General features: G+C 49.1%; 51 protein-coding genes. 2 read left to right on the top strand and 49 right to left on the bottom strand.

Going from position 1 to position 57,671, the window contains the following annotated elements; translation table 11 throughout:
- Window positions 1-14: 14 nt before the first annotated feature.
- The 3 genes from JNE38_RS28555 to JNE38_RS28565 all read right to left on the bottom strand — a co-directional run bounded on the left by JNE38_RS28555 (window position 15) and on the right by JNE38_RS28565 (window position 9,963).
- Window positions 15-3,731 carry an FIVAR domain-containing protein gene (locus tag JNE38_RS28555; RefSeq protein ID WP_203354401.1) on the bottom strand — a complete coding sequence of 1,239 codons (3,717 nt, stop codon included), beginning with the start codon at window positions 3,729-3,731 and terminating at the stop codon, window positions 15-17.
- Window positions 3,732-4,886: 1,155 nt separating this feature from the next.
- Window positions 4,887-8,150, bottom strand: a complete 3,264-nt coding sequence (locus tag JNE38_RS28560; RefSeq protein WP_203357785.1) for an S-layer homology domain-containing protein — start codon at window positions 8,148-8,150, stop codon at window positions 4,887-4,889.
- A gap of 436 nt (window positions 8,151-8,586) precedes the next feature.
- Window positions 8,587-9,963, bottom strand: coding sequence for a TolC family protein (locus tag JNE38_RS28565; RefSeq protein ID WP_238933498.1), 1,377 nt, complete (start codon window positions 9,961-9,963; stop codon window positions 8,587-8,589).
- Window positions 9,964-10,253: 290 nt separating this feature from the next.
- Between JNE38_RS28565 and JNE38_RS28570 the strand changes: the two genes are divergently transcribed.
- Window positions 10,254-10,907 (top strand): YigZ family protein, encoded by a 654-nt coding sequence (locus tag JNE38_RS28570; RefSeq protein ID WP_203354402.1) that lies wholly within the window; start codon window positions 10,254-10,256, stop codon window positions 10,905-10,907.
- A gap of 212 nt (window positions 10,908-11,119) precedes the next feature.
- On the opposite strand, the gene JNE38_RS28575 is transcribed toward JNE38_RS28570, so the two are convergent.
- The 46 genes from JNE38_RS28575 to bioA form a co-directional block, all read right to left on the bottom strand.
- Window positions 11,120-11,269 carry a hypothetical protein gene (locus JNE38_RS28575; protein ID WP_203354403.1) on the bottom strand — a complete coding sequence of 50 codons (150 nt, stop codon included), beginning with the start codon at window positions 11,267-11,269 and terminating at the stop codon, window positions 11,120-11,122.
- Window positions 11,270-11,456: 187 nt separating this feature from the next.
- Window positions 11,457-16,013, bottom strand: coding sequence for an S-layer homology domain-containing protein (locus tag JNE38_RS28580; protein ID WP_238933499.1), 4,557 nt, complete (start codon window positions 16,011-16,013; stop codon window positions 11,457-11,459).
- Between the two features lie 138 nt (window positions 16,014-16,151).
- Complete coding sequence (locus JNE38_RS28585; protein ID WP_203354404.1) at window positions 16,152-17,252, bottom strand: glycosyltransferase family 4 protein; 1,101 nt, start codon at window positions 17,250-17,252, stop codon at window positions 16,152-16,154.
- Between the two features lie 27 nt (window positions 17,253-17,279).
- The gene (locus tag JNE38_RS28590; RefSeq protein ID WP_203354405.1) at window positions 17,280-18,014 is read right to left on the bottom strand and encodes a WecB/TagA/CpsF family glycosyltransferase; all 735 of its coding nucleotides are present in this window, start codon (window positions 18,012-18,014) and stop codon (window positions 17,280-17,282) included.
- Between the two features lie 70 nt (window positions 18,015-18,084).
- Window positions 18,085-18,543: a 3-hydroxyacyl-ACP dehydratase FabZ gene (fabZ, locus tag JNE38_RS28595; RefSeq protein ID WP_203354406.1), complete on the bottom strand. Its 459-nt coding sequence runs from the start codon at window positions 18,541-18,543 to the stop codon at window positions 18,085-18,087.
- A gap of 161 nt (window positions 18,544-18,704) precedes the next feature.
- Window positions 18,705-19,226: a CDP-alcohol phosphatidyltransferase family protein gene (locus JNE38_RS28600; RefSeq protein ID WP_238933765.1), complete on the bottom strand. Its 522-nt coding sequence runs from the start codon at window positions 19,224-19,226 to the stop codon at window positions 18,705-18,707.
- Window positions 19,227-19,415: 189 nt separating this feature from the next.
- Entirely contained in the window at window positions 19,416-20,885 is a 1,470-nt protein-coding gene (locus JNE38_RS28605; RefSeq protein ID WP_203354408.1) for a M20/M25/M40 family metallo-hydrolase, read from the bottom strand.
- Between the two features lie 217 nt (window positions 20,886-21,102).
- Window positions 21,103-21,351 (bottom strand): DNA-directed RNA polymerase subunit beta, encoded by a 249-nt coding sequence (locus JNE38_RS28610; RefSeq protein ID WP_203354409.1) that lies wholly within the window; start codon window positions 21,349-21,351, stop codon window positions 21,103-21,105.
- A gap of 29 nt (window positions 21,352-21,380) precedes the next feature.
- Entirely contained in the window at window positions 21,381-22,214 is an 834-nt protein-coding gene (locus JNE38_RS28615; RefSeq protein ID WP_203354410.1) for a flagellar hook-basal body protein, read from the bottom strand.
- Between the two features lie 15 nt (window positions 22,215-22,229).
- Window positions 22,230-23,195, bottom strand: coding sequence for a flagellar hook-basal body protein (locus tag JNE38_RS28620; RefSeq protein WP_203354411.1), 966 nt, complete (start codon window positions 23,193-23,195; stop codon window positions 22,230-22,232).
- 6 nt (window positions 23,196-23,201) lie between these two features.
- Complete coding sequence (locus JNE38_RS28625; RefSeq protein ID WP_203354412.1) at window positions 23,202-24,218, bottom strand: rod shape-determining protein; 1,017 nt, start codon at window positions 24,216-24,218, stop codon at window positions 23,202-23,204.
- An 80-nt stretch (window positions 24,219-24,298) separates the two neighbouring features.
- The gene (gene spoIIID, locus JNE38_RS28630; protein ID WP_003388385.1) at window positions 24,299-24,583 is read right to left on the bottom strand and encodes a sporulation transcriptional regulator SpoIIID; all 285 of its coding nucleotides are present in this window, start codon (window positions 24,581-24,583) and stop codon (window positions 24,299-24,301) included.
- Between the two features lie 177 nt (window positions 24,584-24,760).
- Complete coding sequence (locus JNE38_RS28635; RefSeq protein WP_203354413.1) at window positions 24,761-25,492, bottom strand: M23 family metallopeptidase; 732 nt, start codon at window positions 25,490-25,492, stop codon at window positions 24,761-24,763.
- Window positions 25,493-25,582: 90 nt separating this feature from the next.
- Entirely contained in the window at window positions 25,583-26,593 is a 1,011-nt protein-coding gene (gene spoIID, locus JNE38_RS28640; protein WP_203354414.1) for a stage II sporulation protein D, read from the bottom strand.
- 156 nt (window positions 26,594-26,749) lie between these two features.
- Window positions 26,750-28,075, bottom strand: a complete 1,326-nt coding sequence (murA, locus tag JNE38_RS28645; protein WP_203354415.1) for a UDP-N-acetylglucosamine 1-carboxyvinyltransferase — start codon at window positions 28,073-28,075, stop codon at window positions 26,750-26,752.
- An 18-nt stretch (window positions 28,076-28,093) separates the two neighbouring features.
- On the bottom strand, window positions 28,094-28,840 hold the full coding sequence (locus JNE38_RS28650; RefSeq protein WP_203354416.1) for a YwmB family TATA-box binding protein: 747 nt from the start codon (window positions 28,838-28,840) through the stop codon (window positions 28,094-28,096).
- A 101-nt stretch (window positions 28,841-28,941) separates the two neighbouring features.
- A complete protein-coding gene (locus tag JNE38_RS28655; RefSeq protein ID WP_203354417.1) occupies window positions 28,942-29,172 on the bottom strand; it encodes a DUF1146 family protein in 231 nt (76 codons plus the stop codon).
- Window positions 29,173-29,270: 98 nt separating this feature from the next.
- The gene (gene nuoN / locus JNE38_RS28660) at window positions 29,271-30,797 is read right to left on the bottom strand and encodes an NADH-quinone oxidoreductase subunit NuoN (protein ID WP_203354418.1); all 1,527 of its coding nucleotides are present in this window, start codon (window positions 30,795-30,797) and stop codon (window positions 29,271-29,273) included.
- A 4-nt stretch (window positions 30,798-30,801) separates the two neighbouring features.
- The gene (locus JNE38_RS28665; protein WP_203354419.1) at window positions 30,802-32,343 is read right to left on the bottom strand and encodes a complex I subunit 4 family protein; all 1,542 of its coding nucleotides are present in this window, start codon (window positions 32,341-32,343) and stop codon (window positions 30,802-30,804) included.
- Entirely contained in the window at window positions 32,327-34,249 is a 1,923-nt protein-coding gene (nuoL, locus tag JNE38_RS28670; RefSeq protein ID WP_203354420.1) for an NADH-quinone oxidoreductase subunit L, read from the bottom strand. Before nuoL ends, JNE38_RS28665 begins: the two co-directional genes overlap by 17 nt.
- Before the next feature lie 27 nt (window positions 34,250-34,276).
- Window positions 34,277-34,588, bottom strand: a complete 312-nt coding sequence (gene nuoK / locus JNE38_RS28675) for an NADH-quinone oxidoreductase subunit NuoK (RefSeq protein ID WP_203354421.1) — start codon at window positions 34,586-34,588, stop codon at window positions 34,277-34,279.
- On the bottom strand, window positions 34,585-35,094 hold the full coding sequence (locus tag JNE38_RS28680; RefSeq protein WP_203354422.1) for an NADH-quinone oxidoreductase subunit J: 510 nt from the start codon (window positions 35,092-35,094) through the stop codon (window positions 34,585-34,587). Before JNE38_RS28680 ends, nuoK begins: the two co-directional genes overlap by 4 nt.
- Window positions 35,095-35,096: 2 nt before the next feature.
- Complete coding sequence (nuoI, locus tag JNE38_RS28685) at window positions 35,097-35,510, bottom strand: NADH-quinone oxidoreductase subunit NuoI (protein ID WP_203354423.1); 414 nt, start codon at window positions 35,508-35,510, stop codon at window positions 35,097-35,099.
- A gap of 124 nt (window positions 35,511-35,634) precedes the next feature.
- Window positions 35,635-36,642 carry an NADH-quinone oxidoreductase subunit NuoH gene (gene nuoH / locus JNE38_RS28690; RefSeq protein ID WP_203354424.1) on the bottom strand — a complete coding sequence of 336 codons (1,008 nt, stop codon included), beginning with the start codon at window positions 36,640-36,642 and terminating at the stop codon, window positions 35,635-35,637.
- Entirely contained in the window at window positions 36,642-37,790 is a 1,149-nt protein-coding gene (locus JNE38_RS28695; protein WP_203354425.1) for an NADH-quinone oxidoreductase subunit D, read from the bottom strand. Before JNE38_RS28695 ends, nuoH begins: the two co-directional genes overlap by 1 nt.
- Window positions 37,791-37,793: 3 nt before the next feature.
- Complete coding sequence (locus JNE38_RS28700; protein WP_203354426.1) at window positions 37,794-39,299, bottom strand: NADH-quinone oxidoreductase subunit C; 1,506 nt, start codon at window positions 39,297-39,299, stop codon at window positions 37,794-37,796.
- Window positions 39,296-39,814, bottom strand: coding sequence for a NuoB/complex I 20 kDa subunit family protein (locus JNE38_RS28705; protein WP_203354427.1), 519 nt, complete (start codon window positions 39,812-39,814; stop codon window positions 39,296-39,298). The genes JNE38_RS28700 and JNE38_RS28705 overlap by 4 nt, the downstream gene beginning before the upstream one ends.
- On the bottom strand, window positions 39,805-40,176 hold the full coding sequence (locus JNE38_RS28710) for an NADH-quinone oxidoreductase subunit A (protein ID WP_203354428.1): 372 nt from the start codon (window positions 40,174-40,176) through the stop codon (window positions 39,805-39,807). Before JNE38_RS28710 ends, JNE38_RS28705 begins: the two co-directional genes overlap by 10 nt.
- Before the next feature lie 297 nt (window positions 40,177-40,473).
- On the bottom strand, window positions 40,474-41,214 hold the full coding sequence (locus JNE38_RS28715) for a DUF6042 family protein (protein WP_203354429.1): 741 nt from the start codon (window positions 41,212-41,214) through the stop codon (window positions 40,474-40,476).
- A gap of 216 nt (window positions 41,215-41,430) precedes the next feature.
- Window positions 41,431-41,829 carry a F0F1 ATP synthase subunit epsilon gene (locus JNE38_RS28720; protein ID WP_203354430.1) on the bottom strand — a complete coding sequence of 133 codons (399 nt, stop codon included), beginning with the start codon at window positions 41,827-41,829 and terminating at the stop codon, window positions 41,431-41,433.
- A 27-nt stretch (window positions 41,830-41,856) separates the two neighbouring features.
- Window positions 41,857-43,266, bottom strand: a complete 1,410-nt coding sequence (gene atpD / locus JNE38_RS28725) for a F0F1 ATP synthase subunit beta (protein WP_203354431.1) — start codon at window positions 43,264-43,266, stop codon at window positions 41,857-41,859.
- A 48-nt stretch (window positions 43,267-43,314) separates the two neighbouring features.
- Entirely contained in the window at window positions 43,315-44,178 is an 864-nt protein-coding gene (gene atpG / locus JNE38_RS28730; protein ID WP_203354432.1) for an ATP synthase F1 subunit gamma, read from the bottom strand.
- 73 nt (window positions 44,179-44,251) lie between these two features.
- Window positions 44,252-45,763 (bottom strand): F0F1 ATP synthase subunit alpha, encoded by a 1,512-nt coding sequence (gene atpA, locus JNE38_RS28735; protein ID WP_203354433.1) that lies wholly within the window; start codon window positions 45,761-45,763, stop codon window positions 44,252-44,254.
- Between the two features lie 48 nt (window positions 45,764-45,811).
- A complete protein-coding gene (locus JNE38_RS28740; RefSeq protein ID WP_203354434.1) occupies window positions 45,812-46,339 on the bottom strand; it encodes a F0F1 ATP synthase subunit delta in 528 nt (175 codons plus the stop codon).
- A complete protein-coding gene (gene atpF, locus JNE38_RS28745; RefSeq protein ID WP_203354435.1) occupies window positions 46,336-46,839 on the bottom strand; it encodes a F0F1 ATP synthase subunit B in 504 nt (167 codons plus the stop codon). Before atpF ends, JNE38_RS28740 begins: the two co-directional genes overlap by 4 nt.
- Window positions 46,840-46,952: 113 nt before the next feature.
- Entirely contained in the window at window positions 46,953-47,174 is a 222-nt protein-coding gene (gene atpE / locus JNE38_RS28750; RefSeq protein ID WP_029100371.1) for a F0F1 ATP synthase subunit C, read from the bottom strand.
- 54 nt (window positions 47,175-47,228) lie between these two features.
- Complete coding sequence (atpB, locus tag JNE38_RS28755; RefSeq protein WP_203354436.1) at window positions 47,229-48,044, bottom strand: F0F1 ATP synthase subunit A; 816 nt, start codon at window positions 48,042-48,044, stop codon at window positions 47,229-47,231.
- Window positions 48,045-48,109: 65 nt separating this feature from the next.
- A complete protein-coding gene (locus tag JNE38_RS28760; RefSeq protein ID WP_203354437.1) occupies window positions 48,110-48,478 on the bottom strand; it encodes an ATP synthase subunit I in 369 nt (122 codons plus the stop codon).
- Window positions 48,479-48,489: 11 nt separating this feature from the next.
- Window positions 48,490-48,699 (bottom strand): AtpZ/AtpI family protein, encoded by a 210-nt coding sequence (locus JNE38_RS28765; RefSeq protein ID WP_238933500.1) that lies wholly within the window; start codon window positions 48,697-48,699, stop codon window positions 48,490-48,492.
- A 145-nt stretch (window positions 48,700-48,844) separates the two neighbouring features.
- The gene (locus tag JNE38_RS28770) at window positions 48,845-50,035 is read right to left on the bottom strand and encodes an acetyl-CoA C-acetyltransferase (RefSeq protein ID WP_203354438.1); all 1,191 of its coding nucleotides are present in this window, start codon (window positions 50,033-50,035) and stop codon (window positions 48,845-48,847) included.
- Window positions 50,007-50,918: a malonyl-ACP O-methyltransferase BioC gene (bioC, locus tag JNE38_RS28775; protein ID WP_203354439.1), complete on the bottom strand. Its 912-nt coding sequence runs from the start codon at window positions 50,916-50,918 to the stop codon at window positions 50,007-50,009. The genes JNE38_RS28770 and bioC overlap by 29 nt, the downstream gene beginning before the upstream one ends.
- Entirely contained in the window at window positions 50,911-51,633 is a 723-nt protein-coding gene (locus tag JNE38_RS28780) for an alpha/beta fold hydrolase (RefSeq protein ID WP_203354440.1), read from the bottom strand. The genes bioC and JNE38_RS28780 overlap by 8 nt, the downstream gene beginning before the upstream one ends.
- On the bottom strand, window positions 51,630-52,826 hold the full coding sequence (gene bioF / locus JNE38_RS28785; protein ID WP_203354441.1) for an 8-amino-7-oxononanoate synthase: 1,197 nt from the start codon (window positions 52,824-52,826) through the stop codon (window positions 51,630-51,632). Before bioF ends, JNE38_RS28780 begins: the two co-directional genes overlap by 4 nt.
- Before the next feature lie 13 nt (window positions 52,827-52,839).
- A complete protein-coding gene (gene bioB / locus JNE38_RS28790; protein ID WP_203354442.1) occupies window positions 52,840-53,838 on the bottom strand; it encodes a biotin synthase BioB in 999 nt (332 codons plus the stop codon).
- Window positions 53,835-54,578, bottom strand: a complete 744-nt coding sequence (gene bioD / locus JNE38_RS28795; protein WP_203354443.1) for a dethiobiotin synthase — start codon at window positions 54,576-54,578, stop codon at window positions 53,835-53,837. Before bioD ends, bioB begins: the two co-directional genes overlap by 4 nt.
- Entirely contained in the window at window positions 54,575-55,963 is a 1,389-nt protein-coding gene (bioA, locus tag JNE38_RS28800; RefSeq protein WP_203354444.1) for an adenosylmethionine--8-amino-7-oxononanoate transaminase, read from the bottom strand. Before bioA ends, bioD begins: the two co-directional genes overlap by 4 nt.
- Window positions 55,964-56,282: 319 nt before the next feature.
- On the opposite strand from bioA, the gene JNE38_RS28805 reads away from it, so the two are divergent.
- Complete coding sequence (locus tag JNE38_RS28805; RefSeq protein ID WP_428993682.1) at window positions 56,283-57,638, top strand: APC family permease; 1,356 nt, start codon at window positions 56,283-56,285, stop codon at window positions 57,636-57,638.
- Window positions 57,639-57,671 lie beyond the last annotated feature (33 nt).

Raw genomic sequence — 57,671 nt, forward strand, 5'->3', positions numbered from 1 at the left:
AACGTTTCGTTTAATTATTCAGCAGGCTTGAGATTGAACCATACTTGTGTTGCTCCTGCTTCAGGTCCAGCTACGATAGTACCATCAGCCGTTACATAAACTGGATCTGCAAGTACTACAGCAGTATCAGTTACATAAGGAGTAGGATTATCTACAGCAGCATCTAACCAAACAACTGGCGCATTTGTCTTGGATCCTGGCGTGTAAGTTAGAGTAGCACCCAATGTAAATTCAACATTAGAAGCTGTATCGTGCTCTACTTCAATTCCGCCCCATGCGTTTCCGGTTAAAGCAATACTTCCCTTAAGAGCAACTGTTGCATCGTCAAGAATAGTTAGTCCTGCTTGTTTGCTGTCTTTAATAATAACATTCTCAAGAACAGCATGTACATTTGTACCAAATACTTCGACTAAGTTATCAGTAAGATTTGCAGTAGTAGTTACAGTTAGGTTTTTAACATTTGCATTTGCATTAATACCTAATCCTGAAGCTATTTGAGACTGTCCATTTCCATTCAACGTCAAAGTATGATTTTGACCATCAATAGTTACCGCTTTGTCAACAAGGATTTTATCAGTAACTTCAATGTTTCCTGCTAATTTAATTGTATCTCCAGCTTGTGCACTTGCTAATGCAGCGATTAATTCAGATTCTGTATCAATTGCTACAACCAACTTCGCAACCGCTGCGTCAACCTTTGCCTCTTGAGCATCAACTTCAGCTTGTGTTGCGTTTGTGTCGTTCAGTACTGCTTCAGCTGCATCAATTACATTTGCCAAGTCAGCTGCTGTCCAAGACTCAGGAGTGTAGTCTGTTTCAACTTTTGCTTTCGCTCCGTTGATTTTTGTTGTCAGATCAGCTTTATCTACTACTACTGGCGTTTTTTCTACAAGCTTCGCAACCGCTGCGTCAACCTTTGCCTCTTGAGCATCAACTTCAGCTTGTGTTGCGTTTGTGTCGTTCAGTACTGCTTCAGCTGCATCAATTACATTTGCCAAGTCAGCTGCTGTCCAAGACTCAGGAGTGTAGTCTGTTTCAACTTTTGCTTTCGCTCCGTTGATTTTTGTTGTCAGATCAGCTTTATCCACTACTACTGGCGTTTTTTCTACAAGCTTCGCAACCGCTGCGTCAACCTTTGCCTCTTGAGCATCAACTTCAGCTTGTGTTGCGTTTGTGTCGTTCAGTACTGCTTCAGCTGCATCAATTACATTTGCCAAGTCAGCTGCTGTCCAAGACTCAGGAGTGTAGTCTGTTTCAACTTTTGCTTTCGCTCCGTTGATTTTTGTTGTCAGATCAGCTTTATCCACTACTACTGGCGTTTTTTCTACAAGCTTCGCAACCGCTGCGTCAACCTTTGCCTCTTGAGCATCAACTTCAGCTTGTGTTGCGTTTGTGTCGTTCAGTACTGCTTCAGCTGCATCAATTACATTTGCCAAGTCAGCTGCTGTCCAAGACTCAGGAGTGTAGTCTGTTTCAACTTTTGCTTTCGCTCCGTTGATTTTTGTTGTCAGATCAGCTTTATCCACTACTACTGGCGTTTTTTCTACAAGCTTCGCAACCGCTGCGTCAACCTTTGCCTCTTGAGCATCAACTTCAGCTTGTGTTGCGTTTGTGTCGTTCAGTACTGCTTCAGCTGCATCAATTACATTTGCCAAGTCAGCTGCTGTCCAAGACTCAGGAGTGTAGTCTGTTTCAACTTTTGCTTTCGCTCCGTTGATTTTTGTTGTCAGATCAGCTTTATCCACTACTACTGGCGTTTTTTCTACAAGCTTCGCAACCGCTGCGTCAACCTTTGCCTCTTGAGCATCAACTTCAGCTTGTGTTGCGTTTGTGTCGTTCAGTACTGCTTCAGCTGCATCAATTACATTTGCCAAGTCAGCTGCTGTCCAAGACTCAGGAGTGTAGTCTGTTTCAACTTTTGCTTTCGCTCCGTTGATTTTTGTTGTCAGATCAGCTTTATCCACTACTACTGGCGTTTTTTCTACAAGCTTCGCAACCGCTGCGTCAACCTTTGCCTCTTGAGCATCAACTTCAGCTTGTGTTGCGTTTGTGTCGTTCAGTACTGCTTCAGCTGCATCAATTACATTTGCCAAGTCAGCTGCTGTCCAAGACTCAGGAGTGTAGTCTGTTTCAACTTTTGCTTTCGCTCCGTTGATTTTTGTTGTCAGATCAGCTTTATCCACTACTACTGGCGTTTTTTCTACAAGCTTCGCAACCGCTGCGTCAACCTTTGCCTCTTGAGCATCAACTTCAGCTTGTGTTGCGTTTGTGTCGTTCAGTACTGCTTCAGCTGCATCAATTACATTTGCCAAGTCAGCTGCTGTCCAAGACTCAGGAGTGTAGTCTGTTTCAACTTTTGCTTTCGCTCCGTTGATTTTTGTTGTCAGATCAGCTTTATCCACTACTACTGGCGTTTTTTCTACAAGCTTCGCAACCGCTGCGTCAACCTTTGCCTCTTGAGCATCAACTTCAGCTTGTGTTGCGTTTGTGTCGTTCAGTACTGCTTCAGCTGCATCAATTACATTTGCCAAGTCAGCTGCTGTCCAAGACTCAGGAGTGTAGTCTGTTTCAACTTTTGCTTTCGCTCCGTTGATTTTTGTTGTCAGATCAGCTTTATCCACTACTACTGGCGTTTTTTCTACAAGCTTCGCAACCGCTGCGTCAACCTTTGCCTCTTGAGCATCAACTTCAGCTTGTGTTGCGTTTGTGTCGTTCAGTACTGCTTCAGCTGCATCAATTACATTTGCCAAGTCAGCTGCTGTCCAAGACTCAGGAGTGTAGTCTGTTTCAACTTTTGCTTTCGCTCCGTTGATTTTTGTTGTCAGATCAGCTTTATCCACTACTACTGGCGTTTTTTCTACAAGCTTCGCAACCGCTGCGTCAACCTTTGCCTCTTGAGCATCAACTTCAGCTTGTGTTGCGTTTGTGTCGTTCAGTACTGCTTCAGCTGCATCAATTACATTTGCCAAGTCAGCTGCTGTCCAAGACTCAGGAGTGTAGTCTGTTTCAACTTTTGCTTTCGCTCCGTTGATTTTTGTTGTCAGATCAGCTTTATCCACTACTACTGGCGTTTTTTCTACAAGCTTCGCAACCGCTGCGTCAACCTTTGCCTCTTGAGCATCAACTTCAGCTTGTGTTGCGTTTGTGTCGTTCAGTACTGCTTCAGCTGCATCAATTACATTTGCCAAGTCAGCTGCTGTCCAAGACTCAGGAGTGTAGTCTGTTTCAACTTTTGCTTTCGCTCCGTTGATTTTTGTTGTCAGATCAGCTTTATCCACTACTACTGGTTGAGGTTTGATTTCAGGCTCAACAGGGTTACCAGATACATCAGTAAACTCCGGTGCATTCGTTACTCCAGGAGTTGACTCCACACCAGAAGTTGGTGCTACAAAACCATTAACTGTAGTTACATGGTCACTGCCAATTACAATTTTATTTGTTTTTACTCCACCAAGATCAAAAGTAGAATCTACTTTTGGTGCTAAAGTCACATTAGATTTCGAAAAATCAACTTTGTTTCCAGTTGGATAAATCGTTGTTTTTGCTTTTAGGTTTACATTCCCTGTTACAGAAGTTGTACCAGAAATATTCAGTTCAGTATCAGTGTTAACTGTAAGATTAGTAACATTCGAATCACTTACGTTAATTGCTGCAAACGCTGTGCCAACCAACGAATTCAACGCGAGTGTAGACATTACTGCAAATACTGACACTTTCTTTTTCAGCGACATGATCCTATTCCATCTCCTCTAAATGTATTATGTAGGATCAGAAAACAAGATGTACCCATCTTGTTTTCTGACCAATTTCTTGAACAAGCACTCTCATAAAATAATGAAAAACTTAGTTACCTGCATTAAGATCAGTAATTGTAACATTCTTAAATGTAACATCATAGTTCGCTGGATTCAGAACAGTTACAGTACCAGTAATTTTGTGGCCTTTTCCATCAATTGTTACTTCACGATCGATGTCAAAGTTACCTACCAAATCCTTACCAAGAAAAATAACTGATACACTATTATCTGCTAAAAATGTTTCAAATGCTGCATTAGTATTCGCAATGTTATAGCGATAGGTAACTTTTTGAAACTATCTCCAAGTTTTCCCCCGCTCCACACCGTGCGTGCGACTTTCACCGCACACGGCGTTCCATCAATAGTAAAAAAGATTCACTTAGGACTATAAAAGGAATTGTTCTACGCTCCACATAATGGTATATTATTCCTATGACGATATTACTAACGAGCATATATTAGTAAATTATGTATATTTTTCCAATTATAGTCCTAAGAGAGTCCCAGTAACCTTTTGCTTTAGGTTACTGGGACATTTTGTTTCCTCTTACTACTGACTAGGCCCCTTCGCTCCAGTACGTTTCCATACCTTCTTCACTACTATGAGCCCGCTGACTTCTTGTAAAGGTCTACAGGTCTAGCTCCCCTCACTTTACAAGATCTCACTTGTTCCATTTTGGCTATCCCTTTTTTTGCTAAACCTTAGGTTCCTACTATACATATCAAGATGAACTAACGTTAACAACCTTAATTCGTTAGAACCCTCCAGGCATCTCAGCCTGTGGGGTAATTAGCAGCTGAAGGGCTAATTACCAAACCTGACACGCCTCAGACGTAGATTCGTTTCCTAACCATAGTTAGCTTTTACGGAGACCCGCACCACTAAGGGTTACGTCTTCACCTGGCTTCACACCCTGTAAGAGTTAGCTTACAACGCATGCAGGAGGATTAGTCACGTGGATTAATGGTTGTTTCCACGGAAGGGGGTTACACCCTTCAATTCGCCAAAACAGTTAAAGAAGGGAGAAGGTTTTAATCCTTCTCCCTTCTTCACTCATTTCACACTATTAGTGTTTATAGAGCAACAAGTCACACTCCAGCAACAAATTCAACGTAAAGAGTTACATCTTTCACTGCTTTACCGTTTTTATCTTTCAAGCCTTTAACTGTGATGATGTAAGTTTTTGTAGTGTCCAGTTTAGCAGTCTTGAAGCTCAATACTTTTGCATCTGTCGCAACCTCAGATACCGTTACGTTACCAAGCGTATCTTCATTAGTAACAGTTACCGTTGCATCTTTGCTGTTAATTTCTTGATCAAATGCAATGTTGAAGTTTCTAACAGATGCATCAGCTGGAAGAGTTACAATACCATCTACAACTGCTTCATCGTTAACTGTATTAACTTTTGGTGCCGTGACTACTTCTTCCCCATCGCCAGGATTTGGTACATAGTCTGGTTGGCTTTGTTTCAGGAAGTCCGTAACTGCTTTAGTGGAGATGTGTTGCGTGCGGATCTCATCATCGCTAGAAACTACCAGTACATAGTCAAAGCGAGTTCCGTCAATATCGGCGCTATCGATCATTACGATGTAGTCGCCTTCATCTACTCCATCAATTCCTTCAAGACCGTCATACACATCAATGAACGCAGTGGATGCTTTTGTGTAATATTTTTGTGTCTTTCCGTCAGCATAGTTGAAGGAAATAGTGTTACCATCAACTTCGTCAACGCGAGCAACAACCAATTTGTCGATTCCTGCTTTTTCACGTTCGTCTTCAGGCATGAGCGTAGCTGATTTAGAAGCAGTGTTATCAATGTGGTTGTTATTTACAACCTCGACTACATCGTCAACAATAACTTCTCCATCAGAATTCAGTGTGAAAGAAATGACATCTCCACGTCTGATGTCTTGATCAACTTTCAAATCATCAGCGTCGCCATCCAATTTGTACTCTTTTTCAGTGACAGAATCACCATCTTTTGTAACTATAGTGATAGTGTCCTGTTTACTAGCAGTACCATATTGTTTGACCATACCAAACTGATGGTCGCCACCCAAACCACTGCCATCTACTACGAAGATCGCTTGAACTTCACCTTTGTCTTCATCCACTGAGTACCAAACCTTCAGATCGCTCTTCTTAGCAACATCCTTAAATTTAGCAGTACCAGCGTTTTTCAGTTCACCACGTTTAGTTCCAGTAGCTGGAGTAAGGTCACCAGTCATTTTGAAGACAGCAGTCTTATCGGTTACTTCATAATCACCAACGACGTCGTCATCTTCATCCGCAAGTTTATCCCAAGTGCTTTTCTCGGAGTATTTCAGCTTGCTATCAAGAACTTTGACTTTATCAACTTCGCCTTTGGAATCAAAATTAACTTCCAAAAGAACGGTTTGATTGGCATCAGTAGCTGAGTCCTCTTTAACTACCTTAGGTTGCAGAAGCTCAACTAAATCCTTTTCGAAAGCTTCACGCTTATCATTGGATTTATCGTAGTTAACCCCATATCTATCGTAGATGTCCTTTTGATCCAAAGATACGATTTGTGTTTTACCTTTTTGGGTCATAACAGTAAAGTCATAAGTATCTTTGCTGGAGTTATAGGTAGCACCCTTAGTGATGATTGCCAATGGTTTACGATCATCGATCGCGTCTTTTGTTTCGATGTGACGAACTCGACCGGATGGATCCAAGAGAAGTTTTACTTCTTCTCCATCAAGGTTGCTAATCAGATCCAAGTCGGAATTAACCTTCTTAACATCTTTATTTGCGTTTTCGGAGTAAGAAGCATCTGGATATACTTTGTAAGTTTTACCACCAACAGTCAGACGAATGTCTGTCTTGTTACGGCTTACCACTTTTTCTACTTTTCCTTCTGCAACGTTACGGTTAGCAAACACCAAGTACTTATCTTTATCACCATCAGCATAGTATACCGAGTAAACATCGGATTCTTTCAGATCACCCAGTTTAGCTGGTTGGCCATCAAGGAATACCAAGAAGTCTTTTCCTTCATCCTGATCTTCCAAGTCGCTAAATTTGGAGTTATCCAAGTTGGTGATTTTCTTCTTATCAGCATCGATTTTGCTAATAACTTTGGAACCGTATTTAACGCCTTTTACGCTTTTATCAATTGTTTGATCGTCAATGATGTGGAGGTATGCAACTTCATTGTTATCATTCAAAACAACTTTAACACCAAACGTGTCGTTGTCTTTGTAAATTTTGCTCAGAGCATCTACTGGATCGTTGAAACGAGTGAAGTTATAAGTGATTTTCGTATCTTCCGTCAAGCGATACGATTTCTCGCTACCATCCATTTCGATTTTTACATCATCCAAATCAGACTTGCTAAGATCTTTTACAATATCATCTGTGAAGGCTTTACCTTTCAGGTACAGAGCACTCACACGGTCCATAACGACATCTTCGTCTTCGGAACCTTCCATCCAAACGATGACATTTTCTCGGTCATCTTTGATCCACACTTGTACTTTTTGACCATCAAATGCGTTAGGATTGATGCCTTCAGCTACTTTATAAGTAGTGTTGCTACCCAGATCAGCATCTTTTCCATTCAAAGTAACTTCATTTGCTTTCAAACTACCCAGACCAATAGCAGGTACGTTTGTTACAAGTGGCAATTCATCAGAATTGTTACCCTTTTCGTGAGCCCAGTCCATATCACGTACGGTAACTTTCAAATATTTAGTCAAGAGAGTTTCGTCAGTTACGTTAAAACGGATGTCAGTACCGTATTCGATTTGCTCCATCAGCTTAACGCGAAGAGCGTTGTCCAGCATTTTGAAGATGTCGCCGCGAACTGCTGCATTGTTAGGGTTGTTGATACCTTTTGCAATGTTCAGTTCGGAACCTTTGGAGATCATGCTGTTCGGCCATACACCTCGAACGGATGGCTCATAACCCAAAGCACGAACGATCATGGTTACTGCTTCAGCATAAGTAACTTGGTTTTGTGGTTTAAAAGATTTGTCCGGGAAACCTTTTACGATTTCTTCACCGGAAGCTACGTTTACAAAACCAGCGAACCAGTCAGTGGATCTAACATCTGTGTAAGTAGTGTTGAATTGTGCCAGTTTCGCACCTTGCTCCAGACCGCGAGCGCGAACGATTAGAGTAGCGAACTCTGCACGAGTGATGGTTTTGTCTGCACCGAAATCGCCGTTGCCATAACCTGCTACCAGGCCAAGAGCTTCCAGACGTTTTACGGTTTTCTCCATTGCAGCATCCATTTTAGGAGCTGTAGTTGTGTCCTCTGCTGCGAAAGCCATTGGAGCAACTGTGAGTGCGAGCGCACTAGCCAATACACTGTTAACGACCTTTTTCATAACCTTGTGTTCTCCTCCTCTAGTATAAACAAATTGTTCTTGGGGAATATTTGTTGATCTATCTTTCTTTTTAAAGCCCGAATCCTGCAAGCGCGTGTCACCTCCTTTCGCAGGACAGCTTCGCTTTTTTGTGTTAAAAATCTCTAGTATATTCAGTATTGTGTAAAATGTAACAATCACTAGTGTAACACAAATGCTAGAATCCGTGAATCTTTTTTACACAATTCCCCGTTTTTCGTGTGACACCCTATTAAACGCCTCAGTCGAGCAAAAGTTGCGGCGCCTCAGAAAAAAAGTTTAAAGAAATTTTCATGGTCGTATTCACTTGTAATATGTAAGCAGTGACATCCGCCACAACTCGTATTATAGGGTACGCCGGACGGACTGTCACCATTGAACCTTTTTCCAGTTCCATTCAAAACCTTACAAATTCTTCTTAGCTTCCGAGGGCAGTTTCAAAGTTTACCACAGCCAGATTGTACTGCAGGATCGCTTTTTGGTACTGATTCTCACGGTTGGATAATTCCTCCTCGGCTTGAATCACTTCGAGGGTCGTTGCCAGACCGTTTTCAAAGCGCAAATTGGTCAAACGATAGCTCTCAGCCGCGGAATCTTTCGCGGTTTTTTGGTAATCGATCGCTTCTCTGGCAGCATTCAGGTTCAAATAAGCCTGAGAAACTTCTTTGGTGATCGATCGTTTTTGCTCTTCGATGGCCATTTTCGATTTTTCTACATTATTACGTGCGACACGACCCTGCATACTGGATAGAGCGGAGTACTCCTCAATCAGCTTCACATTCAGCTCCGCCAATTTCAGCTCTTCCTGCACCTTTGTCAATTCGATACGCTTTGCCAATGCTTGATCTTCCGCCTGTTGCATGGTCATCTTGATCGGAGCCGTCTGCTTGTTGGAGGAGACGACCTTCCAGCTTTTCGTCAGGTCCACGCCAAGGAAGTCGTTGAGATCCATGCGAGCCACTTCCACAGCGTTCTGCGCGCTGGTCAGACTTGCCTGGGCACCTGCCACTCCCATTTCAGCCTGAAGGACATCCGTTTTTGCCTTCGTTCCCACCTGGAACGCCGCTTTTGCTACCTTCAGCTGGGTTTGGGCACGCGTCAGACTCTGTTTTTTCAATTCCAGATCGTCTTGGGCAAAGATCAGGTTGTAGTACGCTTGCTGAGCCCCCAGCTTGATCTTGCCTTCCGTTGCAGTGACTTGCATGGCATTCAGCTTCGTTGTCATTTCCAATTGGGCATTGCCCACGTATTTTGCTTTCGCTGCGCTTAGAGACTCAATCATATCCGCAGGCATTTCTGCAGAGGTTTTATAGGAGAGCATTTGGTTCAGGTCTGCATTTTTCGCATCGAGACGTGCAGTCACCAAAGTCGCGTTGGTCTCCAGTGCTTGCTGAATTGCTTTTTCCAGTGTCAGCTGGTCTGCTGCTGTGCTGGAAGGAGCTGTTGTAGCAGGCGTCGTAGTTACTGGTGCTGTTGTTGCTGGTGTCGTATTTGTAGTTGTGTTCGTGTTCGTTGTCGTCGATGCCGTTGTTGTCTTGTCTGTATTCGAGTTTGCAGCAGGTGTTTGGGAGCCAGCAGTAGTTTGGTCCTTCGCATCCGTTGCAGTTGTTGTTGTTTCTGCTCCGGCAGCAGTAGTTGCTTTTGTCTGCTCCGTTGTCGCAGCAGCTGTCGTTTTGATTTGCTCGGTCGTCGATGTATTTGCAGATGCCGTCAAGGTTCCTGCGCCAATCGCCGTAGTCAAAACTGCCGCCAAACTAATGGTCATCCATTTTTTGTTTGAATATGGAAAATTCACTCGTTGCCACTCCTTTTTAAATTGTTTTGATGATAAAATCTTTCACCACTTGAAATATTGCTGTTTGTCCCAAAATCACTATATCACAGAGTAAAGTTTCGTACACGAAAAATTAGTATAATACCACTATTTTCATAAGGGATTAGGCACACTGTATCATGTATAGATCATCCCTTTCCTGTTTATTCCCTTTCATGCCCCCTAGATTAATACGATTATGTGTCAAAAAAATTTCAGGATTCGCTTAACAATGTGCGACATGCTATCCTTTTTCTTGAGGTGAATCGACTATGCTGCAACAATACAAGACCGTAGCCGGTTACGGAGAGGACTATATTGTGATTGAGCGTTCCCGTTTTATTGGGTATGCGCAACGGGTGACGACAGAAGAAGAGGCAACCGCTTTTATTGCTATGATCAATAAGAAGCATTGGGATGCGACGCACAACTGCTCAGCTTTTGTCATCGGTGAGAATGATCAGATCCAGCGTTCGAGTGATGATGGTGAGCCGAGCGGAACTGCGGGCAAGCCGATCCTCGAGTGCATCAAGAAAAACGGGGTAAAAGATACCGTCGTTGTCGTGACCCGATATTTCGGCGGAATCAAGCTCGGCGCTGGCGGGCTGGTGCGTGCTTATACGGCAGGGACAGTCACTGCTTTGAAAGCCGCCAAGATCGTCATACATACCCTTCATCAGAAGGTGACTGTCGATGTGGATTATCACTGGTGGGGGAAAGTCGAAAATGAGCTGCGGTTGACCGAGCAGCGCGTGGTGGGGACTGATTTTACAGATCGAGTCACTGCACATGTGCTCATTCCCGATGGTCAGCAGGATGACTTTGTCGCAGGTATGGTTGATCTGACGAACGGGCAGGCAAAGGTTGTTCTTGGGGACAAGGAGTATGTCGAGGTGCCGGTAGAGGCCGTTGGGGATGATGAGTAATTTCACTTGATGGGGAGCTTATCTTTGTCTACGATATTCTTATACGGTACAAGCCACTAATTGATCTGAACGGGGGCATTGTCGTGGGGAAAACGTTGGATGATCTGTTTGATAAGCTAATTGAGTTTCAAGAGCATGTGAATCATGGTTTCATACGAATTGAGGGCCGTTTGGACAGGAGCGAGTATCGGTTAGAACGGGTAGAGCAGCGGTTAGATCAAGTGGAGCAACGACTGGATGAGCATGAAATCCGGTTTGGGAACATTGAGCAACAGCAGGTTCTCCTCCATCGCGCAGAAGAAATGACCGCTGATCTGATTCAAATGGTGGGCCAGGTAAACAAGCATTTTGATGAAATCCAAGAAGATCTCCACAGTTGCATTCTCATGACAGGCTTACGACTAAAACCCTCACCTTCCTCGACACGAAGGTATGGGAAAACGAAAAACAAATATTCCTTCTGCGGGAGCGCATGGAGACCTACGAAAAAAGCTGAAGAGGGATGACCTCTTCAGCTTTTCTTCTATTATATATGTTTCCTGTTACGAATTATTGTTTTGGCAGTTTTTTCAGTTGAACCATGACACGAATCGTGATCACTGCCATCTCAGCACGAGTCAGGTTTGCTTTTGGTACAAATCGATATACAGGCTTTTTCGCATTCGGATCTTTTACTTCACCATTCATCAGTTTTGCTTTTGCTACTACCAGGACAGAAGGCGCGGCATAATAACCAACATCTTTTGCGTCTTCGAACATTTTGCCTAGCGCTATCTTAGATGCATCCAAAGTGCCTAGCTTCATGTTCAGTGCCCGCGCAATCATAATTGCGGCTTCTTCGCGTGTCAGTGGATGGTCAGGTCTAAAGTAGCCTGGTTCTTTCCCTCTAACGATACCAGCACGTGCCGCAGTCTCAATATACTTGTACTCATAATCCCAGCGATCTCTGCTTGGTCTTACGTCATTAAAAGTAGGACTTGATGGGGTTCTGCTATCTTCATACGGACCATCATTGATTGGTAATGCAAGTGCTTTAACCAGCATCGTAGCAAATTCTCCACGGGAGATGTCACGGTTAGCGCCAAAGGTATTGGAGCTATAATTTGTCATTATACCTTTCGAGTACAATGTTTCCATTGCATCACGGGCAAAATCATGCGTTACGACATCATCAAAAGATTCCCGGGTCTTCAGGACGATGTAATAGCCAAATCCCTTGAATGGCACAGAAATTACTTTTTTACCTGTATTCACTACCCCGCCAATATTTTGCCACTTGTCACCATTGTGATAAAAGACAGTCAGAATGTTATTAGCAGCGTTTACGATGGCTACATCGTATTTAATGGAGAGTGAGCCCGTTTTACTAGGTACCAGGTTATCTTCATAACGAGATTTGAATTCTTCAATTTCATCCCCGTCGTCCTCGTATGGATCACGTCCACCCGGAACATTTTGGTCTCCTGCATCAATGTAGTACATTGGGCTTGCATAGTTGAAATTTTCCTCAAGTCGAAGCTTGGATTTCATGTTATCGTCTGGAATGGTTACTTGTCCGGTTGTACGATCAGCAATCCCAAAATAAAGAGGTACATCTACAAAGATATCTCCAAGCGGATTTTTCACTTCTTCTCCTTCTAATTTGTTTTCAGGAGTAAGAAGGACTGTTCCGGCAGGAAACTTTAGTTCAAGTGCTTTTTCAAAAACACTAAACGATACTTTTTTACCTAGGATATCACGGTACTCTGCTCCGTTTACCGATGAGTTCGCATTAAAAATTTGAACTTCATCATTGTACGTGTTAGAACCTACCTGAACCTGGTATTTAATTTTGTTCAGACCTTTTTTCAGTTGCACCGTAGCCTTGAATACGTAATAGGTCTGTGGGACTTCTCTCCCCTTATCATCATCGTATTCAAAGTCTGGGTTCGTTGTATTAGTCACAACCGCTTCTGTTTTCCCAAACAAGACTTTCGTGGCATTCTCTGCATAGATCTTGATTGGCACGCTATTGGAGTTCACGATGATATACTGATCCGATTCCTTTGCTTTTACAGGAGAGATGACTTCCCAGCTGCTTGTTGTCTGATCAATTCGAACGTCGTAACGTACGACTGCCCCTTTTGAATCCTCAGCCACGATTGTGTAATTGGTGCTTCCATTCTTCTTCAGTGTCAGAGGGAATAAGGCCAATACATTTTCTTGTTCAGTTGCTTTCGAGATATTGTCTTGAATGGCCTCAATCAAATCGCCATAATCCTTGCTTTTCATCTGCGCTTGGAAAGTCGTTCTGTTTTGAGGCTCGAAATTCAGATCTTCAAAATCACCCTTTAGTGAGCTTCCGGGTATTTCACCAAGTGTATTGTTGTATTCCTGGTTTGTCTCCTTCAGCTTCCAATCACCATTCTCATAACGATAATCTACGATCCGTTTTCCGTTTTTCTCGATATACATGTGCTCGGCTCCATTGCCTACTTTGAAACGAAAGCCGCTCAAAAACTTCGAGCTGGTTTTATAAGACGTCTCAGATGCAGCTTTTGTCAACTCCGTCGTTTTACCGTTTTCGTTGATTTCCAGCTTTATGTCTTCAATTGTAGGTGCCTTTGAAGAAATATACAAAATGGTGTAGCTATAGCTAACAGAAGGACTGGACGTCAATTCGATTTCAAGATGATGCTCACCCTGGCCCTTTTGGGTAATCAAGTCAACGATCTTGGTTTTATTAATAGTAAACGTGCCCTGCTTGTTAGTGGCTGTGGATGAGGTTACATCCAAACCTTTACCATCCTCGATCGTTTCACCGTTCAATTTAACAACGATGTTACCTGCATTCAGATCATAATTGTAGACTTTCCCTCTTAGTGCATACAAATCGTCTGTGCTGATTGCTTGATAACCACTTTCAAATGTCTTCTGCTGTCCGGTACCATCAAAATATGTCAGCTGAATATAAGGTGAAATTTGCACATTCATCGAATATTGCACATGTAAGGTAACAGTGTCTTTTGTATAGGTTACATCCAAGATACCGGTACCTGCTGGCAGGTTAGACAATGGAACTTCAAAACCAGTTGCGCTCAGATTTTTCGGAGTTATTGGCGCCCCATTATACATTACTTTGTAATCACCAGCTACTCCACTCATGTTTGCCGTAGTGAAATTTACTGTGACAGAGGATTGATTCAGCACATTGACAGATGTCCCCGACAGCTGCGTTCCTCCGTAAGCAGCCGAAATGAATCTTGGCTTTTGGCTGTCTGCAAACGCAAACTTGTACGAATATCCGTTTACAGTATTGAAATCTTCGGTTGGGAGTGCAGTAGGATCACTAGGATCTAAGATGGAAAAAACATATTCCAACGAGACATTGACAATATCTCCATCTTTGAAAATCCCTGTTTTTACATCGGCGTCATTAGAGATATCCGCTACAAAGGTATGCTCCGTATATCCGCTGCCTTTGCTAGTCGAACTCAGGGGAGTAATATTATCGACACTATAGGTTACACCCGGCTTCGTGATTTTCAGTCGCAGATGTTCAAATTTCTGCAGGGCTGAGTCCTCGAATTTTAGAAGCGCCTTACCTTGTATAGTAAAAGTTTCCTGGTTTCCATTTGTATCAACAAGACCACTAACCGACACAGTCTGATTCAAAACCAAGTTAACTGGAGTAGTGCTTTTGCTACTGATGCTTACGTTATAAAATTGATTGGCGGTTTGATTATCTCTCGAAGCTACGTGAATCGTGCGATAAATTATGCCGACCTTCTTGTTATTGCTGTACGCGGTAAACTCCAGTTTATTTTCTCCCAATATAGAAGGGATATTTGCAGCAAATGTCCCGGACGTTACCGTTGCTTGTACCTCGTCACCCGTCGTTGCATTTTTTACGAAAACTCTCTCCGCATTTTTTACAACCCCGTCGACATTAAGAGTCAATCGATTCGCCGAAGAAACCGTAATCAGTGTGGTAGAACTGGTCAATACCGTATCATTAACCTTGATACTGTCGATGACAGGAGTGTTATTGTACTCCACATAAAAACTGAGATGCTCTTTCGTTACACTACCACTACGTTCGTAGAATGTAATCACATTCAGCCCAGGGTTCAAGCTCACATCCGTGAATGTAAACGTATTACCAGTAATCACAGGCGTAGTCGAAGTTAGATCTTGAACATTCTGTCCGTTGTTCGTTGTAATTTTCAAGCGCAAATTGGCGCCTGTAACACCAGAGCCAAATACCCCGCGCAGTGTAATTTTGTCAACCGATGAGAGCAGTGCATTATTTATACTTGTCCCGATCCCACTATAGTCAGTCAGGATAATTGGGGCGTCCTTTTGTTGATAGTCGTAATACAGGTATTGCTCATAGCCTGTATTGACTGCAATCACTTTGATTACATTTAAGCCCGGTTTCAAATCAATCGTGCTAATTTTTATTGTTTCGCCATTATACCCTGCTTTCGGATTGGTCGCAGAGGAGAATGTTTGAACAGGCACTCCGTTTAACTGAACCTCCATTTGGGGTGTCTTATCATTGGTGTCTGTATATGCAAATGACAAATCAGTCACTTTGTTGTTAGTTACCAGAATCGGATTATCCGCCGTTCCGGTTCCATTCGCATTCGTCGGGGCAGTGAAGCTAAGCGTAGCTCCTGATTTCTGCTTATCTAGTTTATAAAACATGGTTGCCTTTTCGGAACCAAATGTAACTTCCACCTTTGTTACTTTTCCATCACGATCGATTGTGATAGTAGGTATTGTTAATTCTTTACCTGTAAAAGTCAAAGCTGGTGAATACGATACCGGCATCTCATCTACTTTAATGGAGACCGCGTTATTGTTAGCTATATCATTGGTCAGCTTGATCCCATTCAAAACTCTGTTTGAAACCAAAACAGGAAGCGCTTCAGTACCGAACTTAATCTTATCGGCTTGATCACGCAAAGCATAACCTGGGTTATCGATCGCGCTCCAATTTCCGATTTTATCGACATCGGCCGCTGCTGACACGATGCCAACCGGTAAGAGAGCGGTCAACAACATAATCAGAGTTAAGTACGACGCAATTGTAGTTCGTAATTTCCTCGCTGTATAATGCACGTATTTCACCTCTCCTTTTAAATGTTAGTTTTCTTTAAAACCCTCCCTTTCTGTATCGGAAAAATCAATGGCGATGTTTAGGAAAAACTATAAGAAAAACCCTCTTGCTAACAAGCAAGAGGGTTTGTTTTGATCTTCTTAATTCGTCCTTCTCTCCTGCTCCGCCTGCTTCACTCTCATCCGTCGATAGGCATTGATCAACGGGCGGTGGCGGCGGCTTACCAGGCCGACGATTTCTGTGGCCAGGTGAGTCACGATCAGCAGAAGCACCATCACGATGATGGTTGTCCACTTGGTGGTCTTGGTGAGTACGATCGCCATCGTTCCGAAGAAGATGCTGATCGAGTAAATGGTCAATACCGTTCTGCGATGGGACAGGCCCATGTTGAGCAGACAGTGGTGCAGGTGCCCTTTGTCAGGACTGGAGATTGGCTTTTTGTTCACGATTCGGCGCACGATGGCAAAGAACGTGTCCCAAAGCGGAACCCCGAGCACGACGATCGGAATGATAAAGGAAACGAAAAGTGCCTCTTTAAAGCCCATGATCGACAAGGCAGCCAGGTTGAAGCCTAAAAACAGTGAACCGGTGTCGCCCATGAACAGGCGGGCCGGATGAAAGTTGAAGTACAGAAAACCGAGAATCGCTCCGAGGAGCACAAAGCAGTAGATCGCGACATTGTGATCACCCATGATCAGGGCCATGATCGCCATCGTCGCAGTCGCAATGGCCGAGACACCAGCCGACAATCCGTCCAAGCCGTCAATCAGATTGACTGCATTGGTGACCCCCACGATCCAGAACATGGTGATCGGAATGGCAAGCCAGAAGAGCCATCCACTGCTGAAGTCGATGCTGCCCGTGTAGGGAAGATTGACGACCCCAATTTTCAAACCAAACGGAATGACGACAATCGCCGTTGCGACCAGTTGGCCGAGAAGCTTCCATTTGGGCGAGAGCTGGAGCTTGTCATCCAGCATCCCCACTATCATGACAATCGTACTACCGATGAAAATCCCCAGCATTTCCCCCATGCTCGAGTACGGGACAAACAAAAAGAATGCGACCAAATATCCTAGGTAAATAGCGAGGCCACCCATCCGCGGCATGATACGTGTATGTACCTTGCGCTGGTTGGGCGCATCCACTGCTCCTACCTTGACTGCGAGCTTCATGACATAGGGTGTTGCGATAAATGATACGATCAGCGAAGTCAGCAATCCGAAGATTAATGTAGACATCGACTGTTCTCCTCTCTACGGGTGCATCTAGCGGCTACTCCATTTTTCTTTCAAGACTGTCAGGACAAACCGCGGAATAGCGAGCTGGCGCTTCCAGCGGGAAGGCTGGGAAACCAAGCGATAAAACCATTCCAGATGCAGTTTTTGCCATACAGCAGGGGCACGCTTTACTTTCCCGGAAATGACGTCAAAGCTGCCGCCCACTCCCATCATCAGGGAAGCATTCAACTGATCGCGATACTTGACCATCCATTCATCCTGTCTCGGCGCCCCCAGCGCCACAAACAAAAGATGAGGCTTTTTCTCCGCGATTTCTTGCACGATTTGTTCTTCTTCGTCTTGTCGGAAGTATCCGTCCCGATACCCGACCAAGCACGCGTTCGGATAGCGCTCAGCCAGCTTTTCCACCGCCAAGCTGATCACTTCCGGATGCGCTCCCAGCAAATATACTTTCCAATGGCGCCGATCCGCTTCGGCCATCAAGGCTTCCAGCAGCTCGACCCCCGTAATGCGCTCATAAATTGGCTGATTCGTCCATTTGGCGGCGTACACAATACCGATCCCATCTGGAACGACATAGGCTTGTTCTACAAAGGAACGAAAGCCCCGATGCTCTCTCGCCAGCATGACGATCTCCGGATTGGCAGTTACCACGTGCGTCTGCGTCCCGCTCTCAATCCTCTCGACCATATAGTCGACGCTATCACGAAAGCCTCGTGTAGTAAACGGTACACCTAATATGCTTGCGACCTGTTTGGTCAATGGTTTCACCTTCAATGTATAAGTTGCCCACTAGCCATTTTACCTGAAAAGAAAGGCACATTCAAGATGCTCATGAATGTGCCCCTGCTCCTGCCGTGAGTGCAAACATCAGTCCGCCCTCCGCTACCACTTTGCCATTTACCAATGCTTTCCCTTGTCCTTTGCCCACTGTACCGCGCACGCGAGTCAGCTCAACATCGAGCGTTAGCGTATCGCCGGGCTTTACCTGATCTTTGAAGCGGAACTCATCGATCCCGGCAAACAGGCCGATTTTTCCTTGATGTTCCTCCATGCTCAGCATTGCAACAGCGCCAACCTGTGCCAACGCTTCCACAATCAGGACGCCTGGCATGACTGGATAACCCGGAAAATGACCTTGGAAAAACGGCTCATTGATCGTGACGTTTTTCACGCCTACCGCTCTCTTGCCTTGTTCCAGCTCCACAATCTTGTCCACCAGCAAAAAAGGATACCGGTGAGGGATGATTTCCTGAATCTGTACGATATCTAAAGGCGCTTTAATTTCCATGAAACACCGCTCCATTTCCATTCTTAACTAGACTTGTCCATGCATGAATCCCTTACTGCTTTGTGAGAATAAGACAACACCCATCTCCGCTTGGCGGGGAACGGGGTTAAGTTAAAGGAGCGCTTCCTTCGGGGAAGTGCTCTTTTTCCCAGGCCCCTAGGCTACATACGGTTCAGCAATCGGAACTTTCCGAGGTAGATCGCGCTCGTCAGAAAGGAGAACGCAATCACCGTCCACAAAATTTCTTCACTGTATTCATACCTGTACATCGCCAAAGGAATGACCAAGTAAAACAGGACGGTTGTCAGCTTGCCATACGCATTGGCCGGAACCGTTTTTTTTCCGCGCAGGTGGTAGACTGCACCTGTAACGATCATCGCTACGTCCCTCGCAAAGAAAAACAGGGCTGCCCACAAGCTGATTCGCTCCGTCAGAAATAAGGAAGCGATCACAGCCATCATCATTAATTTATCTGCAAGCGGATCCATCATGATCCCAAAGGTGGTCACCAGCTTATACTTTCTCGCAATGTACCCATCTACGATGTCCGTTAGTCCCGCCAAAATCAGGATGCCCAATGCGATCTCCACATGATACGGTTCTTCGGAAAAAAAGATGTACAGGTACAAAGGGATGAGGACGATGCGAAAGACCGTAAGCAAATTAGGAAGATTCACGGATATCCCTCCGTAGTCAGATCGTCACTTCCTTTTTCAACCACTCGATCTATTATACTCTGTGGACAATCACCCCAACAAGTCCCCGTAAAAAACAGAGGCAAATTCATCCAAAATTAAAGAACCGCATAGAACTCAGTTCTACACGGCTCCTATTCGCTTCCATCCCACACTCTTGCCTGCTGCCCTTTTTTCTCAGTCGCTTCCGGCAACCTTGATGAGGGTGTTGTAGATCATTTTTGTGCCTTCCTCAAGAGACTTTACCGATATTCTCTCGTCATTCCCGTGCATGCGCTCGAGAGTATCGTTGTCGAGCGGATACGGGTAAATGCCATAAACCGGTACTCCCCTGTCCCTCCAAGCTGCTCCATCGGTACCCGCCTCGAACAATGCCGGCACCACCTCTGCTTCTGGCCACACCGACTTGCTGCTTTCTTCAAGTGCCTTGTAGAGCGCCGTATCTGTTGAAGACGCCAACGCTGCGGTTCGTTGCTCGTAGTATTTCCGAGCCTCTTCTTCGGTCATTTCGCTCGCCAGGCTCACCTTGACCCCAGGGTCTGCAATCACGCGCTGGAGCTGTTCCATTACCTCAAAAGGCGTAGAACCAGGCACAAGCCGCACATTGACAATGGCCTCGGCAGAACCCGGAATGACATTTTCCTTGACCCCTGCCTGAACGATGGTCGGGGCAACGGTATTACGCATCAAGGCATGCCAAAGGAGTGGGTAGCTGCCCAGTTCCACTACCTTCTTTCCTGCCTCGCGAGCTTTTGCTGGATCCTTGCTTTCGGCCAAATTTTTCAAATGACTCGCAAGCGGCTCTTTGGCAGTCCGCGAGAGGGCGAGAAAATACTCTCTGGTTTGATCGTTAAGCGTCGGGTCGGTGTCCCAGTTGGTGATCTTCGCCAGTGCAAGCGACAGACTCTTTATGGCACTATCCGGCATCGGACGGGAAGAATGGGTCGGTTTTCCGTACGCAGTAAGTTTGAAGGAAACATAGATTTTATCGCGTGTGGTGATGTTGACCTGCGTTGTCTTTCCATCAGCGTCTTGGAAGATCCATCCGCCTTCGTTAAGCGCAAATTCGGCATTGATCTTTTCCCAATGGTTTTTCGCCAGCCAATCTGTCCCATATTCTCCTGCTTCCTCGTCGTCTTCCGCGAGAAAAATCACATCCCGATTCAGCGGAACATTATTTTCCTTCACCATCATGACAGCTTGGGCAAAAACCGACAGCCCACCTTTGAAGTCCATTGCTCCCCGTCCCATGACATATCCGTCTTTGATCACGCCTCCGAACGGATCGACTGTCCAGTTTTTTCTCTCGACAGGCACGACGTCGGAGTGAGCGGCAAGCAAAACAGGCTTCTTACTTCCATTTCCCTTTAACCTGGCGATGAAGTGTGCTTGGCCGGAAGGAGTTTTGATTACCTCCGTCTCCACACCCAGTTGATCGAATTTACTCTTCAAAAATTCTGCCAGTGCCAACGTTTGTCCCCCAGGATTGGTGGAATCGAAGCGAAGCAGCTCTTGAAGTAATTTGGCCGTCTCACTACTGACGGTCTCTGATTGTACGATGGAATCTGCAGCCGCAGACGAAAGAGGGGTAAGGCTTGTCAAGAGGGACAGTGTAAGCAAGGCTGTACCTATAAACTTGCGCTTCATTATGTAGATCCTCCTCTCTTATTGTGAAACCGTTTTCACGCTTTTTATTATATTATTTATTCGTAATTATTAATTAATTACGGTCCCACATGCAGATTTCCGTGCGTAACAAGTTGATAACCGTGCAGATCCTGCAATTTTTAAAATAAAAAAACTGTGCAGCCATCGCTCCTGCACAGTTTGTTGCATCTTGATTTCAACCTTTTACATGGCTGTCTTACGTCCCCGCAAACAGCAAATCCCACATATGCTTGTATGTACCCAGATCAAACACTTCCGATATTGGCTTATGCCCGACCACACCATAGCCGATCATCAGCCCAATGACCAGCGAGAAGAACAACAGAAGGGGGACCATCAAGATTTTGATCATGATGATGGGCCAATTCTTGCCTCTTCGTGAGTGCTCTTTTGTCTTGACCTCTTGGGTATCACGCGGGAATGGTTGTCCCTTTCCTCGATCCATGCTCCTCTCTCCCGTCATCTAAGATTGTGTTATCTGCTTCTCAGCGAATTCGCGATGCCCATCATCTGATCGCTGATGCCAATGGCTCGCGAGTTTAATTGATAAGCCCGCTGTACGTTCACCAGCTGAGACATCTCCTCCATCATGTTGACGTTGGAGGTTTCGAGAGCACCCTGGCGAAGAGTGGCCATTCCGTCTTCCAAAGCATTGGTGTACTTCGTTGCTGGATTGTCCCCGGATGCCAGCTGTGCATCGTAGAGGTTTTGCCCGATTTGCTGCAGCTGGTCAGGGTTGTCCACTTTCCAGACGCCAATGTTTCCGTAGGAGTTGCCGTCTGCCATCAGTTCCCCGTTTTGGGAAATCTGGATGTTGCGGACCGGCTCCGGCAATACGAACGGAACGCCATTGTTATCCGTCAAAATGTAGCCGGATGCTGTGTGCAGAACATATCCGCCCTCATCATTGTTGTACTGCACCTTGAAATTGCCATCCCGTGTCAAGCGATTTTCTTCTTGAATGATCGCTCCACCCACATCTTTTACTTTTCTAGTAACGAGGAAGTATCCTTCTCCCTCAATCATCACGTCCGTAGGCACATCAGTCTGTTTCATGCTGCCTTGCCCCATATCGAGCTTGGTCAGACCGAGACGGGCACCGCTGCCGATTCGCAAACCAGCTGGAGTATTGCGGTTTACATTGTCTGACGCGGGCTGTTCATTCATCGAATCGGAAAGCAGCTCAGAAAACGATGCCACGCGACGCTTGTAACCGACTGTATCGAGATTCGCCAAGTTATTGGATGTCGTGTCCAATGCTTGCTGAATGCCGCGCATGGCAGCTGTGGAAATATTAAGCGACTGCATCTATGCTACCTCCCCTTACCCGTTTACCCGGCCGATTTCGTTTGCCGCTTTCTCCAGAGTGCCATCGATGGTCGTGATGACACGCTGGTTGGCTTCATAGGCGCGCAATGCGCTCATCATGCTTGTCATGGTCTGCATGGGATCGACGTTTGCCCGCTCGATCCAGCCCTGCTGGGTGCCGTATCGACCCGCGATCGTTGGCGTCGTATACTGTCCTGCAGTCAATGCTGCCTGATCGTTGGCTTCGGCAACATCGAGTGCTTCGACGGCACCGTCCCCCTCGTAGCGGAAGATGTTGGTGCCTTCCCGGACAAGCTTCATTGGATCGGTCACCACAGCCAAGCCCAGCCTCTGGTGGTTAGGTAGATCCTCCAACTCTTTCGTGGCAGGGTCTTCATACTGCAGCTCTCCCAGTTGGCTAATCTTCAGCCCTTGGCCTGCACTTACACCTGCTGGATCATTCACAAGAATGGCTTGATTCTGATTATCCAACACATAATAACCGTCCGCAGTCACCAGATAACCGTCCGAATTGACGCTCCAGTTGCCGTTTCGCGTATAGCGAATATCCTCCGGCTGCGCTGGCTGCGTCAAATCCTCGATTTTCGCCACACTGTAGAACAGGCGGCGTTCGTTGCCGTCCTGGTCAGGCTGCAGGTTGTCCAGCAATGCGACATCGTAAGGATTGCGAGTCTCTGCGATATCGCCTTGCGTAAACATGGGCAAAGCCTCCGACATGTAGACGCCGGAGTTCAGCCGTCCGATCACTGCAGCCTGTCCACTCATGTTGGGATAGCCCTGAATATCAGGCCCCTCCTGATCGCGAATGCGGGAAATCAATTGTTCCGGAAACGCACGCATCACACCCACGTCCTGCTTGAAGCCCGGAGTGTTGATGTTTGCCAGATTGTTCGCCAGCGATTCTTGCCTGTTCTGCAAGGCCAGCATGCCTGACGCAGACGTATACAAGCCTCTGATCACGTAATTTTACCCCCTGAATAATTTCTTATTCCGGTGCGCTGGTACTTTGTCCAGGTAGTCCAGCATCATTCCTGTTCCTTTAGCAACACACATCATAGGCTCGTCCGCAACCAGTACAGGGACCTTCAATTCGTCCGCCAGAATCTGGTCGATGCCATGCAACAATGCGCCGCCGCCGGTCAAGAAAACACCCTTATCAATTATATCGGCAGAAAGCTCCGGAGGTGTTCGTTCTAAAACGGATTTCGAGGCTTGTACAATCGCACTGACCGACTCGGCCAGGGCTTCTTGGACTTCATTCGAGCGAATGGTAATCGTCTGCGGCAGCCCGCTTACCATATCTCGACCGCGAATGTCCATTTCGTCCTGGCGTGAGTCGGAAACGGTCCCAATCTGAACTTTGATATCTTCAGCCGTGCGTTCCCCAATCAGCAACTTATATTTATTTTTTATGTACCGCATAATAGCCACATCAAATGTATCGCCTGCTATTTTGATGGAGGATGAAGTCACAATGTCACCCATCGACAGTACAGCCACATCGGTAGTACCTCCACCGATATCCACTACCATATTGCCCGACGGCTGAAAAATGTCCATTCCTGCCCCTACGGCAGCCACTTTCGGCTCTTCCTCAATGTAAACTTCTCTGGCGCCGCCGCTGCGTTCAGCCGCTTCACGAATTGCTTTCTGCTCAACAGAAGTAATGTTGGTCGGGCAGCAAATCAGGATACGCGGACGAGCAAACATGCTTTTGCCGCCAATTTTGGTCATAAAATGCTTCAGCATCGCTTCTGTAATTTCAAAATCCGCAATAACGCCCTCTCGCAAAGGTCGGATCGCTACTATGTTCCCTGGGGTGCGGCCCACCATTCGGCGAGCTTCGTTGCCCACAGCCAATACTTTTCTGGTTTTACTGTCAATAGCTACGACAGATGGTTCATCCAGGACAATCCCCTTGCCTTTTACAAAAACCAAGACATTGGCTGTCCCCAAGTCGATCCCGATATCTTTGCCAAACATGAAAGGTCCTCCCTGTTACCAGTTACATTTCTACCTAATATCATAGGCTCTTCTACGTAAGAGGACAAGGAAATTCTTTCTTACACACTCTCCTCCTGTTCTACTCGAACCTTTTTACTGCGTCGTTTGTACTTGATTTTCGTGGCTTCGCCTCCGCGCAAATGTCTGATGGCTTTGTGATATTCCAAAATTTCCTTTACTTGGTTTGCCAACTCTGGATTTATCTCAGGTAGCCGCTCAGTCAAGTCCTTGTGCACTGTACTTTTCGAAACACCGAACTCTTTGGCGATCATCCGGACCGTATTTCGCGTCTCCACAATATATCGGCCGATTTTGATGGTTCGCTCTTTGATGTAGTCGTGCACGTCACTCGCCTCCTTGTATCTACATTGTCTGATACAATATATGGGTGCGTAGGGACACATATTCTACGTTTCCAAGCCTGACAAGCCAGCACGGCCGCATCTTTTTTCAACAGTTTGTACCAAAATGAAAAAAACCCCTGCAAAAGTTGTTTTTTTGCAGGGGTTTTTGCGTGTGTTTTATTGATTTTTGACTTCCGTATCGCCTTGGATCAAATACTTTTCGGGATTGACCGATTTATCCTCGACACGAACTTCGAAGTGGAGATGGACGCCGGAATCCTTTTCGTATTCGTTACGTCCTGCCGAACCGATTACCTGGCCTTGCGTCACTGCATCGCCTGGTTTCACGACTACGTTTTCCAAGCTTTGATAAACCGTGACCATTTTGTCAGTGTGTTCGACTTCAATCACTTTGCCTACGAGTGGGTCATTTTCCACTTTGACGACTTTTCCGGCAAGTGCAGCGACGACATCAAAGCCTTTGCCGTCCGTGGATTTCAAATCAATACCGGTATGCGGGAAGAAGGAGTTGTTGTACTTCACCAGCGCTTTTTGCTGATTGTCTTTGGAGGCTTGCTCATCATAGAAGCTCATCCCCAGCTCGTACTGTACGCCTTTTCCAACTGGCCATGCCAACGGTTGCACTGTGCCTGCGACGGGAACTGCTTCTTCGCCTTGCGGTGGAGCCACCGGGGTCTCAGGAGTAGTCACTGCCACGCCATCCTTAGGATTGGTAAGATTGGATACCGTGTTCATGACGCTGCCCTGATACCACATCACAAAAGCGAGAATGATTGCTGCGGTCCCGATGTAGATTGCAGGAAAAGCCCACTTCTTGCCCATCACTTTTTTCCAAGTACTTGCCTTCTTGAATGGAATCGGTTGATTCTGATTTTTTTGATCTTCCATTGTTTTCATCACCTCATCCCTCAGTATCGCCAGAATTTCGGCGTATAAACCTGAGAGAAGAGGGAAAAGTAAAAATTTGCAGAGGCGTAACTAAACAGGGATAATCTTCGTAAAATTTTGCAGGGAGATGCCTTGGTAAAAGTACTTCACGATCTGCTCAGCGTTTTTCCCGCTTTTCGCCATGCCGTTTGCTCCCCATTGGCTCATGCCGACCCCATGTCCGTATCCTTTGGTCGTAATGAACACCTGGTTTCCGCGCAGCTCCATCGTAAAGGAGGAGGAGTTCAGATTCAGCTTTTCACGGAATTCCCGTCCGGTAAACTCCTTGCCTCCGATGCTGATTTTGCCGACTCGATTTCCCGTCGTCTTGGATTCAATCTGAAACCAGGATCCATTTGTGGATGCCTCTTGGGCCAGCCTGACCCCCAGGCTCTTTTCGAGCTGGGCCGTCGTCATCGTTACCGTCTCTTCATACCGAGGCGACTGAATATCCCATGGGCTTGGCACGCTTTTCAAGTAAGGGATGGGTTTTTCCCAGTACTCCCCGGAATTTTCCGTAAAGCCATTGCTCGTGGAAAAGAACGTAGCATCAATCGGCTTCCCGTCGTACGTTAGCACGATACCGGCTGTCGCCCGCACTGCCTGAAGGATACGCTGGTTTTTCCACTCGTACTGATCCTTCCACCGTTCGCGGCGCTGGCTATCATCCATGTATACCTGATGCTGCACGGTATCCAGGACTTGGGCCCCCTGTGGAACATCGTCCAGCTTGCTCTCGCTCAGCCTGCGAACGATATACGTTCTGGCCGCCATCGCCTGAGCCTTGAGTGCTTCCAGCTCAAACTCGGCTGGCATCTCGGCTGCTACGACTCCCACAATGTACGTTTCAAGCGGCATCGTTTCCACCACTTTTTTCTCTGTGCGATACACTTTCACATCGAGCGGCGGACCGGGATCGGGAAGGTTGTCCGGAACTGACACGGCGACATTTGCCGGCCCTGCAGAGGGAGCATTGGGAGCAAACCAGTAGACCAGCGTTGCTGGGATGGCGACGAGCAAGATCGGCAAAGCGATGAACCACATGAGTAGGTAACGTTTCATGCGACAGATCCTCCTCGTTTGGTAGCTAGACACTTTTATGTCTATGTCCTGTCCCGAGGCGATAGAACGCGAGAATGAGAGAGAAGCGAGAGTATGCAAAAAAGACCCTCTGCTTTCACAGAGAGTCTCGCTTTTGCCATCTATTTGACACGTTCATCATGCAAAATTAGGAGAGAAGCTTACCTTCACGGTTTCCGTAACAGCAGCTTCACGCGACTTGGTACTGGGAACATAGCGTTCGACGTCCGCTCCCAAAGCCTGCAGCTTTTCCGTAAAGTTGACGTAGCCGCGATCGATATGGTGAAGCGCAGAGACTTCTGTCTCACCTTCCGACACCAGACCTGCCAAAACGAGTGCAGCACCGGCGCGCAAGTCCGTAGCCGCAACCTTGCTGCCAGTCAGCTTGGAGCCGCCCTCTACGATCGCACTGCGTCCCTCGATTTTGATATTCGCATTCATGCGGCGGAATTCTTCCACATGCATAAAGCGATTTTCAAAAACGGTCTCGGTGACGATGCTGGTGCCTTCGGACACGAGCAGAAGCGCCATCATCTGCGACTGCATGTCTGTCGGGAATCCCGGGTACGGCAAGGTTTTCAGGTCAACAGCTTTCAGTGGGCCTGTCCGGCGAACACGAATTCCATTTTCCTGTTCATCCACGTCTACGCCCATTTCGCGCAGCTTGGCGGTCACAGATTTCAGGTGATCGCAAATCGCGCCTTCTACAAAGACATCTCCGCCAGTAATCGCCGCAGCCACCATAAAGGTCCCCGCTTCAATCCGGTCCGGAATGACGCAATGCGTGCAGCCCGTCATTTTGTCTACACCTTCAATGCGAATCGAGCCTGTCCCGGCACCGCGAATTTTTGCCCCCATCCGGTTGAGGAAGTTTGCCAAATCGACGATCTCCGGTTCTTCTGCTGCATTCTCAATCACGGTGGTTCCCTCTGCCAAAGCAGCGGCCATCATGATATTTTCCGTTGCACCTACACTAGCGATATCGAGGTAGATTTTCGCACCTTTCAATCGACCTTCCACACTTGCTTCAATGAATCCTTGTCCGATCTCGATTTTTGCTCCCATAGCCTCAAACCCTTTGAGGTGCTGATCAATCGGGCGTGTACCAATGGCACATCCACCCGGAAGAGCGACTCGAGCACGTCCTTTTCTAGCCAAGAGCGGTCCCATTACCAAGAAGGATGCGCGCATCTTGCGGACGAGTTCATAGGATGCTTCCACGCTGGTCAGCTGGCTAGCATTTACAGTCAACACTTCATGATCATATGTAAGGGAGATTCCCATCGATTTCAAAAGGTCGCATATTGTCCTGACATCGTCGAGAGCCGGCACATCTGAGATGACGCATGTCCCTTCTTCGGCCAGGATAGATGCTGCAATAATAGGGAGCACGGCATTTTTGGCGCCAGAGACTTTCACATTCCCCGCCAATGCCTTACCACCGCGGACAATAATTTTATCCAATGTGTACCCCTCCGCGTGCTAATATTCCACTGTGATGATCGGTGTTCCTACGGTGATCCACGTTCCCTCAGATTCACTGTCACGATGGGTTGCCACCTGTAGATTCATCTTTTGTCCGTTTAACGCGATGAATGGCTTCCACTTATGGGTATACCCAGAAATGCTAACAACCGAAACATCCTGTAAACGTTCAAGCTCTGATGCTTGGAGAGTCTGAAAAATCGACAAAATTTTACCCTCCTGTTGGTCAACACCCATCTTAACATTGTACATTCCGCGAATACAAGTGCTAATTTGCGGAATAAAGTCGGCTTTTTTCAGGGCATTCGCGAACGTTTCCTGTATCTGTTCAATATATAGTAGAGATTGTCGGCTTCCAGTCAACTGCAGTACTAAATATGTGTCAAAAGAACCATTTTTGGGAACGGCTGACACTTCATAGCGCAACTGAACGCCATCTTGTCTGGTTTCGGTCTGATACGAGATCATCTGATTTTTCCGCGAGAGTTCTACTTGGGAAAAAGGAATCTCTAGCTGTTCTGCCCATCGTTTCGCCAACTCTTTGACTTCCTCCGTGCTCTGCAGCTTTCCCATCTCGGCACGTGCACGCACCTGAACGGTTTTCGCTGTGGCTCCAGAGTCCTCCAAAACACTCACCAGCTGTGAGGCGACCGGCTTTCCTTCTGTGGCTTGGGCCGGCATCCAGTAGATGGCCAAAGCCATCACCGCGAGCGCCAGCATCAACCAACCTGACCATTTCCCCATGTATATCCCTCTCCTTCAACCCACATGCATCTCTTTGTACTTCTCATTTTGCACATGAAACTGGGTGGATATACCAGTAGATCCTGCGGAAGTTTGGGCAATTAGGAGAACATGTTTCCGAATGTGAGCGACCAGCCCAAATAATCAAGGAAGAAGCGGGAAATCTCATACCCTATCACGATGGACAGAAAAATCTGCAGCAGCTTGGCTTGGGCACCATTCGGGTGTTTCAGGATCTTATCAAAGCGAAATGACTGCAGGGCCCACCAGCTGAGGCCGATGAACACGATCGTTAAAATAATACTGACAAAGCCGTAGATTTCTTGCGGCACACTTATTTCCTCCTCTGTTCTCCTGTAAAAAAAAACAGGGACAGCCCGTCAATCAGGCTATCCCTCTATTGTACATGAATGGCTACTGTGTTTCGAGTTTATTGAAAGGTCGGAGGTAGCATATTTCCGAAATCAAACGACGGATTGAAATGCGCCTGGACGTAATCGGTCACCAGTCCCGGGAAAGCCCCAAAGAAGACGGTCGCGACTGCCATGATGAGGACAAAGGTCCAGATTCCTTTCGGTACATACATCGGTGCCTCGCTCGCCCCCGGACGCATGTACATTTGTCGAATGATCCCGAAATAGTAGTAGTACGAAATGACGCTGGTGATGATCATCACCGCAGACAACCAGTAGTTTTCCTGCGCCAGGGAACCCATGAACAGATAGAACTTCCCGAAAAACCCTGCGGTAATCGGAATTCCCGCCAAGGAAAGCAGGAAAATGCTCATGGCGATGGCGAGCAGCGGCGATCGGTGATACAAGCCTGCAAAGCCTTTTAGATCTTCCGTCCCTTGCTCACGCGTGACCACCATAATCACGGCAAAAGCCCCAAAGCTGACGAGCAGATAACCGAACAGATAGAAGATCACTTCACTGAAAAAGAGGGTCGTCGGCGGAACGAACGGGACAAGCAGATACCCCGCTTGGGCAATTCCGGAGAAGGCCATCATTCGCTTGATATTCGTCTGCCTGAGCGCCATCGTGTTACCGATGATCATCGAAGCCGCTGCCATGATACCGAGATACAGACTCCCCTGATCAAAGAAGAACCGGCTGGAGCCGTCCGTGACATTGAAGAACGAAATCAGCAGAAGACGGAACAGCAGTGCAAATCCCGCCGCTTTTGACACGACTGCCAGAAAAGCCGTGACCGGAGTCGGAGCCCCTTGGTAAACATCCGGCGCCCACATATGGTTGGGAGCAGCCGAAATTTTAAAGGCGAGTCCGACAGCCAGAAAGGCAAAGGCGATGTACACGAGGAACTGATAACCCGCCATGCTCACTTCTGCCAATCGCGTCGATATCTCATACACATGCGTCGTGCCTGTCAAGCCGTAGACGTACGACATCCCGAACAACGTAACAGCCGTGGCAATGCTGCCGGAGACGACGTACTTAAACGCCGATTCGTTGGAATGGAGCGACTTTTTCCGCAACCCTACCAGAACATAGGAAGAAAGGGACAACAGCTCCAACCCGACGAACAACGTGATCAGATCGGCGGAGGATGCCATGACCATCGCACCCAGCAGACCCGTCAAGAGCAGATAGTAATATTCACCCGTGTGCTCTACTTCTCTCTGCTTCAGATACGACAGAGACATCAACAGGGTGAAGGCCGTTCCCCCCAGGAAAAGCAGCTTGAAAGCATTGCCGTAATTGTCGATGCGGATCATGTCCGTCATGTAGCTGTAGGGCTTATCGAGCGTGCCTACATTGACGAACACAAAGACCGCAGCCAGTACGACTCCGAGCAGCGACAGCCACCCGATCACTTGCTTGCCGAGTCTTTTTCCCGCAAACAGGTCCAAAAGCGACAAGGCCGTGGCAAAACCTAAAATGATAAATTCGGGCAGAAGGTAACTCCAGTCATACGAGAAGATATCTTTAACGTCCATGGATTTACCCTCCTATTCCCGTGACAATGGGTACGATGGATTTCAGTGCTTGCTGCATCGGATTTCCCAGAACCGCAGGATAAACCCCGATCAGGATAATGAAGCCCAAGAGGACCACCATCGGAATGACTTCCATCGGCTGCGCGTCTGCAAGGCTGTTGAACCGGGCAGGCGTCGGGCCAAAGGTCGTGCGCAGGATCGCCCGAAGCAAATAGACGGCAGTCAGTACAATGCCCAGTGCCCCTACTGCCGCAAGAGCTGGCATGCGCCCGAACAGACCGAGGAAGGCAAAGAATTCACTGATGAACCCTGACATTCCTGGCAGCCCCAAAGAGGCCATCGCCCCTGCCAGCAGGATTCCGCTGACGAAAGGCATCGATTTGGCGAGCCCTCCCAAATCGTCGATCATGGAAGTCTGCGTCCGGTCCCAAATCACGCCGATCAAGAAGAATAGCAGCGCCGAGATAAAGCCGTGAGACACTACCTGGAACATCGCTCCCTGAAAGCCGATACTATTCATCGAAGCAAAGCCGAGCAGGACGATCCCCATATGGCTGATACTCGAGTATGCCAGCACCATTTTCAGATCCTTTTGGACGAAAGCCAGTACGGCTCCATACAGGACATTGATGATCCCCAATACTGCGAGCCAAGTGGAAAACTGGTAGGCTTGCTCCGGGAAAAACCCAATGCCCATCCGCAGCAATCCGTACGCGCCCATTTTCAACAAAATCCCCGAGTGAATCATGACGATCGACGGGGGCGCTTGCACGTGTACCTTCAGCATCCACGTATGGAACGGAAAAACGGGCAGCTTGATCGCGAATGCGATGAAAAGCGCCAGGAACAATCCATAGCGGAATGCGGGGGTCAGCGCCCCAGCAGCCGGATGCTCCGGTGTGGACAAGATCGTTGTAATTTGATCAATATTCATCGTACGCATCATGATAAAGATGACGATAAACGCGAGAAGCATGATGCCCGAACCGATTCCGTTGTACAACAAGAACTTGTTCGCGGCGTGTTCACGTTCCCCATAGCCCCAGATCCCTATGAGGAAGAACATAGGCACCAGAGTCATTTCAAAGAAAATGAAGAAGAGAAACAGGTTGTCAGCGGCAAAGACGCCCAGCATCCCGATCAGCAAGATATGAAACAGGATGAAATACTCTTTCAATCTCTTTTTGACTTGCCAGGAGGCTACTGCTGCCATCATCCCGATGATGGCCGTCAACAGGATCAGCGGCATCGATATCCCATCGACGCCCAGCTCATAATTGATGTCAAACGTAAAGACTGCCCCTGTCTGTGCCAAGCCGATCGGAATCGAAATCCAATCGTGCCTTTCCACAAACTGCAGATTGGTCGTGTCGTAATTGAAACTTCCGAACATCCACAAGGACAGGATCAGCGGGAGCACCGTACCGTATATCCCGATCTGCTTGATGACCCCGCCTTGATGATTAGGCACAAACGCCAAAATCACAATCGCCAGCAACGGTGAGAACACGAGTGACGACAACAGGATATTAGTGACCGAATCCAAAGAGCCCACCTCCTTGCGCCGTCAAGCTGATCGCGACAATCAAGAGCAGCAGCCCAAACAGCACCACCGCAGCGTAGGACTGCATCTGTCCGCTCTGCGCTCTCGCATGCAAGGAACTGATCCCCTGCGTGATCTTTGCCGTCAGGCCGACCAGCCCATCCACGATATACTTGTCAAAGCCGTTTAGGATGAACCCGAGCCACCCCAATGGCCTTACGATCACGTAGTGGTACAGCTCATCGATGTAGTACTTCCGGTAAGACAACCGGTAGAGCCATGGCAATGTCTCTGGAATCGCATCCGACGGAATGGACTTCCTTCCGTACATCAGGTATGCGAGGACAATCCCCAAAATGGAAATCGCGAGCGCCAACACTTGGAGCCATGTCGCTGCATGCTCCGAGCCTTCCCCAAACACACTGGCAATAGCGGCACCCGTGTTGGAATCGAGCAGCCATTCAGACAGCATCGGTGCGTACGGCGTATTGATAAACCCTGCAATGATCGCCAGCACAGCCAAAATGAGCAGAGGGCCTGTCATCACAGACGGCGATTCATGTGCCTCGTGCTTGCCTCTCGCCTCCCCGGTAAATGTCAGGAAGTAGAGTCGGAACATGTAGAATGCGGTAAAGAATGCAGCCACCAGAGCAAGCACCAGCAAATCGTAGCGGTGCGCTCCATATACGGCCCCCAGGATGGCTTCTTTGGACCAAAAACCAGCGAACGGGAAGATCCCCGCGATCGCCAGACAGCCAATCAGGAAAGTCAGCGCTGTGATCGGCATCTTCTTCCACAACCCACCCATTTCAAACACATCCTGCGTATGTACAGCATGGATGACACTCCCTGCTCCCAGGAACAGAAGTGCTTTGAAAAAAGCGTGAGTCATCAAATGGAAGGAACCAGCGACATAGCCTGCAGCACCGGCTACACCCAAGGCCAGCATCATGTACCCGAGCTGACTCACAGTCGAATACGCGAGCACCCGCTTGATATCTCTTTGCGTCAAGCCGATAGAGGCAGCGAAAATCGCGGTAAACCCGCCCACATAAGCCACAACGGTCAGCGCCGTCTCCGAAGCGATAAACACCGGATATGTCGCAGCCACCAGATACACACCTGCCGCAACCATCGTCGCCGCGTGGATCAGAGCAGATACGGGAGTCGGGCCTTCCATGGCGTCAGGCAGCCATGTATGGAGCGGGAATTGGCCCGATTTCCCTACAGCCCCCACAAAGATGAGGATCGCTGCTGTCGTAATCATCCAAGGCTCCAGCCTGCCTAGTGCCACACTTTCAAAAATTTGCTCGTAGTCAAAGCTGCCGGTCCACCAGAACAACAGGCAGATCCCGATAAACAGCCCAAGGTCGCCAACGCGTGTGACGATGAAAGCCTTTTTCGCTGCAGCCTTTGCTTCCGGCTTGAAGAAGTAGTACCCCACCAACAGGAACGAGCAGACACCCACCAGCTCCCAGAAAATGTACACTTGAAGGAGGTTTGGCGAGATCACCAATCCCAGCATGGAAAAGGTGAACAGCGCGAGGTACTGATAAAACACAGGAAAGCGTTCATCCCCATGCATGTAGCCTTTGGAGTAAATCTGAACCAACAGGCTGACCAAAGTCACAATCACCAGCATCATGGCATTGAGCTGATTGACTTCGAAGCCCATATTAATCACGATGTCTCCCACCTGGAGCCAATCGACGACAAACTTGTAATCAGCCGCTCCCCCATGGAATCTCTCCCAGAAGGTGAGCGCCGCTATCCCAAACGAAACTGCCGTCAGCACAATGCCGACCAGAGAAGCTCCTTCTTTCAACTGGCGACCAAACGAGACGATCACGATGAAAGCAAGAAGCGGAAACAGAGGGATGAGCCAGGCGTAGTGCAGAAGAGTATCCATCTTTGTCCTCCTTATCAGGTTTCCATCTTATCGTTTCATTTGATCCATCTCGTCCACATTGACTGTCGCTTTGTTGCGGTAGAGGGCAATCAAGATGGCCAATCCCAGCGCCACTTCAGCAGCTGCAACCGTCATGGAAAACAGGGTGAAGATTTGTCCGGATACAGACGGGTACAAGCCGTATTTGGAGAATGCGACCAAATTGATATTCACCGCATTCATCATGAGCTCGATTGAAAGCAAAACAACGACTGCATTGCGCTTGGTCAAGGCACCGTACAGACCTACACAAAAGAGAATCAACGCGACCAGCAGATAGGAGGTAATGCTTACTGTCATTCGTTATCCTCCTCCTTTTTTGCCATGATGATCGACCCGATCAATGCAACCAGCAGCAATACGGATACCAGCTCGAACGGAATCACGTATTCGGTGAATACCGCAAGCCCGATCTCTTTCGCATTGCTCACGTCTGATGCTACTGGAGCAGGCGAAGCTGGCCATGGCGTGTTTTGAATTCCCCAGAACAAGAGCGCGAAAATAACCGCTACGAACAAAAGGATGAAGCGGTTTTTCCACTTGCGCCCTGTGCCCTCATCATTCGCATCGTGCTTGGTCAGCATGATTCCGAACAGCATCAGGATGGAGATGGCCCCGGAGTATACGAGCACCTGCGAGACTCCGACGAAATCAGCCCCCACCAGAACGAACAGTCCGGCAATGCTGATGAAGGTAATCCCCAGCGAAATGACCATGTGGACCACACGGGTAAAGCTGATCATGAAGACGGCTCCACCGATCGTCATGAGAGAGAGGATAAAAAAGGCTACGAATTGGCCTGTCATCGCTAATTCTCCTCCCTGACGTTGGTATTGTTGTCATCCAGCCATTTCAGGTTTTTATACAATTCATCCCGGCTGTACGTCGCCAGCTCAAAGTTGTTCGTCATGACGATGGCTTCTGTCGGACAAACCTCTGTGCACAGATCGCAAAGGATACAGATCTCAAAGTTGATATCGTAGGTGTCGATGATTTTCCCCTTTTTGTCCGGATCTGGATGGGGCTTGCCAGTCAGCTGAATGCACTCCGTCGGACAGACGCGTGCGCACTGGTTGCAGACGATGCATTTTTCCGGAGAAAAGTGCTGTATGCCCCGAAAACGCGGCGGCATAGGAAACGGTACATCCGGATAAAAATGCGTTATTTTCTTTTCAGTCAGTTTTTTAAACGTATATCCCAGGCCTTTGGCCAGTCCTAGCATGTATGTCACCCCTCAGATTTGAGAACTTCGCTGCGCCAAGGCTTTGGCGAGCCTATGCTATGAAACACGGGATGTGTTGTCTTCCACCCGATGCCGCTACCGTGTGGCATGGAGCTTTTCGATTTTATAGCGAGCCATTCTGGTAAGAGATGACTACTGCTGTGAGCAGGATGTTAAACAGCGCCACGGGCAGCAGTACTTTCCAGGCAAACGACATCAGCTGGTCGACACGCATGCGCGGCATTGTAGCGCGCAGCCAGAACTGAAGGAAGACGTAGAGCGAGAATTTCAGGATGAACCAGATAATTCCCGGAATGAAGCTGAGAGCCGGGTGAATCGGCAGCCATCCGCCCAGGAACAGAATGGTAATCAACGTCCCCATTCCAAACATATACACGTACTCGGCGAGCATGAACATGGCAAAGCGGAAACCGGAGTACTCCACGTGATAACCTGCAACCAGCTCGGACTCTGCTTCCGGCAGGTCGAACGGCGTACGATTCAGCTCAGCCTGTGCAGCAACGATAAATACGACAAATCCGATAAACTGCGGAACGATATTCCAGACATCCCGCTGTGCCTCGACGATTTCTCTGAGATTCATGCTGCCCGTGATTAGAACGATTCCCACTACGGACATGACCAGCGGTACTTCATAGCTGATCATCTGCGCAGCGGAGCGGAGACCCCCGATCAGCGAATACTTGTTGTTGGAAGCCCAACCTGCTGTAATGACGCCCAGGACCGTAATCCCGGATAGAGCGATATAGTACAAAAGGCCAATGCCGAGGTCAGCAAACTGAATGCTTTCCGTAAAAGGCATCACTGCCAATACGGCAAAGGCTGGCGCGTACGCTAAAATCGGCGCTAACGTAAACAAGGCTTTGTCAGCGTGCTGAGGCCTCGTATCCTCTTTGAGCAGAAGCTTGGTAACGTCGGCGACCGTTTGCAAAAGCCCCAGGGGACCTACTCTGTTTGGCCCGATCCGCAATTGCATCCAACCGATGACTTTCCGCTCAAAATAAATGGCGTAGGTCACAAAACCCAGCAGCACGGCGAGCAGTACGACAGCCGCCAGGATAAACCAAAAGGTGGTTCCCCATGAAGGTGCTTGCTGCAAGAGTGCACTCATTAACAGTCAACCTCCCCGAGCACGATGTCGATACTGCCCAGGATGGCGATCATGTTGGCGAGGCTTTCACCCTCCAGCAGCTTGGGCAGGATTTGCAAATTGGTAAATGAAGGACGTCTAAATTTCAGCCTCCACGGCTTATCCTTGCCCTGGCTGGCGATGTAGCAGCCAATTTCTCCTCGAGGGGATTCGATGCGCACGTACGTTTCACCTGCCGGCGGACGGATGACGCGCGGTACTTTTCCGATGATTTCTCCCTCACTTGGAAACTGGTCGAGCGCCTGCTCAAGGATGCGCAGCGATTGCTCGATTTCTGCCATTCGCAAATGGTAGCGCGCCTTGCAATCTCCTTCAGTCGCGGTAGGTACGTCAAATTCAAAGCGATCGTAAATGCAGTACGGTTCGTCCTTGCGAAGGTCCCATTTGATACCGGTCGAACGGAGCATGACTCCTGAGAGCGAATAATCCAAGGCGGTTTTGGAATCAAACTTCCCGATTCCTTTGATCCGGCTGATGAAGATTTCGTTTCCGGTCACGAGCTGGTGGTAACTGGGGAGCTCGGCCTTCATGTATTGCACAAATTCCTTTGCCTTTTCGATCCATCCCGGAGGGGCGTCCCATTTGACTCCACCTACCCGCATGTAGTTAAAGGTCATACGTGCTCCACAGAGCTCATTGAACAGGTCCAAAATCATTTCCCGATCGCGGAACGCATACAGGAACGGTCCCATGGCCCCGATGTCGAGCAAGTAGGTTCCCCACCAGACCAAATGACTGGCTACGCGGTTCAGCTCCATCGCAATCAGTCGCAGAAACTGTGCGCGTTCCGGGATTTCGAGGCCCATCATCGTCTCGACCGCATGACAGAGAACGTAGTTGTTGGTCATCGCCGACACGTAGTCCATCCGGTCCGTATACGGAATGATTTGGGTATAGGTCAAGTTCTCCGCCAGCTTCTCCGTGCCGCGATGCAGGTATCCCATAACTGGAATCGCTTCCCGGATCGTTTCACCGTCAATCTTGACTACCAGGCGAAATACACCATGCGTACTAGGATGCTGGGGTCCTACGTTCAACAACATCTCTTCCGTGCGAATGCCTGTATCCGGAGAGGTCTCGACAGCTGTCGTGAGGATGTTCTGGTTCATGGATTAAACCTCCTCGTCGTATTGCACGTAATCTTTTCGCAGCGGGTAGCCCACCCAATCGTCGGGCAGCAATATTCGACGCAGATCGCTATGTCCCGGGAAATGAATCCCCAAAAGGTCAAACGTCTCCCGTTCATTCCAATTGGCTCCGTGCCAGATGTCCATTACGGAAGGGACAGATGATTGCTCCCGGCCTGTTTTGACCTTCACAGCTACACTTTGCCGATTTTTGTAGGAATAGAGATGGTAATAGACCTCCAAGCGATCCTCGTAATCGACTCCGTGCAGATCGGACAAGTAATCAAAGCCCAGCTTTTCATCTTCTTTCATAAACTGAGCGACTTCATGCCAGCGATCGTTCTTGATGACCAGGGTCGGAACTTCTTTTGCCAGTTCGTTGATATAGGACGCTTCCAATGTCTCTGGACCGAATTCTTCAGTCAATCGGGAAACGTATTTATCCAAGTAAGGCTGGTTTTTGGAAGGAGCTTTGGGCGTGTCAGCGGCTCCTCCAGCATCATCACCAGCTTGCGCACCCTTTGCTTTGGCTGCGGCTGCTGCAGCTGCCTTTGCTTTGGCGGCAGCGGCTGCTTTGGCTTTCGCATCATCTCCGCCTGCATCGCCAGCATCGCCACTTGCTTCCCGGGCTGCTTTGGCCTTCGCAGCAGCTGCGGCGGCTGCTTTGGCTTTAGCGGCAGCCGCTGCTTTCGCCTTGGCATCGGCGTCGGCATCAGTCCCGCCAGCCTCAGCGCCTTGGACCGCAGCTTCCTTGGCTTCTTTTGCGGCTTTGGCCTTGGCCAGCGCTTCAGCGGCTGCGGCTGCTTTGGCCGCTGCCTTTTCTTCTGGTGTCATTTCGGACACTGGTTTTGACGGAGCTGCCCCCTCTTTTGCTTCCTTCGCAGCTTTTGCCTTTGCGATTGCCTCAGCGGCTGCTGCGGCTTTGGCGGCTGCCTTTTCCTCCGGTGTCATTTCGGACACTGGTTTTGACGGAGCTGCTCCCTCTTTTGCTTCCTTCGCGGCTTTTGCTTTTGCAATTGCCTCAGCGGCTGCGGCTGCTTTGGCCGCTGCCTTTTCTTCTGGTGTCATTTCGGACACTGGTTTTGACGGAGCTGCTCCCTCTTTTGCTTCCTTCGCGGCTTTTGCTTTTGCAATTGCCTCAGCGGCTGCGGCTGCTTTGGCCGCTGCCTTTTCTTCTGGTGTCATTTCGGACACTGGTTTTGACGGAGCTGCTCCCTCTTTTGCTTCCTTCGCGGCTTTTGCTTTTGCGATTGCCTCAGCGGCTGCTGCGGCTTTGGCTGCTGCCTTTTCCTCCGGTGTCATTTCGGACACGGGCTTCGCTGGTGCTGCTTCTGCTTTCACAGGCTCTTCTGCAGCCGGTGCATCTTCTGCTGTATTTTCACTCGACGCTTCTTGTTCTCTTAATTTTCGCAAAGCTTCAGCCTTGGCACGAGCCTCTGCCGCCGCTTGCGCCTTTTCCTCTGGCGTCGGCCTCTTTTTCTCGTCGCTCATAGACTGGTCACCTGCTTCCCAGTCTTCGCTTCATAGCGGATCTTTTCTTGCAATTTGTTGATGCCATAGATCAATGCGGCAGGATTCGGCGGACAACCAGGGATGTATACATCGACTGGAACCACTTGATCCACGCCCTTTACCACACTGTAGGAACGCACATACGGGCCTCCGGCAGTGGCACAGGACCCCATGGCAATCACCCATTTAGGCTCCGGCATCTGATCGTACAGTCTGCGCAATAGCGGCGCCATTTTTTTCGTTACCGTACCCGCCACGATCATCACATCGGATTGGCGAGGAGACGCACGGAAAATCACGCCAAAGCGGTCCAGGTCATAACGTGCGCCGCCTGTTCCCATCATCTCGATCGCACAGCAGGCGAGTCCAAATGTCAATGGCCACAGGGAATTGCTGCGCACCCAGCCTTTCACCGTCTCCAGCGTCGTGAACATGACGTTGCGATCCAGCTCTTCTTGCAATTCAGGCGCAATGCTTGTCAGGTCTAGTTCCATTCCAGCACCTTCTTTCTCCACGCGTAAATCAATCCTACTACCAGCAAGGATATAAAGATGACCATCTCCACTAAGGCAAATAGACCAAGCTTGTTGTAGGCGACGGCCCACGGGTACAGAAAGAGTGTTTCTACATCGAAAATCACAAACATGAGGGCAAAGATGTAATACTTCACATTGAAGCGTACCCAACTGTCCCCGACCGGAATGTTACCGCTTTCATAAGTTGTTTGCTTCTCCCGGTTCGGCTTCTTTGGACGTAACAGAGGACCGATGAAACTGACAGTAGCCACGGGCAATAACACACCAAGGATCAAAAAGATGGAGACAATGACATAATTGTTGGTATAGATGTCATTCACCCACGTTCCCTCCGCTTTCGTGAAAAGTGTGAATCGCTTGCTTCGTGCCCTCTGATGGAGTGGAGACTGCGTCAAAGGGTTCTGCCTGCAGTATTCGGATGTCGTTTTTCAGTTGGCTCAATCTGATACTGATAGAAAAAAATACCTTTATCATTATAGCAAATCGCCCATAAAGTGTCTAACGAAAGCCTTCCTGATGTGCCATATAAAGGAAAAAACTCAGGGAGTATTCCCTGAGTTTCTTTAACATACTTTGATGATTAAACGAATAGGCTCGTCCCATCATCACGTATTCCATTATTGTACGTTTTGAGAGAACTGCTCCCCGAGGAAATCCTCGTATACGCGCTCCCATACGACGGTAAAAGTCATTTTTTCGTCTTCTGGGATCTCCAGTACGTTCTCAATTGCTTCTTCCATGTACGGAGTCAGCTTGATCAAGACTTCCGCCAGCATTTCGTCGTTGGTATTCAGCATCTCTTTCAGTTCAGCCTTGGACAGGTGGAACGTATTCTCTTCCTGTTCGTGCAGCTTCATGATCAAGCGGCTGAAAATAGGGTGTACCAGCGCTTCCAGCTTCACATGAGCCAGTGCCACTGCTTCAGCCTCGTTCAATTGGAACAGCTCAGCTGCTTCCGGGAACGGGTACACAGGAACATCCCATACGTCCCCTTTGTCAATGACCAAACCCCATTTGGTAAAGAGTTCAATCGCTGCCTCGCGGGAAGCTGGGTACTCATAATTGGAACGGCTGAGGAATGCTTTGAATCGGTTCAGCAGGTTCACGTAGCCGTTGAAGTCTTCTTCTGATTTGAATTGCTCTTTTACCGGAGCAGAGAAGGTGCCTTCCAACGCTTTGAATTCTTTCAGAGCGCTTTCCATTTCTGCTTTCGTTTCATATTTCGTCGCTACATAGCACATCGCTTGAAACAATACGTTCATCTCGTGAGACAGCACGCTGGACCAACCATTGGCCGTAAAGCTGCTGGGAATTACTACGCCTTCGTTGTTGTGGCGGATATCGCGAATGGTTTGCATCACTACTACTCTCCTTTTTCCCCAATAGCCAATGCCGTTTCATCCCGATGTCATCCATGCAAATACGCGTGTCGGCAGGGCATTAGGTCTATTATACACAGAAACCATAGGCAATTACCAACTGGAAATATCATGCCCCTAAACAGTTCCAGTTCATTCAACCCACGCACGAAAAATCCCCGCAACCACGTGGGCGCGGGGATCCAGCTTCTTGCATTACTTCGTTACATCGATACGAGCCATCGCACGTTGCAGTGCGCGCTCAGCACGTTGGAAGTCAAGGTCAGGATACTTTTCGTTCAAACGCTTTTCCGCACGGCCTTTTGCAGCCTGTGCACGTTCGACGTCGATGTCTCCCGGCAATTCAGCCGTTTCAGCAAGGATGGTTACTTTGTCGCCGCGCACTTCCATGAAGCCGCCGCTAACTGCCATCTTCACTTCTTTTTCGCCTTCTGTCTTGATCCGAACTGGCGCTGTTTTCAGCGGGCTCACCAGCGGCATGTGGTTCGGCAAAATACCGAGATCCCCTACTACACCGCGGGCGATGACCATTTCAGCTTGACCGCTGTAGACAACCCGTTCAGGAGTTACGACTTCAACTGTCATCTTGCTCACTTACTGGTCTCCCCTTTCCAGGGTGTCTTACGCCATGGACTTCGCTTTTTCTACCGCTTCTTCGATCGTACCAACATACAGGAACGCGCCCTCTGGCAGGTGGTCGTGCTTACCTTCAAGGATTTCCTTGAAGCTACGAACCGTATCTTTCAGTGGAACGTATTGACCAGGGTTACCGGTAAATTGCTCGGCAACGTGGAAGGATTGGGACAGGAAACGTTGAATGCGGCGTGCGCGTCCAACTACTTGCTTGTCGTCATCGCTCAATTCGTCCATACCCAGGATCGCGATGATATCTTGCAGCTCTTTGTAACGCTGCAGGATTTTTTGTACGCCACGTGCTACATCGTAGTGTTCTTGACCTACAACGTCCGGAGACAGAGCACGGGAAGTGGATGCGAGTGGGTCTACCGCAGGGAAGATACCCAACTCAGCGATGGAACGCTCCAGGTTAGTCGTAGCGTCCAAGTGAGCAAACGTAGTAGCAGGAGCCGGGTCAGTATAGTCATCCGCTGGTACGTAGATCGCTTGAATGGACGTTACGGAACCTTTTTTCGTGGAAGTAATGCGCTCTTGCAGCTGACCCATCTCGGTAGCCAGTGTTGGCTGGTAACCTACCGCGGACGGCATACGGCCGAGGAGTGCAGATACTTCAGATCCCGCTTGGGTAAAGCGGAAGATGTTGTCGATAAACAGAAGTACGTCGCGGCCTTCTTCATCACGGAAATATTCCGCCATAGTCAGACCGGTCAGTGCTACACGAAGACGTGCACCAGGTGGTTCGTTCATTTGACCGAATACCATCGCGGTTTTCGGCAGAACGCCTGCGTCTTTCATCTCGTGGTACAGGTCGTTACCTTCACGGGTACGCTCACCTACACCAGCGAATACGGAAATACCGCCGTGTTCTTGTGCGATGTTGTTGATCAGCTCTTGAATGGTAACGGTTTTACCTACACCCGCACCACCGAACAGACCGATCTTACCACCCTTGATGTAAGGAGCCAACAGGTCAATAACCTTGATTCCTGTTTCAAGGATTTCAACAGTAGTCGCTTGCTCAACGAACTCAGGAGCTTTGCGGTGAATTGGGTCACGACGATCTACTTGACCCAGTTCTTGCAGGTCAATCGGTTCGCCCAATACGTTAAATACGCGGCCGAGAGTTACTGCACCTACTGGAACGGAAATAGCTGCACCCGTATCAACTGCTTCCATACCGCGAACCAAACCGTCGGTGGAAGACATTGCTACGGTACGAACCATGTTATCACCCAGGTGAGTCGCAACCTCAACGGTCAAGTCGATGTCGCGCTCGCCAGCGCTTTGTGCTTTATGTTGAATCTTGATCGCATTGTAAATGGCAGGCAGGTGTCCACGATCGAACTCGATGTCAACAACCGGACCCATTACCTGAACCACGCGTCCATTCGCCATCTTACTTCTTCCCTCCTGTAAAGCTGAATTGGGAGCTATTCGCTGCCACTACGCCTGTGCGTTTGCACCTGCGACGATCTCGGAAATCTCTTGAGTAATGGCTGCCTGACGGGCACGGTTGTAAATCAACGTGTAACGGTTGATCATATCCGTTGCGTTGTCTGTCGCGTTGCCCATTGCAGTCATACGGGAACCTTCTTCGGAAGCCTTCGCTTCCAGAAGTGCACTGTACACCAGTGTCTCCGCATATTTCGGCAGCAGAACGGCCAGTACTTCTTCCGAGGACGGCTCATACTCGTAATTCATTTTGCGCTCGTTTGTGCTCTCGGGAGCTTCCAACGGCAGCAAGCGTTTTACGGTAGGTATTTGCGAAATTGCACTCTGGAACTTGTTGTAGCAGAGGTACAGCTCGTCGATTTGCTCATCCGCGAACATTTGGACTGCTGCGCCTGCAATTTTCTTGATATCGCCAAAGGATGGGCTAGCTGGCAGACCCGTAACCTCTTCCATTACCGAGTAATTACGTTTGCGGAAGAAGTCGCGACCTTTGCGACCGATAACAAAAATGCCATACTCATCCTTGGACTTGTGCTTTTCAGCAATGGTATTGACCACAGCGCGAAGCATGTTTGCGTTGTAGCCACCAGCAAGACCACGGTCGGAAGTGATGACGATGTAACCAGTCTTCTTCACAGGACGGGATTGGAGCATTGGATGCTTGGAACCAGTGGTACCGCTCGCAATGCTAGAAATCACTTCCTGGATTTTGTCAGCGTACGGACGTGCCGCTTCTGCTTTCTCCTGGTTGCGGCGAAGCTTTGCAGCTGCCACCATTTTCATCGCTTTCGTGATTTGGCGCGTATTTTTCGTACTTTTGATACTGCGTCGAATCTCACGTATTCCTTTAGCCACTCGTTTTCACCACCTTGAGGACGCATGGCCGAGCGGTTACGCCCGGCATGCATCTGATGTCAATCACTCTCGATTAGCGAGTTACCGAAAAGCCTTTTTTGAACTCTTCGATCGCTGCGTTGAATTCTTTTTCATCTGGGAGATCTTTCGTCGTCCGGATATGCTCCAACAGTTGCGGTTTGTTGGAATCCAGATAGGACAGAAGCTCCTTCTCAAAGCGGCCTACGTCGCCAACTGGAATGTCATCCAGGAAACCTCTTGTTGCAGTATAGATAGAAGCGACTTGCTTCTCAACAGGCATTGGATCGAACTGACCTTGCTTCATGATTTCCATCAAGCGCTCACCACGGGTCAGACGAGCTTGGGTTGCTTTGTCCAGATCGGAACCGAACTGAGCGAAAGCAGCCAACTCACGGTATTGAGCCAACTCGAGCTTGAGTGGACCCGCTACCTTTTTCATCGCTTTGATTTGCGCGGAACCACCTACGCGGGATACGGAGAGACCGGTATTCACCGCAGGACGCTGACCCGCATTGAACAGGTCTGTCTCGAGGAAGATCTGACCGTCCGTGATGGAGATCACGTTCGTTGGAATGTAAGCGGAGATGTCGCCCGCTTGGGTCTCGATGAATGGCAGCGCGGTAATGGAACCGGCACCCAGCTCATCAGACAGCTTCGCAGCGCGCTCCAGCAAACGGGAGTGCAGGTAGAATACGTCACCTGGATAAGCTTCGCGGCCTGGAGGACGGCGGAGCAACAGGGACATTTCGCGATATGCAGAAGCCTGTTTGGACAGGTCATCGTATACGCAGAGGACGTGTTGTCCTTTGTACATGAAGTATTCACCCATGGTTACGCCAGTGTAAGGAGCCAGATACAGCATCGGAGCTGGGTCAGAAGCTGTAGCGGATACGATGATGGTGTATTCCAGAGCGCCTGCTTTACGCAGAGTTTCTACGATGTTAGCAACAGTAGATTGCTTTTGACCGATTGCTACGTAGATACAAATCATGTTTTGACCCTTTTGGTTGATGATTGTGTCGAGCGCCACAGCTGTTTTACCAGTTTGACGGTCACCAATGATCAACTCACGCTGTCCACGACCTACTGGAATCATCGCGTCGATCGCTTTGATACCTGTTTGGAGTGGTTCGTGTACGGATTTACGCGCCATAACACCAGGAGCCGGGCTCTCGATTGGGCGGAAACCGTTATTTGCGATAGGGCCTTGACCATCGATTGGTTGACCCAATGGGTTTACTACGCGGCCGAGCATCGCTTCCCCAACTGGAACTTCCATTACGCGGCCGGTACGTTTTACAGTATCGCCTTCCTTAATGTCGCGGAAAGGTCCCATAATAACGACACCCACGTTGTCTTCTTCCAAGTTGAGTACCATACCCATTACGCCATTTTGGAACTCGAGGAGCTCCCCTTGCATGGCCTTTTCCAAACCGTGAACGCGCGCGATACCGTCACCTACTTGGATGACTGTGCCTACATCCACAACTTCGATTTCAGATTTAAAGTTAGCGATCCGCTCTTTGATGAGGGAGCTAATCTCTTCTGGTCTGATTGCACTCACTTACATTCACCCCATTCATCCAACTTCTTAGTAGAGGTACTGCCAGCTTTACGCTTGGTGCGCAAAGGTTTCCAACTTCGCTTTCAGGCTGCCATCATACAGGCGGTCACCGATCTTGATCACGATGCCCCCGAGGATGGATGGGTCTACCACTGCCGTCAAACGCAGCTTTTTATTCAAGGTTTGACCGAACTTCTCAGCCAACTCTGCTTGTTCTTCGGATGTGAGCGGTTTTGCGCTTGTCACGATCGCGTCTGCGATGCCACGAGCGTCGTTCGCCAGCTTCACATAGGAACGATAGATATCAGTAAGCTGTGCTTCCCGTCCATTTTCAATCAGCACGTTCAGGAAATTGTAGCTTTCTTCCCCTACGTGGCTCTTGAACAGGTCGCTGGCCAGCTTGATTTTTGCATCAGCGGCAATGTGCGGATGATGCATGATCTTGCTCAGATCGGCATTCTGCTCGACAGCTTGCACGATCGCGCCAAGGTCTGCTTCCACCTGATCGATCTTGCCACGCTCGCTCGCTACATCAAAGAGAGCACGAGCATAACGTTTTCCTACTGCGCTACTCATAGGCGATCTCCCACTTGTGCGAGAAATTTGTCAACAGTAGATTTTTGCGCAGCTTCGTCCAGTTCTTTCTCGATGATCTTGGAAGCCAAGAGTACGGAAAGGCTGGTCATTTGCTCACGCAGTTCCAGCTTCGCTTTTTCTACCTCACGAGCCAATTCAGCACTTGCGTCCGCTTTCATGCGCTCGGATGCAGCTTGTGCTTCAGCTACGATTTTGCTAGCTTCATCAGACGCTTGTTTTGCAGCGCGGTCGATGATTGCTTTGGACTCAGCGCGTGCTTCGTCCAGCACACGGCGTTGTTCAGCCAGTAGAGCTTCCGCTTCATTGCGGTTGCGCTCAGCTGAGGAAATTTCATTTTCGATATGCTGACGGCGTTTTTCCATCATTCCCACGATCGGGCCCATGGCGAATTTACGAACAGCCAGCAACAACAACAAGAATACAATTGCTTGGGTTAACAGCGTTCCCCATTCCAGGGATACAGCACCAAAGTCGAGCATTCGTTTCACTCCTTCCTGCGAAAAGAAAGATGTATCTTCACGGATTCATAAACCGCTTCATCCAAAAATAGAGGCGGGTAACAAGCGCCCGCCTATCTGTTTCCGTTGCTCGCTTACAGACGACCGAAGAGGATGAAACCGATCGCTACAGCGATAATCGGAACTGCCTCTACCAGACCGAGACCCAGGAACATGAGACCCATCAGGTTACCACGTGCTTCAGGTTGGCGAGCTACGCCTTCAATTGTACGAGAGATTACCAGGGAGTTACCGATTGCCGCGCCAAGAGCAGCAAGACCAAATACGATACCGATTGCAAGAGCCAAACCTTCCATTGTTTAAAAACCTCCTTAGTGTTGTAAAAAAGAATGAAATACGGAAATTGCCGATTAATGATCTTCGTTCACTTGCTGCGAGAGGTAAACCATCGCAAGCGTTGTAAAGATGAACGCTTGTACGGAACCTACGAAGACGGAGTAACCCAGCCAGATGAACAGCGGAATACTACCGAAGATTCCTACACTCAGCAGGAAGGCGATCAAAACCTCACCCGCGAAGATGTTACCGAATAGACGCAAAGGAAGCGTCAACGGCTTGATGATAAACTCTTCGAGAATGTGAATCGGGTTCAGGAATGTATGTTTCAGCCAACCGCCAAAGCTCTTCTTGATTCCCAGATAATGAGCGTATAGAAGAACGATGAGTGCCAGAGCGAAAGTCACGCTCGGCGTTGCAGTCGGCGATTTCCACCAACCAATAACTACGCCATGCGCATGCGGATCAGTAGAGTTCAACTCCTCCGTGACCTTTTCCACCTTTTGTTGCTTCATTTCATCACTGGTGGAAACGGTCAGCATGTCGATGAAACCTTGACTAGCTTGATGGCCTTCGCCATTGTGGTGAGCTGTATTCACGTTGAACAGAAGTCCCAGCTGGTTGCCCAAGAAGATGTACAGGAACAACGTGAGTGCCAAGGATACAAAACCCGCGGCTTTCTTTGGTGAGATGTAGCTCTTTGTAATACCGGTGACAAAGTCCACAATCCATTCCATCACGTTTTGCGTGCCGCCAGGAGTAGCGGAGGTCAGCTTGCGGGTCATACCGATGCACATGAAGAGCACCACCAGAGAGGTTACCAGAATCATTAGAACAGTGGAGATGTCAAATACCATGCCCAACCATTCAAATCGCAGAGAATAATGCATGTATTTCACCCCTTTCTTCCGCGCGAGTAGTTTTTTGCGTACATGTACAAAAGAAATTCTGTGATCTATTTAAAGGAGCGATAAACAAAAAGGAAGCTGAGAACCTGAAAGAGGAACAACCCTATCAAAACACCAGCAAGTCCAAACAAGTGAGGAAAGCGCATCGTCAGGAAGACAGCAAACCCCGCGACGATGAGGCGTTGCAGCATGCCAGTCCCTCTAGGCCGTACACTTGAATCGACAGCCATCTGACCGATACGCCAGGTTTTGCTGAAGAGGACAGTCCCATTCACAAGACTGCAAGCCATCCCAAGCAGGAGGCTTTGCAAGAACAATCGATATGATGGCAACACCGCCCAGAGTATCGAAGCTATCGCCATGCTGAAAAAGGCATAGCGAAATGTGGCTCGCATAGCCGAAGAAAACGTTTCCATGTCCCATCTCCCTAGAGGTAGCCGCGAATGATGCGGTAGACGCTGTAAACGCCTATACCTAATCCCGCGAGCAGTCCAACCATCAGAAACAGAGGATTGGAAGCGAAAAGGCCATCCAGATACTTACCCAGAAACACCCCTGCAATCACACAAATTGCCATATCGACACCAATCAAAGTGACCAGTGTGATGGCTCGCCAAGGATTATCAATTTTCGACACAGGACATTCTCCTTTCATACATAAGGAGAGGGCTGGTGTCAAGTGCCCCTTTGCCCTCATCCATATTAACGAAGAATTATTCCCTTTGTCAATGTTCGGCTCCTTCTGTACACAAAGCGTTCACATTTGAAAACAATTGAAAAATCTACAGTTTTTCTACGATCGTAGCTACTCCCTGTCCACCGCCAATGCAAAGAGTCGCTAACCCATATTTTACCCCATCACGCTTTTGCAATTCGTGAACGAGCGTAACCAAAATTCGAGCTCCGCTGGCACCGATCGGGTGGCCGAGTGCGATCGCTCCTCCGTTCACATTTACCTTCTCGGAATCAAAGCCAAGAGCCTTGCCAACGGACAAGGATTGTACGGCAAATGCCTCGTTTGCTTCGATCAGATCGATGTCGGAAATCGACAGGCCAGCCTTCTCGAGTACGCGCTCGGTGGCTGGAACCGGACCGTAGCCCATGATACTCGGATCAACGCCCGCGCTCGCATTTGCGATGATTCGCGCCAGCGGCTTGACGCCCAGCTCATCCGCTTTTTCCTTGGTCATGATCAGCAGCGCCGCAGCACCGTCGTTGATACCGGAAGCATTTCCGGCTGTCACAGTACCGTCCTTTTTAAATGCAGGCTTCAATTTGCCCAGCGCTTCAGCCGTCACTCCCGCACGAGGGAATTCATCGACAGCAAACATCACAGGATCGCCTTTTCTTTGCGGAATGGCTACCGGTACGATCTCGTTCTGGAAGCGTCCGGTTTCGATCGCCTTTTGCGCTTTCTGTTGGCTCCCTGCTGCAAATTCATCCTGCTCTTCGCGTCCAATCTCGAATTTGCTGCACAGATTTTCAGCCGTGATTCCCATATGATAGTCATTAAATGCACACCACAAACCATCGCGGATCATGGAATCTACTACTTTTTGATCGCCCATCCGGTACCCGCTGCGCGCTCCCTCCAACAGGTATGGCGCCTGACTCATGTTTTCCATCCCGCCTGCAAGCACCACTTCGGAATCTCCGCTCAGGATCGCCTGTACCGCCAAATGCACGGCTTTCAGACCGGAACCGCACACCTTGTTGATCGTCAGGGAAGGTACTTCATTTGCCAAACCAGCCTGAATCGATGCCTGACGTGCGGGATTCTGTCCCAGGCCAGCCTGCAGCACATTCCCCATGATTACTTCGTCTACAGCTTCCTTGGGTACTCCAGCGCGCTCCAGTGCCGCCTCGAGCACGATTCCCCCCAATTTTGTAGCGCTTACACCAGACAGCGCGCCTTGAAAGCTTCCTATGGCAGTGCGAACTGCACTAGCGATTACGATTTCTTTTTGCCCCATAGTCGAAACACTCCCCCGGAATCAAGTTAGTCAACCCTCCTATGATTCCATGTTTCTCAACAGAATCCTGCTTTTTCTTTGCTTGAATATACAGCAAATCGTAAGTTACCGGCACACCTTCATCCGATGCGTATGTACGTTCATAGTACTTCATCATTTCGATCAGCAGCCCTCTGCTCCCCAGACCTGGCGCCCGATCCTGGCTCGCATTCGCCCCGACCGCCTTCACGGCATGCAAAAAATCGAGCACGCTGGGATAAGTCAGGACCACCTGTTGGGTGGAGACTCGCATCTCTTCGAAACCGGCTTCTGCCAGCATGGCCTCCCACTGCGCCCCGCTGCAAAACGATAGACCGTGACGAACATCATTCTGCCCCAAGTCCAAGTGCGCATACCTGAATGATGCATGAAGCTCTTCGAAAGTCCTTGGACCGAACGTCGAAAACAGCAGCGGAGCCCCTGGTCGCAGCAGCCTGCCGATTTCCTTCAGCGTTTCGGCAGGCTGCAGAAGCCATTGAAAGCAGGCGCCCGACACGATCAAGTCCCATGACCTGCTCTCCTGCTCCCAGACCCACTCTTCGATATCTGCCTGCAAAAGCTCGCATTCCAGACCTTCCTTTCGCAACCGCTCCTTCGCCTGGAGGAGCATGCCAGATGCCATGTCCATCGCCAGATAGCGGGAAGAAGGATAATGCCGACGGAGCAGACTCGTCAGCCCTCCCGTTCCGCAGCCGACCTCAAGAAGGCGGGTGACCACCTCCGGCATAGCTGTTTTGACCGTCCATTCCTGCAGCCGTTCAGCCATTTTCTTTTGCACGAGCGCGTATTGGTCGTAGGTACAGGCCTTTACACTAAAGCGATTTCCTACGGTCGTCTTACTCACGAGCCTCCACCATCCTTTGTATAGCCTGACACACCACGTCCGGATGAAAAAGGAGCGGCGCATGCCCGCAGTCATCTATCGGTATAAACATCGCCCTGTGAATGCTAGCAGCGAGCTCCTCACCCGCCGCGATCGGGCAGACGGTGTCATCCTTGCCGTGAATGATCGTCGATGGACAAGAAAGAGTGGAAGAAAATGGCCGGCAGTCTTCTTCACGCAAATAGGCAAGGCCTGCCTGAAGTGCAGCTTGCGTCCACCCATTCTGCGCGTGTGAGTCAAACAGGGACCTATTCTCCCGGCGTTCCCGCTCGGTCAGGACGCTCTGATAAAATGCAGCCATGACACGCTCCCTGTTCTCTGCCAATCCACGTTCCATCCGGGTCACATAATTATCCGGCCAGCCTTTGCTCCGCATATCTTTTGAACGGACAAATCTCCCTGTCGTACTGATGAGAACCAGTCCGGACACAGGAAAATGAGCCGCCAATCGCTGGGCCAGCATGCCGCCCATGGACCATCCGATTACAATGACTCGCCTATCGCTGATTCGGCCCCTATGATCGATAAGCGCGTCCATAAAATCACCGGGCTCTGTCACACCCGTGAAATCAGGAATGACGTGATGACAGGAAGGAAAGCATCTGCGGACCGGGTCAAAGAGCTCATTTGGCATTCCCCAGCCCGGCAGCCACAGCAGCGCCGCTCCCTCTTTCATCTACTTCTCCCCTCTCCTCGTTCATCTCGGATCGCACACAATTGTACGGCCGCCCATTCCAGCTCATCTTCCGTGTGGGTCGCTGTCACCGTCAAACGAATTCGTGCCGTTCCGGCCGGCACAGTCGGGGGACGAATCGCTACAGCAGCGACACCGCGTTCTTCCAGTTTGCGGCTATAGTGCAGCGCCCTTTCGTTATCGCCGATCATTACTGGGATGATCGGCGCATCTCCTTCTCCTACGGCAAAACCCCGCATGCGCAGGCGCTCTCTAAACCAACCAGCCTTCTGCCGCAAGCCCGCCCGTCTGCCGGTATCCTCCTGCACAATGGTCAGTGCTGCATGGACAGAGGCAATGACAGATGGAGGCAGAGCAGTGGAATAGATGAGAGAGCGCGCCTTGGAGGTGAGGTACCGGATCACACTGCGGTCTGCGCAAATATATGCCCCGTAAGAACCAAAGGCCTTGCTGAAGGTCCCCATGATCACATCTACCTCATCTTGCAGGCCAAGCTCATGGCAAAGTCCCTCGCCGCGCTCTCCCAGTACCCCTCCAGCATGTGCCTCATCGACCATCAGCAGCGCTCCGTACTGATCTCGCAGATTTACTAGCTCGACAAGCGGAGCCGTATCCCCGTCCATAGAAAAGATAGTATCGGTGACGATGACCTTTCTGCGCGCGTCTCCGTGCTTCTTCAACAGATGCTCCAGATGCTCGCTATCACCATGGCGGTAGCGGTAGTGCTCGGCACGGCTCAAGACGATTCCGTCCACGATACTGGCGTGATTCAGCCGATCGCTGAATACCGCATCTCCCCGGCCAACTAGAGCCGAGATGACACCCGTATTGGCCACGTAACCGTTTGCGAACACCAACGCCGACTCTCGCTGCTTCCACTCTGCCAGTCGGTGCTCCAGCTGGGCGTACAACGCGCAGCTGCCATGGACCAATCGGGAAGCAGCCGCACCTGCCCCCCAGATCTCGATCGCCCTCGTCGCCGCCTCTTTTAACCGGGGATCCTGTGCGAGCCCCAAGTAGTTATTAGACGACAGATTCAGCAAGTCCCTACCGGCTATGCGAATCCACGCCCCTCGCTCATCCAGGATGGATTCCACGCTTCTGATCTGCCTTGCCTGTGACATTGATTCCAGACGTGCCCATTCCTCATCCATCCAGGCATATCGATTGTCCATACCCATCACCCGCCTACAGCGCGCACAGCTCGATTTCAAATCCGAGGTCTTCGATCATTTGATGGTCGCTCGTAATCTCCTGACCTGGAGTTGTCAGGTAGTCGCCGACAAACAGAGAATTGGCGGCATATAGCGAAAAGGGCTGCAATGATCGCAAATTGACTTCCCTTCCACCCGCGACTCGTATCTCTTTGGCAGGACATAAAAAGCGGAACAAAGCGAGCACTTTGAGCGCTTTTAGCGCCGGAGTTCGCCCGTAGCCTTCGAGCGGCGTCCCTTTGATGGCATTCAGGAAATTCACAGGAATCGAGTCTGCATCCAGCTCCCTCAGAGCCATGGCCATCTCCACGATTTCTTCGTCTCTCTCCCCCATCCCGATGATGACACCGGAGCACGGGGACATGCCTGCTCGTTTCACTGTGTCGACCGTCTCCACCCGCTGGTCATAGGAATGAGTGGTCGTGATGCTTCCGTAATTGGAACGGCTCGTATTGAGATTGTGATTGTAACGGTGGACACCTGCATCCTGCAATCGCCCCGCCTGCTCATCGCTCAGAATCCCCAGGCATGCGCAAATCTTCAGAGGCATGGTTTCGCGAATTTCCCGCACAGCATCAATGACTTGACCGAGCTCTTTTTCAGTAGGACCTCGTCCGGAAGCCACGATGCAATAAGTACCTGCTTTGCGGTTCATCGCTTCTCTGGCACCCGCGAGCAACGTTTCCTTGTCCAGCATCGTGTACTTGGAGACCGGAGCCGTGGAGACGATGGATTGCGAACAGTAGCCGCAGTCCTCTGGGCACAGGCCGCTTTTGGCATTCAAAATCATGTTCAGCTTCACCTTTTTGCCAAAGAAGTGGCGCCTGACCCTAAAAGCGGCATTCATCAACAGCAGGACTTCATCGTCATCTGCCGTAAGCACACTCAGCGCCTCTTCGTGCGTGAGCCGTTCATTGTCAATGGCTTTTCTGGCTAAGGCAGTCCAATCGGTCAAATCTGTTTGCTTGATCATGATAACTCTCCCCCAATTCCTAGCGTCTGCAGCACCAACCGAATCCCGGCCAAATCTACATACTGTCGCATAATTTCGAGCAATCGCGGACGAGTGATCGGTCCGGTAAATCCGGGAACACTCCCCCATACAGGAACATCACCATATCGTTCAATCATGCTTGCATTGGTCTCGATGCTGGCGTCATCTGCAGCATTTCTCGTCGTTTCATTCAGGATCACGCCCGCGACACGCACGCCTTTCTCTCTGGCATACCAAATGGAGAGCAACGTATGGTTGATCGTCCCCAAGCCTGCCCGTGCTACCAGTAAAAGGGGAAGCTTCAGTTGTACGGCCACATCCACTATCATCTCCGTCTCCGTGAGGGGAACAGCGAGGCCGCCGGCGCCTTCCACGAGCAGGAATCGGTGCCTTTCCCTGAGTGTCCTGCCGCCAGCAAGCACCTGTTCCATCGAGAGCTCCTGCCCCGCTGCCTTGGCCGCTAACAGAGGTGTGAGCGGAGCCGGAAAGACGAGAGGAGCGATCTCCTCAGGCAAGTCTTTTACGCCGGACAAAATATGCAGCCTGTATGCGTCACTCTCCTCTTCAGATGCCAACGCCCCAGACATGACCGGCTTCCATACCCCGACATCCATCCCTTCCTCACGCAGTGCTGCTGTCAAGCCTGCTGTTACGATCGTTTTGCCCACTCCTGTATCCGTGCCGGCAATGAACAAACCGGCAAATCGCTCTTCATTCATTGCACGGCCTCCTCGCAGTGGCGAGTCGTTTCTGCAATCGCTTCAGTGAGGATGCTGATCATGTCACTCATCTCTTCTAGAGTAGAGACCAGAGGAGGGATGAAGACGATCACATTGCCTAAAGGACGCGTCAAAAGGCCCTTTTCCCTCGCACGTTTGCAGACGCGCACACCGATCCTTTCATTCCAGTGATAGGGCTCCTTCTTGTCCTTTTCCCGTACGAGCTCAATGCCTGCCATCAGCCCTTTTTGCCGGATCTCACCCACATGAGGCTCTCCTGCCAAAGGCTTCAGCAGATCGGCCAAATACTCAGCTTTGTGCGCGACTTCTGCCACCAGATTGCGCTCCTCCATCAATCGCAGGTTGGCGAGTGCTACCGCGCATCCCAATGGATTTCCGGTAAAAGAGTGTCCGTGAAAGAATGTTTTCTGTTCTTCGTAATCTGCATAAAAGGCTTCGTAGATCGATTCCTTGACAAGGGTAGCCGCTACCGGCAGGTAACCTCCCGTTATCCCTTTCGCCACTGCCATAATGTCGGGAGTGACTCCATCGTGCTCGCAGGCAAACATCTTTCCTGTCCGTCCAAACCCGGTCGCAACTTCGTCGGCAATCAGCAGCACGTCGTAGGCTTGCAGCAGTTCGGCTATTTTCTTCAGGCAGCCATTTGGCATGATGATCATTCCGCTGGCTCCCTGCACGACGGGCTCCACGATCATGGCGGCGATCTCTGACGCTTTTTCCTCCAGCAGCTGCTCCAGCTGATCGAGCATGGCGTTTACGGACGCTTCATCACCGCCATCCCTGTACGGGTACGGATAGGGAATGACGTAGGGAGAAAACAAAAGGGGTTTGTACACTTGATGGTAGAGCGGGATGGCTCCAACACTCGTGGCGCCAATGGTATCCCCGTGGTAGGCATTGTTCATGGTAATAAACGAATGTTTGCCGGCAATGCCGCGATTCTGCCAGTACTGAAATGCCATCTTCAATGAAATTTCCACCGCGGTAGCCCCATTGTCCGAATAGAACACCTTGGTCAAACCTTCTGGTGCGAGCCGGATCAGCTGCTCCGCCAGCAAAATGGACGGTACATTCGCCATGCCAAGCAGCGTAGAATGGGCGACCTTGCCCAGTTGTTCGATGATCGCTTGGTTCAGCTCCGGAACATTATGGCCGTGAACATTGAGCCACACCGATGAAAATCCATCGTAATAGCCCTTTCCTTGAACATCGTAGAGCTTGACCCCTTCTCCTCTGGCAATAATCAGCGGCTCTTCAGCTATGTAGTCTTTCATTTGCGTAAACGGATGCCAGAGGTACTGCTTGTTCTTGGCAGCCAGCTCATCAGGTGAATAAAACAACCAAATCAACTCCTTGGTTAACATTTATTTGTTAACTAGTATTTTAATTTGGTTAACACATTTTCGTAAAGCCTTTTTCCTCCGTTCTGCAATGAAAAACGCCCACTCACACTTCCTTACGAGATTTATCAGATTCCGGAATAAGTTATTGTTAGTGAGAATGAGAGAAAATGCCTAAGGGAATCCTCATTGTCGCCTCGCAAGTCCACTCCAAATACTCATTATCGAGAACAACCCCCTGAATATATTCCGATAATTCAGCCAAATGTAAATGCAATTCTCGGCACAAGTTTTGCATCTTCATCGAATCACCATGACTGAAAATAGAATGGAGGTTGAAACGTTGACACAATCCAGATCGCTCAAGCGCTCCCTTTCCTTTTTTCATCTGATCTTCTTTGGCCTTGCGTACATGGCTCCCTTGACTGTTTTCACGACGTACGGGGTAGCCACCCAAGTTTCTCAGGGGATGCTACCCGCTGCTTACATCTTTGCTCTGGTTGCCATGGTTTTTACAGCGTACAGCTACGGCAAAATGGTAAAGGTTTACCCGATATCTGGTTCAGCCTACACGTATACGCAGAAATCGCTGAATTCCCACGTCGGGTTTCTTGTTGGCTGGGCGATTCTGATGGATTATCTCTTCTTACCCATGATCAACTATCTTGTCGGTTCTCTTTATTTATCGATCTATTTTCCCAGCGTCCCTTACTCGGTCTGGGTGATCGGCTTTATCGTGGTTACCACGGTGATCAACATTTTGGGGATCAAGCTGGCGACTAATATCAATACGGTTTTTGTCATCTATCAATTCCTCGTCCTCATCATTTTCGTGGCGCTATCGGTCAACGGCATCATGAACGGCATGGGAACCGGAACATTGGCGTCGATCAAGCCGCTTTTCAATCCTGATGTACCTCTTTCCTCCATCATGGCGGGCGCCTCGCTTCTATGCTTATCATTTCTCGGCTTTGACGCGGTTTCCACCTTGTCGGAAGAAACGAAAAATCCCAGCAAAACCATCCCGAGAGCGATCATGACAGTTACGCTGCTGGGCGGGGCACTGTTTATTTTCATTGCCTATATCGGTCACATGATTTATCCCGACTATGCCTCGTTTAAAAATGCCGATACCGCTTCCTATGAAATCATCGAATATTTGGGCGGGACGCTTTTGACCTCGCTCTTTACAGCAGCATCGCTTGTTGGTTGCCTCGCATCCGGATTGGCCTCCCACGGCAGTGTGACGCGCCTCCTTTATGCGATGGGGCGCGATTCTGTTTTGCCCCAGAAGCTGTTCGGCTCCATACATCCCCGTTTCAACACGCCTGTGTTCAACGTTTTGCTGGTAGGGGTACTCTCGCTCAGCGCCTTGTTCATCGACCTAGTGACCGCGACCTCTTTCATCAACTTTGGGGCTCTCGTAGCCTTTACTTTTGTCAATCTATCGGTTATCGGCCATTATTACGTCCGCAATCACCTTCGTTCCCCAATGGATACGGTAAGCTACCTCATTCTTCCGCTGATTGGAGCCGCCTTTACGCTTTGGCTCTGGCTCAGTCTCGATAAGCATTCCCTGCTGCTTGGGGGCATATGGGCGCTGTGCGGGCTTCTTTACCTGATGTATCTCACCAAGATGTTCACCAAACGGCCGCCTGAGCTGAATTTTGAGGAGATTGATCGGGGAGAAAGCGTCTAAGCGAAAACCTTGTGGAAGAAAGAAGGAGTGATT

Origin of the sequence: Brevibacillus choshinensis, from assembly GCF_016811915.1 — a bacterium.
Classification (GTDB): Bacteria; Bacillota; Bacilli; order Brevibacillales; family Brevibacillaceae; genus Brevibacillus; species Brevibacillus choshinensis_A.

Coding starts and splice junctions, on each gene's coding strand:
- JNE38_RS28615 (WP_203354410.1), bottom strand. CDS start 22,214: ATGCAGTCGCTTAATATTTCCACAGCTGCCATGCGCGGCATTCAGCAA.
- nuoN (WP_203354418.1), bottom strand. CDS start 30,797: ATGGACGTTAAAGATATCTTCTCGTATGACTGGAGTTACCTTCTGCCC.
- bioB (WP_203354442.1), bottom strand. CDS start 53,838: ATGATCAAGCAAACAGATTTGACCGATTGGACTGCCTTAGCCAGAAAA.
- JNE38_RS28705 (WP_203354427.1), bottom strand. CDS start 39,814: ATGGAACTAGACCTGACAAGCATTGCGCCTGAATTGCAAGAAGAGCTG.
- atpB (WP_203354436.1), bottom strand. CDS start 48,044: ATGCATTATTCTCTGCGATTTGAATGGTTGGGCATGGTATTTGACATC.
- JNE38_RS28560 (WP_203357785.1), bottom strand. CDS start 8,150: ATGAAAAAGGTCGTTAACAGTGTATTGGCTAGTGCGCTCGCACTCACA.
- bioD (WP_203354443.1), bottom strand. CDS start 54,578: ATGAATGAAGAGCGATTTGCCGGTTTGTTCATTGCCGGCACGGATACA.
- JNE38_RS28605 (WP_203354408.1), bottom strand. CDS start 20,885: ATGAAGCGCAAGTTTATAGGTACAGCCTTGCTTACACTGTCCCTCTTG.
- nuoK (WP_203354421.1), bottom strand. CDS start 34,588: ATGACAGTAAGCATTACCTCCTATCTGCTGGTCGCGTTGATTCTCTTT.
- nuoL (WP_203354420.1), bottom strand. CDS start 34,249: ATGGATACTCTTCTGCACTACGCCTGGCTCATCCCTCTGTTTCCGCTT.
- JNE38_RS28625 (WP_203354412.1), bottom strand. CDS start 24,218: ATGTTTGGCAAAGATATCGGGATCGACTTGGGGACAGCCAATGTCTTG.
- JNE38_RS28740 (WP_203354434.1), bottom strand. CDS start 46,339: ATGAGTAGCGCAGTAGGAAAACGTTATGCTCGTGCTCTCTTTGATGTA.
- bioF (WP_203354441.1), bottom strand. CDS start 52,826: ATGGACAATCGATATGCCTGGATGGATGAGGAATGGGCACGTCTGGAA.
- JNE38_RS28715 (WP_203354429.1), bottom strand. CDS start 41,214: ATGCAAACCATTCGCGATATCCGCCACAACAACGAAGGCGTAGTAATT.
- fabZ (WP_203354406.1), bottom strand. CDS start 18,543: ATGGAAATTAAAGCGCCTTTAGATATCGTACAGATTCAGGAAATCATC.
- JNE38_RS28770 (WP_203354438.1), bottom strand. CDS start 50,035: ATGGGGCAAAAAGAAATCGTAATCGCTAGTGCAGTTCGCACTGCCATA.
- nuoI (WP_203354423.1), bottom strand. CDS start 35,510: ATGCTAGGACTGGCCAAAGGCCTGGGATATACGTTTAAAAAACTGACT.
- JNE38_RS28760 (WP_203354437.1), bottom strand. CDS start 48,478: ATGGAAACGTTTTCTTCGGCTATGCGAGCCACATTTCGCTATGCCTTT.
- JNE38_RS28650 (WP_203354416.1), bottom strand. CDS start 28,840: ATGGGGAAATGGTCAGGTTGGTTGATGCTGGCGCTCGCGGTGATGGCT.
- JNE38_RS28695 (WP_203354425.1), bottom strand. CDS start 37,790: ATGAACCAGAACATCCTCACGACAGCTGTCGAGACCTCTCCGGATACA.
- JNE38_RS28635 (WP_203354413.1), bottom strand. CDS start 25,492: ATGGAAGATCAAAAAAATCAGAATCAACCGATTCCATTCAAGAAGGCA.
- JNE38_RS28555 (WP_203354401.1), bottom strand. CDS start 3,731: ATGTCGCTGAAAAAGAAAGTGTCAGTATTTGCAGTAATGTCTACACTC.
- nuoH (WP_203354424.1), bottom strand. CDS start 36,642: ATGAGTGCACTCTTGCAGCAAGCACCTTCATGGGGAACCACCTTTTGG.
- atpE (WP_029100371.1), bottom strand. CDS start 47,174: ATGGAAGGTTTGGCTCTTGCAATCGGTATCGTATTTGGTCTTGCTGCT.
- JNE38_RS28780 (WP_203354440.1), bottom strand. CDS start 51,633: ATGAAAGAGGGAGCGGCGCTGCTGTGGCTGCCGGGCTGGGGAATGCCA.
- JNE38_RS28700 (WP_203354426.1), bottom strand. CDS start 39,299: ATGAGCGACGAGAAAAAGAGGCCGACGCCAGAGGAAAAGGCGCAAGCG.
- JNE38_RS28570 (WP_203354402.1), top strand. CDS start 10,254: ATGCTGCAACAATACAAGACCGTAGCCGGTTACGGAGAGGACTATATT.
- spoIID (WP_203354414.1), bottom strand. CDS start 26,593: ATGAAACGTTACCTACTCATGTGGTTCATCGCTTTGCCGATCTTGCTC.
- bioA (WP_203354444.1), bottom strand. CDS start 55,963: ATGTTAACCAAGGAGTTGATTTGGTTGTTTTATTCACCTGATGAGCTG.
- JNE38_RS28585 (WP_203354404.1), bottom strand. CDS start 17,252: ATGTCTACATTAATCTTCGGATTGCTGACTTCGCTGATCGTATCATTT.
- JNE38_RS28680 (WP_203354422.1), bottom strand. CDS start 35,094: ATGACAGGCCAATTCGTAGCCTTTTTTATCCTCTCTCTCATGACGATC.
- atpF (WP_203354435.1), bottom strand. CDS start 46,839: ATGCTCGACTTTGGTGCTGTATCCCTGGAATGGGGAACGCTGTTAACC.
- JNE38_RS28610 (WP_203354409.1), bottom strand. CDS start 21,351: ATGGATCGAGGAAAGGGACAACCATTCCCGCGTGATACCCAAGAGGTC.
- atpD (WP_203354431.1), bottom strand. CDS start 43,266: ATGGCGAATGGACGCGTGGTTCAGGTAATGGGTCCGGTTGTTGACATC.